Genomic DNA, 57,047 nt, shown 5'->3' with positions numbered 1-57,047 from the left:
AATGCCTAGTCCGACCCAAACATTCCCCCAAGAATGAACATGTACAATTTTCATCTCTCTCGAAATTCCGTATCCTACCCCTAACAATCAAGATACAGCATTTCAAATCTTAGTGATTACTTCCGTAAGGAGCTTATATTCCAATTTCTTGGCGCATTTTGCGAGATTGGATTTCGTTAAACCCACTTTCCCCTCGCATCAGCAAAGTAACTGTATCCGGCCCCCATAAATCACAATTCAAACGTTCTGCAGCTGTTTTCTGGTCATCGCCCTCCAAAACCACAACAGGCCAACCTTTTGATGTTGGAATAAATCGTGATTTCAACTGGCTTGCGCCCCTCAAAAGCCCCCTGGCAGAATTAGTCATGAACTGAATAAGATACTTTTGGCTTACAGCATCCCGAAAACCGATCCGCCGCTCCCGTCCCCAGCACAAAATTCCATTTTGCTCGAGAACGATATCATCCATTTTTGTTTGAGCAACTAATCGCCGCTGTTTATCCAACAAAAGGATTTCCGGCTTTTCCGTAAAAAGTACCTGACAAGCCAAGTCAAAGAAATCTTCCTTCCGTTCATCATATTGGTTTGTTGTTTGAAAGCTTACCCCAAAGTGATGACAAACATATGTCCGGCAACCACACCAACGACGCCTGCTATTGAGGACTTCACTTTTATACAAAGAACCTAAAGGACGACTAGACATACTGACTTCACTGTTCCAAACACACTTTAACCAAATCACAAACCCGATTACCCCAATCGATATATGATCCGTGAATAAACATAGCGTGCTACGCCGAACTCAGGCGTGAATCACAAAAATCTAATTAAATTTATTGAATAAACCGCTGAAAACTCAGCTTTCTGATACACCAGCTTTCCGTAAACCGCGTATATACCGCTCAGTAATTTCGGCTTCTAGTGGTGGATAATTTTTAAGATGCCAGTCAATGGAGAATTCAGGTTGATGTTTTGCAAATTCTTCTAGTACTGGTGTCGCCTCTTCGACTCGACCTAAATGTCCCAAACTGGAAAGAAGTGGACGATAGTTAGCATAGAAATTTGGGTTATTTCTAAGAACCTGCCTTCCGATCCGGACTGCATCTTCATATTTTCCAGAGAGCATACTCGCGATACATCTCGCCGTATCAAAGTAATAGGGATGAGAGTCAAATGGCATTATCTGCCGACACCGGCTTAATAAATCCAGTGCCTCGGTCGGCTTTCCTATATAGCAATGGGTAATGGCACTAAAGCCCCACGTATAAGCACAGTTTTGATTTGCCGCCAATGAGCGATCAAAAAATTCAAGGGCAGTTTCAAAATCATGATGTACGAACGCTTCCAAATGACCCGCAATTGCAAGCGCGATATCATTGCTAGGGTTAAGTTCAATTGACCTTCGAACCAACTCTCCAGTTTCGTCTTTGGTTGCCTCCGGATTTGTACTGTATCCCTGCCCCAACTCGATAGATCGTAAAAACGCTAGCCAAGCTAAAGCCTCCGGATATCCTGGAGATTGAGTAAGAGCACGAAGTAGATAGCGCTCAGCCTCCTCCACTGCGTCTTTTGAAAACCTGAACATGATAGCGACAGCCCGCAAAAGGCATTGTCTTGCTGTCAAATGGCTTTCTTCTGCCTTCATTGCCCGATCGGTCTCTTTCAGCTCAATCATTCTGTAGATTTCTACAGCGGCTAAAAGCGCCTGCTCATTCTTACCCTGCAGTAAGCTAGACATTTCGGGCGTGATCCTCTTCATCCAGAGAATATCCCCTGTCTTGTCATCGACAAGCTGCAGCAGAATACTTAACTGCTCACCAACACTAAGAATATTTGCTCTCACCGTATAATCTGGAAGCTTCTCTACCCCATCCAGATCTCGGGGGAGCGCTGGCAAATCGCGTACAGAAAACCGCTCGTTTCGAGAAAGCTGCTCACAAATGTCGGCTTTGAAAGTTTGGGAGACAAAATCAAGCACCTGATCGTTTATGCCTGTCGAAAAATCGAGAACCTGAACTATTGGTTTCGACTGATTTTCAAGAACAAGTTCAAAACCACCCTCTCTTACGACTGTCATTGGACCCGAAAGTGGTCTGTTATCTTGAATATCTGAAGCAAGTGACTCTGTCTCTTCAGAAGGCAACACATCCAGTTCTCTTTCTAGAACAGATACACAGGTCTCATAGTATTTAAGCGCAGTCGCCCGATCTCCCTCTTCATAGAAAGACTTCATCAAAATACGGTAGGCTCGCTCATTCGTCTGGTCGACACTGAGTATGGCGTGGGCAAGCTTTCTTTGCTCTCCTGCCGGTGCTGCTTTTAGCGTTAAACTTTGAAGATAGGTTTCTAGAGTTTGAAGGAGCTCATTCTGTCTCTTTTCTCTTTCAGCCCAATACCACTCTTCAAACGCTTCTCCCGTGACTGAACATTTATCAAGTAGTGGCCCGAGATCGCATCTCACCAACTCATCCGCTTTCGTTCTCTCAAAATCCTTTGAGAGTTGGGATGCAATGCGCGCATCAACCCAAAGCCTGTTCAAGTCCAATGAAAGATATTGCGTATCAGCCTGAAAGATTGAAGTTCCATACAACTCTTCCAGTGCTCGGATTTCTTTAACTGTTTGACGCAAGCTGGCAAACGGATCTTTTCCACCCTCCCAAAGAAGTGTGGCGGCCTGCTGTCGCGTGACAACACCATTTTTTGATAAAGCTATGTAGGCGATCAAGGCCTGGGTCTTGTCACGTAGAGGCGCCACCCCTTTTCCAGGGATCAACTCCAATCTGAAACCACCAAATAAGTACAGGCAAGCGCTCATCTACTTTTCCTAATACCAGTGTAGATTAATTAACCCAAGCATCTTCTCTTAGGAGCATAATCTAAAGGTCATATACCTGAAAAGTAAATATTTTCTGGGTTTTTTGGATCTTTTACGTATTATGTATCAGGCTCAGAGGCCATCGTATTGTGCAACTGCTTAGAGAATTTCAAGATTATTCGCAATTGCCACCGCCTGAGTTCGGTTCTTTGCATTAAGATCCTTCATCAGGTTAGATACATGAACTTTGACCGTCCCAGGTGAAATCCCCAGCTCTTCAGCTATCAGCTTGTTGGATTTACCTTGCGATATAGCCCTCAGAACCTGACGTTGACGTTTGGTTAGCCGGCTCAGATTACCATATTCGTCGAGTTCAGAAGAAACAGATGTTTCCATTTCAACAGTGGCTTGTGTATGCATATCAGGTGGGAAATACTGCCCTCCGGCCAGCACAAGGCGAATAGCTGCCGTCACGATATCACGCCGATCACTTCGGTTTATAACCCCTTTAAATTGCTGACTTTTCAAACATTCCCTCAAAAATCGGTCATTTGTTTTACCAAATGCAATTATTGGAACTTCCCCAGCTTCTCTAAAGAATGTTGGTATAATGTCTCGGTCTTTATCTCGAGACTCATTAATGGCCAAGATGACGAGATCAGCGCCGTGCCCCCGAAGGCAATTCATAGCGCCTTCGACTTTATCTGCTTCACAGACAATGCAATTATCGAAGGTTTCCTCCAGAATACTTCGAATACCGCTTCTACAAATTTCATAATCGTCAATGATCAGGGTACGCATAGCTACAAATTCCGATCCAAATACAAGCTTACAGTTGGGTAAACTATTTGTGAAGGCAGAATACTATTCACAACTCATTAAGCTTGTCTCATAAGTTTTCTTGATAAGTGTCATTTTCCACTAATCAGAAAGGATGAACGGGCTTCACCCTCCAAAACCGTATAGGCCGAATTACATATATATGTGTTTAGTATTAACAAATTTTATAAATTATTGATTGATTTCAATCAATAATTTATAAAATTTTATCTAATAACTCTAGGCAATTACCAACATTTCTTCCGAATCAAATCTATAAATTTTTATCATTTTTTTTAAACTTAAAAACTTTTCATTGAGACCGAAGTTAGTGTTAAGGCTATGATCGTAAAATATAATCTAAAAAGTTTAATAGAGCCCTAAATGACAAACATAAACCACCATTCAACACATGCCGCTGAAATCGATGATCGCAACGATAATCTCAAAATTTATGTGAACGGAGACATTGTAGCGAAAGAGAATGCAATGATTTCAGTTTACGATAGCGGCTTTATGTTGGGGGATGGCATTTGGGAGGGGATCCGCCTTTATGATGGGAAATGGGCCTTTATTGAAGAACATCTGGATCGTCTTTTTGGGGCTGCCAAGGCCATAGATATGGATTTACAGCTGGACCGGTCCGGTTTTGTAGACGCCCTGAACAAAACCGCCGCTGCCAATAATATGACAAGTAACGTGCATGCACGCCTAATGGTCACCAGAGGGATTAAGGATAAACCCTTTCAAGATCCAAGACTGAGCACCTCTGGACCAACTATCGTCATCATTATGGAGCATTCCAAGCCTGCTTCGGCACTTATGGATCAAGGTATTAAGCTCCATACGGTTCCAATCGTGCGTGGTCTTCCAATTTCCCAAGACCCCAAGCTGAACTCGCATTCAAAACTGAATTGTATCCTTGCTGGTATCCACGCCCAAAAAGCGGGTGCGGACGAGGCACTGATGCTTGATCCCCATGGCTTTGTAAACACGACAAATGGCTGCAATTTCTTTATCGTGAAAAAGGGAGAGGTCTGGACATCGACTGGCGACTATTGCATGAACGGGATCACGCGAAAAAAAGTGATAGAGCTTTGCCGTGAAAACCAAATACCGGTCTTTGAAAGAAACTATTCCCTCGTCGACACTTACGACGCTGATGAGGCTTTCTTAACAGGGACATTTGGCGCTCAGACACCTGTAAGGGAAATTGATGGCCGTCTAATTGGAACAGGTGAAGCAGGTCCGATAACCAAGAAAATCCGTCAGCTCTATTTCGACCTCTTGAAGCGGGAAACTGCCTGATAAACCTCTCTTACCCGCCGTAATGGGAGGTTTAATAGAATTGACGATCTTAAACTGATTGTCTTATTGTTGCTCGGCGTACCAGTATCTTTCGATCCCCATTTCTGGATAGTTTCCATGACAACACCATCCTCTAACGGACCGGCAACGGCTCCGGAAGAAAGCTCGACTTTCCTTGACAGTTCCTATTCCTGGTTTCGACTGACTGTCTGTATGCTTATTGCCACGCTTGGCAATGTGGGCATGTGGTCAATTATTGTCGTTCTTCCCTTGATCGAGGAAGAATTCAATTCTGATCGAGCTTCAGCCTCCCTGCCCTTTACGGCGATTATGATTGGGTTTGGTCTTGGGAATATCATTGTTGGTCGACTTGTGGATCGCTTTGGCATTTTCATTCCAATGGTTGGATCCATTGTGCTGCTCGTCAGCGGCTTTTTCCTGACGACCCTGGTCACCAATATCTGGCAGTTCGCCATTTTACAGGGAGTGTTGGTAGGCCTTGGAACCGGTGCCTGTTTCGGTCCTTTAATGTCCGACATTTCCCACTGGTTTGACAAGAGACTTGGCATTGCCATCGCAGCGGCAGCTAGCGGGAATTATTTTGCGGGAACCTTGTGGCCCCTCTTCCTAAAGAACATACTCGAAACCGAGGGATGGCGGACGGCGCAAATTACGATTGCCTTGATCCTCCTTGTCACCATGCTTCCATTGGCCTTCTTACTCAGAAAAAAAAGACCAACTCTGAAGATTTCATTGGAAAACTCACCAACGCCGCAAAACAAGGGACCTCGAAAAATCACCAACTTGTCACCTTCAACACTTCAGTTCCTACTGATTGTTGCAGGCATATCCTGCTGCGTTGCCATGTCCATGCCCCAGGTTCATATCGTTGCCTACTGCGCTGATCTCGGATATGGCATTGCCAGAGGCGCTGAGATGCTCTCTCTTATGCTCGCTGGTGGCATTTTAAGCCGGCTATGCTCTGGCATTCTGGCAGATTATATCGGTGGCATTCGAACCCTACTACTCGGCTCTATCCTCCAGTGCATTGCCCTGTTTCTATACATGCCGTTTGATGGACTTGTGTCACTATACATCGTTTCACTTGTCTTTGGTTTGTCTCAGGGCGGAATTGTACCTTCTTACGCAATAATCGTCCGCGAGTATCTTCCGGCTGAGCAAGCCGGGCAACGGGTAGGTTTGATCGTATTTGCAACTGTTGTGGGGATGGCACTGGGCGGATGGTTATCGGGCCTAATCTTCGATCTGACCCTTTCCTATGATGCTGCATTCCTGAACGGCGTTGCATGGAACTTTGTGAATATCGGGATCATGACATTCATTCTCCTGAAATCCAAAGATCGCCCAGCGACCCCTGCCATGGCTGTATAGGTTTCAACTGAATTCCGCCATTGCATCACAGAGCCATTCTGCGACATAGCGGGAGAAAGAGTTCCGCACGTAGATATGATAGCAATCTGCGTCTGTCCGCTCGACCAAAGCTTGCGACTTTGCCAGCAAGGTTTGAGCGGAGTTTCCTATTCCGAAACTACGATCATGAAAATCAAGTTCAGAACTTTTGGCCAATATGTTCCGACAATCCGGACCAGTAAGTTCAAAAATAATTCTGTTAGCACTGAGATCTACGATTGAAAAAACCTCTTTTGTTCTTTTTTTCAATAACTTGCTAACAGTTTCTTGCAAATCACTTTCACTGACGATTAACCACTCATCTGGAGATAGCCAAATCGCTTTCACTCCAGCCTCGCTTTCAATTACCCTGTTCGGTTGCTGTGGCAAATCCTCGCCAACAAAGGCTTTTCCCATCTCCGAGAAGATTTTTGTATCAGCCTGACATCGCACATTCCATTGATCCCGAAAAGATAAACACTTCAGATTTTTAGGAAGTTGTTTTTCCAAATCTCCCAGAGGGGAGATCCAATGATCAAACCTCGCCATCTTGCTTCTCTCCTTCCGGGTCATAAAATACAGGGGATACAATCTTCGCCGCTATCGTTGTATTTTCAAGTGGCGCAAAGACCAACTCCCCTTCTTTCTCATGCCCGCCTCTGACAACGGCCAAAGCAATTGAACGTCCTAATGTTGCGCTGTAATAGCTGGAAGTCACATGACCAACCATGGGCATGGGCTTGGGAACATAGGGATCGAAAACAAGCTGCGCACCTTCAGGCAGGACATCATGCGGATTTTCGGTCAACAACCCAACCAGTTGCTTACGATCTTTTCGGGCCGTATCTGAACGGGAATAGGAGCGTTTTCCGATAAAGTCATCTTTGAGTTTGGAAACAATCCATGACATGCCCAAATCATAGGGTGTCATTGTCATATCCGTTTCCTGCCCAACAATGATGAAACCCTTCTCAGCCCGAAGGATATGCATAGTCTCTGTGCCATAGGGCGTTATCCCATATTCTTCGCCGGCATCCATGACCAAATCCCACATTTTACGGCCAGCATGCCAGGGAACATTAATCTCAAAGGAGAGCTCTCCAGTAAAACTGATCCGGAAAACCCTCGCTGGAATGCCATCAATCTCGGTTTCCTTAAAGGACATAAACGGAAAGTCTTCTGGCGATAAATCCAGATCAGGCGTCAATTTCTTCAAAAGCTTGCGCGCTTTCGGTCCCGCAATAGAAACCGTGGCCCATTGCTCAGTCACTGAAGTGCAGTAAACATCGAGTTCAGGCCACTCAGTTTGCAAGTATTCTTCCAGCCAATCCAGGACGACGGCAGCATTCCCTGTCGTTGTTGTCATTAGGAAATGATCATCTGCCAGACGCGCTGTTGTGCCGTCATCAAAAACCATACCGTCTTCATGACACATCAAACCATAACGAACCCGACCAACACCAAGTTTGGACCAACTGTTCGTATAAATCCGGTTCAAGAATTCTGCAGCGTCCGGGCCTTTAATATCAATCTTGCCAAGTGTCGATGCATCCAGTACGCCAACGCCATTTCGAACTGCGAGACATTCCCGGTTCAAGCTGTCCTGCATACTCTCCCCGTCTTGAGGGTAATACCAGGGGCGATGCCATTGACCGACATTTTCAAACAAGGCGCCATGCTGAACGTGCCAATCATGAATGGCAGTCACTCGAATAGGATCTGACCATTCTTTCAAGTTCCGACCTGCAAGGGCACCATAGGCAACAGGCGTGTAAGGCGGCCTAAACGTGGTTGTTCCAACATCACCCAATGGCTTATTTAAAATATTAGATATGATACCTAGTGCATTGATATTTGAAGTTTTTCCTTGATCAGTTCCAAAGCCCGTTAATGTGTAGCGCTTAACATGCTCAGAACTCTCAAACCCCTCCCGAATGGCAAGGTAGATGTCTGAAGCAGCCGTGTCATTTTGAAAATCAACGAAATGCTTGGCCTTTCCTACACCTATGCTTGATTTACCAGGCACCAACCAGCAGGCAACCGCATCTCCAAAGGAGGGTTCCTCAACTGACGGAATATCATGGATCTCATCAACTTCAAAACCTGCCTCGGAAACGGCTGCCCGGCCAGCATGATATCCGTTTGCAATACATTCTGACGTTGAAAAGTCACCGACACAAGAGCCTGCAAGATGTTGATTTTGAACAACTTTATGCGGCACAAAACAAAGCCGCTTTTCGTCATAGGAAAGTTTTCCTTGCGACTGACTAAAGAGATGAACAACTGGGCTCCACCCCCCTGACATAGCGACTAAATCACAGGAGATTTGTTTCGTTGATCCTGACAGGTTGCCGGTTTCCACATCAAAAGCTTTCACAGTCACGGATGAAACCCGTTTCTTACCGGCAGTCGCAACGATGGCATACCCTTCAAGAACTTCCACCCCAGCGTCCCGCGCCTTTTTGACCAACTCGCTGCCGCTGCATTTTCGAACATCAATAACCGTCACAGAGTTGGTTCCTGCTTGCTTCAGCAGCGTTGCTGGCTCATAGGCACTATCGTTATTGGTGAAGAAAACAGCTTTCCGCCCGGGGAGAACACCATATCGTTTCAAGTAAGCCTGTACGCTTCCAGCTAGCATAATCCCCGGCCGATCGTTATCAGCAAAGACCAAAGGCCTTTCATGCGCACCGGTTGCAAGAACTACTTGCTTGGCCCTGAAATGCCAAACCCGTTGTCGAGGCTTTCCCGCTCTCATATTTACGGGCAGATGATCTGTTTTTTGCTCCACAGCTACCAGGTAATTGTGATCGTAATACCCAAAAAGCGTCGTCCGCGTCAGAATCTTTACCTCTGGATGGGCTAATAGCTCTTCACGCATATTCTGGATCCACTCACTTGATGGCACCCCATCAATCATCCGATCCATATGACGGAGACTACCGCCTACTGCAGGGTTCTCATCGACCAGTACGACCCTGGCCCCTGCTTTTGCTGCCGTCAAAGCTGCGGTCAATCCTGCAGGCCCGGCACCCACAACCAAGACATCCGGATGATCATGCATCTGATCATAGATATCTGGGTCACTGCTGGTCGGCGCTTTTCCCCATCCTGCGGCCCGCCGAATGATGGGCTCATACAGTTTCATCCAGAAGGATTTCGGCCACATAAAGGTCTTATTATAAAAGCCCGCCGTCATGATTTTTGCAAAATGACCATTTATCGCACTGATGTCATTTTCCAAGCCTGGCCAAACATTTACGCTACTTGCCTTAAGTCCATCATAAAGTTCAACTTGCGTCGCCCTTAGGTTTGGCTGTGTATGACTGCCCTCTTCCAATTGGACAAGAGTATGAGGATCTTCAGCACCCGCGGCTACAATCCCGCGAGGACGATGATACTTGAAACTGCGCCCAATAAAATGCACCCCATTTGCCATCAGAGCGGACGCCAGTGTATCGCCTTCATACCCTTGATAGGCCACCCCGTTAAACGTGAAGGAGATAACTTTTTCTCGATTAAGGGCAATGCCGCCTTCTTGACGAAACTCTGCGCTCATGAGTTTGCCTCCGTCTTTTTAAGCTGAGGTCTTTTTTCACCCATTTTGTAAACAGCGAGAATTTCATGGCTAACTGTATGGCGAAGCACATTAAACCACTGGCGGCATCCGTGAGAATGATACCAGCGTTCCGCAAACACACCTTTTGTGTTTGTTCGCATAAACAGGAAATCTCCCCATTCTGTATCACTGAGATCAGCCGGTTTTTCGGGCCTGGCAATATGGGCCTCTCCACCGTAGCGAAATTCTGTTTCATGCCGGTCGCCACACCAGGGGCAAGGGATCAATAACATCAAAGCCTCCTATTAATGGGCGACGCCTGCAGCGCCATGTTCGTCAATCAAGGCGCCTGTTGTAAACCGTTCAAGGCTGAAAGGCGCGTTAAGCGGATGAGGATTTTCGTTGGCTAAGGTATGTGCAAAGCACCAGCCTGAGCCGGGTGTCGCCTTGAAGCCGCCAGTGCCCCAACCCGCATTGATGTATAGCCCCTCAACCGGAGTTTTCCCGATGATGGGTGAGGCATCGGGGCAAGTATCCACAATACCGCCCCAGCTTCGCATCATGCGAACGCGGCTGAAAATTGGGAAAAGCTCAAGACAAGCGCCGAGTTGATGCTCGATCACCTGAAAACTACCTCGCTGACCGTAGGAGTTAAAGGCGTCAATCCCCGCCCCCATAACCAGCTCCCCCTTATCAGACTGACTGACATAAACATGAACAGCGCCTGACATCACAACGCAATCAATCACGGGCTTAATGGGTTCTGAGACCAAAGCCTGAAGAGGGTGACTGTCAATTGGCAACCGAACATCAGCCATCGCAGCAAGCGTTGAGCTGTGACCAGCGGCTACAAGACCGACTTTCTTCGCCCCAATAAATCCTTTAGTTGTTTCAACCCCTACAACTTTAGAACCTTCCCGGCGAATACCCGTCACTTCGCAATTTTGAATAATATCAACACCACAGGCATCTGCCGCCCTAGCAAAACCCCAAGCTACGCTATCATGCCGGGCAACACCGCCCCGTCTTTGCAAAGTAGCCCCAAGTACCGGATGGCGCGCTTTGTTGGAAATATTTATGATTGGGCAAAACTCCTTTACCCCCTCAGCATCAAGCCATTCTGCATCAACCCCATTTAACCGGTTTGCATTGACACGCCGGACGCCTTCACGCACATCCGATAGGCTATGAGCGAGGTTCAAGACCCCGCGCTGGCTCAACATTACATTATAATTGATGTCTTGAGAGAGGCCTTCCCAAAGCTGCAGCGACTTCTCGTAAATAGCGGCACTTTCATCCCACAGGTAGTTTGAACGGACAATGGTGGTATTTCGCGCCGTATTCCCGCCACCAAGCCATCCTTTTTCCAAAACGGCCACATTGGTCAGGCCATGTTCTTTTGCCAGATAATATGCTGTAGCGAGACCATGTCCTCCGCCGCCAACAATGATGACATCATATTCCTTCTGAGGCTCAGGACTACGCCATTGACGTGGCCAATTTTTATGATGACTGAGCGCATTTCGGGCAATGGTGAATATGGAGTATTTGCTCATCGACCCCTTCTCGACTAAATCCCTGTTTATACGGAGCAACCTAACATGCTTTGTCTGAGACTGCCATGGAGTGATCCGAATTTTCGGCTCCAAACTGTCATCTAATGAATTAAAAACGACATTCCAAATTTTGCGCGTAAAATTTTTCTTGAGAATACGGAGCCAGAAGATTTAGTGTCGCATCGCGAACAGCCTCCAAGCCATCCGCAAACCCAAAATACGTAAATTACAGTTTTATAATCTATCCTGATCCAAGGGATAAGTTCCGCCACTAAATGAGGCCTTATTTTATGACCGATCAACACTTGAACCCAAAAAGTGATATTGAAATCGCAAATGCTGCAAATATGGAAAAGATCCTGAAAATTGCAGAAGATCGTTTGGGGATTGAGGCTGAAAATCTGGAACCATATGGCCATTACAAGGCCAAAGTCTCTCTCGACTATATCAATAAGCTGCAAGATCGACCTGACGGAAAACTCATTCTGGTTACAGCTATGACACCAACCCCCGCCGGCGAAGGGAAAACTACAACAACTGTCGGTCTTGGTGACGCACTTAATCGCATCGGAAAGAAAACCATGATCTGCCTGCGGGAGCCATCACTGGGCCCCTGCTTTGGAATGAAGGGGGGAGCTGCAGGCGGCGGATACGCACAAGTGGTTCCAATGACCGATATCAACTTACATTTCACCGGTGATTTTCATGCTATCGGTGTCGCTAACAATCTGCTGGCAGCTATGATTGACAATCACATCTATTGGGGCAACTCACTCGGTATTGATGAGCGTCGGATTAGTTGGCGCCGTGTCGTTGATATGAATGACCGTGCATTACGTTACATCGTAAATTCAATGGGTGGTGTTTCCAATGGCTTCCCCCGTGAAGATCATTTTGACATTACGGTAGCCTCTGAAGTTATGGCAATTTTCTGCCTGGCAACTGACCTGAAAGACCTGGAGGCGCGGCTTGGCAACATCATTGTAGGATACACTCGTGAGAAACAACCAGTTTATGCGCGCGACCTAAATGCTCAAGGGGCTATGACTGCACTCCTGAAAGATGCTTTCCAACCCAATCTGGTCCAAACTCTGGAAAATAACCCTGCCTTTATTCACGGCGGCCCGTTTGCCAATATTGCTCATGGCTGCAACTCGGTCTTAGCAACCAAAACGGCTTTGAAGCTCGCGGATTATGTCGTTACTGAAGCAGGTTTTGGTGCTGACCTGGGAGCCGAAAAGTTTCTCGACATCAAGTGCCGAAAAGCAGGGCTTAACCCCGAAGTAGCAGTCGTTGTTGCAACCATCCGCGCTTTAAAAATGCATGGTGGCGTAGCAAAAGAAGACTTAGGCACTGAAAATGTGTCTGCGGTTGAAACTGGCGCCCAAAATCTGGTTAGGCATATTGAAAACCTCAAGAAGTTTAATCTTTCCGTTATTGTGGCTGTAAATAAATTTTCCTCAGACACCGATGCAGAGATTGAGGCACTGCAACAGATTTGTGGTGAACTTGGTGTGCGAGCAGTTATGTCTGACCATTGGGGCAATGGGGGTGCCGGCGCAGAAGAGCTGGCAATGGCCGTTGCGGAACAACTCAATGAACCAGCAAAACCCATCTCCCTTATATACCAGGATGATGTTCCTCTTTGGGATAAAATTAAAACCGTCGCAACTGAGCTGTACCGGGCTGATGACATCGTAGCAGATCAAAAGGTTATGGGACAAATTAAGGAGATGCAGGATAACGGGTTTGGTCACTACCCCATCTGCATAGCCAAAACTCAGTATAGTTTTTCTACTGACCCTGCTTTAAAGGGAGCTCCGACAGGACATACTGTCCAAATCCGGGAAGCTCGCATTTCAAATGGCGCTGAATTTATTGTGATCGTGTGCGGTGATATTATGACAATGCCAGGGCTTCCAAGAGTTCCTGCAGCAGATAAGATTGGTATCGACGAAAATGGACAAATCATCGGTTTATTCTAGTTGAAATAGGCTGCAAAAATTTGTTGCTGAAATAGAATTGTTACAGTAGCGTTTCATCCATGTTGATGGAATTTGCTGGGGGTCCTCACAGCAACAATAATGTGAGCGATTCCGAAGAAGCTAAATACACGATTGGCTTTGTCTTAATACCGGAGTTTTCCTCTTTAGCGTTTATTTCAGCGATTGAGCCGTTGCGCCTAACCAACAGGCAATTAGACAGCAAAATATACAGCTGGAAATTTTATTCTCTGGATGGGCAATCTGCAGTTAGCAGCGCAGGCTTAGAATTCCCCGTTTCCGGCAGCATATCTGACATTACAAAACACGACTGCTTGATTATTTGTGGTGGCCTAAACGTAGGTGATTACTGTACAGCAGAGTTGAAATCGGCCTTGCGAAAAGCAGTCTCTTACGGGGCGGACGTGGGATCAATTTGTACGGGAACCTATATCCTCGCAAAGGCAGGGCTACTGGACGGATATAGATGCACGATCCACTGGGAAAATACGTCAGGCATTAAAGAAGATTTTCCGGATCTCGACATTACGAGTGAGCTTTTTGAGATTGATCGAAACAGGATGACCTGCGCTGGGGGAACGGCGTCATTAGATATGTTCCTCAGTCTCATAACCGCTCATAATGGTGAAGATGTTGCACTCGGCGTTGCCGATCAACTCATCCACCACCGGATCCGTGAAGGTAGTGAACGCCAGCGTATGGAACTGCGGGCACGTCTTGGAATTGCCCATCCGAAATTGCTGGCCGCCATCACCTGCATGGAAAGCAATCTTGAAGAACCCTATAGTTGCGGAGAGCTTGCAAAAGAGGTAGGCCTTTCCATTCGCCAACTGGAGAGATTATTCCAGAAATACCTCAATCACTCACCGACCCGCTATTATCTGAAACTTCGGCTGGACCGAGCTCGTTACCTGCTCGCTCAGACCAGCCTGCCTATCATTGAAGTCGCTTTGGCCTGTGGCTTCGTCTCAGCCTCACACTTTTCTAAGTGCCATCGGGAGCATTTTGGCCATACCCCAAGTGAGGAACGTCGGATCAAAGTTAAAACAGCCAGTTAGCCAGTTAGCGATTGACTACGTCGGTTTCGACGTCTTCGGCGTCCGCCAGCTGGATCATCTGACGCTTTTGGAGCGGGCTCTGGCAAAGCCATCACCTTCCTCAAATGAGGAAACGGATCCCGTTTGTGAGGCAGAGCCATCGCATCCACAAAATATTGCTGAAATGCTGGTTCAACAGCTGTTTCGACCTTTTCAACACGCCGAACAAGCTGCTCTGCCTCATCCCTTGCTGTTTGATTAAGCAGTGCAATTCGGGCGCCGTTCCCTGCAGCATTGCCGACCGCCTTTACCTCCTCCAAATCGCAATCTGGGATCATGCCAAGTATCATGGCATAACGTGTATCAATATGACTTCCGAACGCACCAGTCAGTAACACCCGATCGACTTCTGTTACACCTAACCGGTCCATCAAAAGCTTCGCTCCGGCATATAAGGCGGCCTTTGCCAGCTGAATAGCCCGAACATCCGTTTGATAAATCCGGATTGGATTCTGCTGATTTGGGACAAGAACATAAGCAAATGTTCTATCAACAGGTTCAATGAGTGAGCAGGTTCCTGCGTGGCGCCCATCAATAATGCCGTCTTCGGTGAGGATCCCAGCCAGATACATTTCCGCCAGTGCCTCAATAATTCCCGATCCGCAGATCCCCGTAACCCCTGATAGCCGGGTTTCCTCTTCAAACCCCTCTTCATCGGACCAAAGATCAGATCCGATCACTTTAAATCTTGCAATCTTTGTGACGGGATCAATTCGCACCCGTTCAATAGCACCCGCTGTTGCTCGTTGACCGCACGCAATTTGAGCGCCTTCAAATGCGGGTCCTGTCGGAGATGAAGCTGCCAATAGCTTATCCCGGTTTCCTAGCACCAATTCCGCATTAGTCCCTACATCGACTATCAATGTAATTTTTTCCTGCAGATGGGGTGCTTCAGATAAAATAACCGCTGTTGTATCCGCACCAACATGTCCCGCAATACAAGGTAAGAAATAGACACGGCCATCGGGATTGCTATTGAGATCAATCTCACTCGCCCACAATGTCAATCCTGAGTTTGTTGAAAGAGCAAAGGGCGCACCGCCAAGTTCGGTTGGATCAATCCCAAGTAAAAGGTGATGCATAATGGGGTTTCCAACCATTACCCCGTTCAAAATAGTATCAGGGTTTACATCAGCTTGATCGCAGACATCCGCCAAGAGTTCATTAATACCCTGACGTACAGTTTGGGTAAGGGCTTCATCTCCCCCCGGGTTCATCATCACATAGGAAACCCGGCTCATTAGATCCTCACCATAACGGATTTGCGGGTTCATCATCCCAGCTGACGCCACGACGGCTCCAGCAGATAAATCGCATAAATGCAAAGCAATAGTCGTCGATCCTACATCAACTGCAATCCCGTAAGCCTTGTCATGAAAACCAGGCCAAATTTCTGTAATCCTGAGTTCGCGGTGAATAGCAACTGTAACTTTCCAGTCCCCTTCTCGCAGACATTTTTGCAGTTTTTGAAGGGTGCGCAAATCACACTCCAGATCACCCAGTCCCCATTGGTCTTTCAAGGCAGCAGAAAGGCGCTCAAAATCACCGGTGGGGTTATGCATGTCCGGCTCTTCAACACTGACATAATGCAAGCGGATCGCCGGATCCATTTCGATTTTGCGATCATCCGCTGTCTTGACAATGACCTGGCGGTGCACCTGACTGGTGGAAGGTACGTCGATTACGACATCTTCCAGAATACGCGTGTGACAGCTCAAGCGACGACCTGGCTTCAAACCGCGTCGCTGGTCAAAACGTTTTTCATTCTCTGAGATAGGGGTAAGTGCACTTGCTGCGCTCTTGATCCCAAACTTATCAAACTGACCTTCGACAATATCTACCTGACATCGCCCACAAATACCGCGTCCGCCGCAGACGCTATCGATATCAACCCCAAGGCTTCGCCCTGCCTCTAACAATGGCGTCCCAGAGTCGAAATACCCTCGCTTACCGGAGGGCAAAAATACGACCTGATGTTTTTGATCCCCACTCATCGCGGATTATCCCCGACGCCGTCTCCGGCCGGCCCGACGACCACCGCCCTCACCTTCGGCTACCGGCTCCCTGAATTTCTGAATCCAGTTTACACAATTTGGATCAGCGCCCATAACGACATTTGCACCCATGACGGCCTGCATTTCAGGCTCATGCAGCGGATTGGTAATAGCAGAAGTCATTCCAGCGCCAATCGCCATGGAGAGAAAGGACGCGTTCATTCCATGACGGTTAGGCAGTCCAAAACTAAAGTTGGACGCACCGCAGGTCGTATTAACCTTCAACTCCTCACGCAATCTGCGGATCAAGCGAAGTACCTGAACACCTGCGTCATTAATTGCTCCTACCGGCATAACCAAGGGATCAACTACAACGTCAGATGCCGGGATGCCATAATCTTGCGCGCGTTCAACAATTTTCTTGGCAACCTCAAACCTCACATTTGGGTCCTCAGAAATACCAGTTTCATCATTGGAAATAGCAACAACAGCGGCACCGTATTTTTTCACAAGTGGTAAAACCGTCTCCAGACGTTCCTCTTCTCCTGTGACGGAATTCACCAGCGCCTTACCCTGATATACTGACAAACCGGATTCCAGTGCTGCAACAATCGAACTATCAATGGACAGGGGAACATCGGTTAGTGATTGAACCAGCTGGACAACCTCCGCCAGCATTTTAGGCTCATCCGCCAGTGGGATACCAGCGTTCACATCCAGCATTTGGGCACCAGCAGCCACCTGTGCCAAAGCATCAGATTGAACACGGCTATAGTCACCCTGTTTCATTTCCTCAGCTAGCAACTTCCGACCCGTTGGATTGATCCGCTCCCCAATGATTACAAATGGCCGGTCAAAACCAATAATTACCTCTTTGGAGGCGGAAGACACAACAGTATCGGTCATTAACTAAATCCCCTAAAAAACCTGTCTGGCGCAGGTAGCGCAAACGTTAAAATCACTTAAGCTAACAATTTCAAAAATCACTTTCCCAAAACCGACACCCGCTCATTCAGATGCGGCAGCAACGGCATCAGACGGTTTTACCGGCTCGCCCATATGCTCAATGCCATGCTCAACCGCTTCAGCAACGGCAGCAAAATCTGGATTTGGGGATCTTCGCCAAGGAGAACGCCCCTTCAGCACACCACTTTCATGAACTATTTCCGCGACTAGTTCTTCCTGCCGGTATGCCATGACGTGGGCGCCTGAAACCCCATCCATTTCCCTGATCTGCTGCAACATTTCAATGCAGATTTTCTTACCCTCTTCCTTCTGGTTTTCTGCTCCTTCCAGACGGTCAATAATCGCATCTGGAATATGAATACCAGGCACATTAGTTCTGATCCAACGGGCGGCCCTCGCGGACGCCATTGGACCGACCCCAATCAAAATAAAGCATTTTTCGTGAAGCCCCATATCACGAACCCGCGTCATGTAGGTTTCGAGCATTGGCAAATCAAAACAATATTGAGACTGCACAAACTGGGCGCCTGCCTCTATCTTTTTTGCCAATCGCATGGGCCTGAAATCATATGGCGGCGCAAATGGATTAATTGCTGCGCCCAGAAACACGCGCGGAGGCGTTGTCAGTTTCCGGCCAGAGAGAAGCATGCCATCATCCCGCATCTGACGGATGGTTCGAAGGAGTGACATGCAATCCAGATCAAAAACTGGCTTCGCTTCCGGCTGATCACCAGCCTGAACCCCATCACCAGTCAGACAGAGAATATTATTCACGCCCATAGCGGCAGCACCGAGAACATTACCCTGTATCGCAATTCTATTATGATCCCGACAGGAGATCTGCATAATCGGCGAATAGCCAACACGGGTTAGTAGTGCGCAGATCCCAACAGATGACATATGACAATTTGCCCCAGAACCATCGGTTGCGTTAATACCATCCACCCAACCATCAAAAACAGCTCCCCGTTCAAAAACGTCATTGGGATCTGCACTGTCTGGCGGATTTAATTCTGCGGTAACAGCAAACTCTCCCGCCCGAAGAACCTGCTCCAACCGCCCACGGGAAGAATGCCCCTCCAACAAAGGGAGAGGTAATTCAGCGTCACTCATGCCTTCGAACTGAACCATCTTGCCTTATTTATCCTCTTCTTGGAGTGCTGCCTCTGAAGTTGCCCGAAGCCAGGCCGAACTTCCCCGCAAAGAATGATCAATGGGCTTTTGAACCTTTAAAATCTGATCTCCCCCCTGCATTTGCTGGCTGCCTTTCCACGCCTCCCCCCATACGCAGGGCATGTCAGGTTCCACCTCGCAATTGCCATTAGACCGCACACCGCCGCAGGGTCCATTTCGCAATGATTTTGGGCAGTTCATTGGGCAAGACATCCCCGTATCACTTAAGACGCATTGCCCGCACATTCGGCAATCAAACAGAAAGGCTTTAACGCGTTTCTCTACGGCAACAACAGGTTTTTCCACCCTGCTATATCCTAAAGCTGTCCACACCGGATGTAGTTTTAAAAACAGAGATGCCAGACCTTTGTAGATCTTCTCCAGAAAACGAGAATGTCTTACAGACCAGAGACGGATGGTGAAGGCTGAACGGGTTCTGGCAATCGGGTTCTGCTGTGCAGGATGGTAAGCGACCTTAACCATTCTTCCCCTCCCATCCCCCGCTTTTTACGAGCTTTTCCAAATATGAAGCATCATATCGCCCTTCCAACTCATCGGCCTGACTTTTAATGAGCGCATCAGCGTCTCCCGAGACTGTTGCTATCTCCTCGCGCTTCCAGCCTTCCAAATAGTCATCAGTATCATGGGATTTGTCCCGCATGGCTGCACGGTCAATCGCCTCCTGAAATCGATCACTCAGGAGATGTTTGACTGATTTACGTCCTTCTTTCAAAACCAGTTGAGACGGGATATCGCGCCAAGAGATCAACATCAACTTCATGTGGTAACCTTTTCAAACAAGAAGTCTTCGACAGTATGCAAGCCCGTAAAGACGTATTCGAATTCAAGACCGAGACGTTCAGCTGCAATCTTTGCCTCCTCAACAAATCGGCCGTCACTCAACTGAGCCAGATAAACAAGCCGTTTATAGTTTCCAAAAATTTGGGGAAGGAGTTGAGGGTGCTTATCTAACTTCAACCCTTGCCATATCAGGGTATCGAAATGGCGCACCAGAAAGTCCGTAAGATAAAATGTCCCAGGCTCCTCATCTGCAATTTCATCAAACGCCTGTGTACCGGTATAAAACTCATAACAATGAGCACCAGCTATTCTCTCAGCACCTTCATCTTGAAGAACAGCATCAATTCCACCACCAGTTCCACAATCCCCATAAAGAACAAGGATTTTATCGAATTTAGATTTATTCTCCCGGATCTTGGTTCGGAGCAGATCCGGGATTTTTTGAGGAGTATTGTGGAGTTTTGCAGGTAGACAAGTCAGCTCAATATGCGTGAGGCCAGGCTGTTTGAGTACAGCAATAGCCTCATTCGCAAGAGCCCCGCAGGCAATCAGCAGGGTTCTTAATTCGCGCTGATATATGTCCTCATACTGCATCAGGCGACATTACGCTCCGCCATTTTCTGCTTTGCGATCTCCACTGTCATTGCGGCATCACGCCCGTAAGCGTCAGCCCCAACACTATCAGCGAATTCCTCGTTCAGCGGCGCTCCACCCACCATGACGATGTAGTCATTGCGTATGCCTTTCTCGACCATGGCATCCACAACTACTTTCATATAAGGCATGGTCGTTGTCAGAAGAGCCGACATGCCCAGAATATCGGGCTCATGCTCTTCCAGCGCTTCTAGATATTTCTCAACCGGGTTGTTGATGCCGATATCAATCACTTCAAAGCCAGCACCTTCCATCATCATAATGACAAGGTTTTTACCAATGTCGTGAATGTCGCCTTTAACAGTCCCAATCACCATTTTTCCAGCTTTTGGGGCACCGGTTTCCGCCAGGAGAGGCTTCAGAACCTCCATCCCGGATTTCATGGCATTAGCGCAAAGCAAAACCTCCGGAACAAATAGGATACCATCCCTAAAATCTATGCCGACAATCCGCATGCCTTCTACCAGCGCATCCGTTAGAATCCGATACGGCTCCCAACCTCGATCCAGAAGAATTTCTGTCCCTTCAACAACTTCGTCTGCCAACCCGTCATACAGATCATCATGCATCTGTTCGACAAGTTCCTCATCGCTTAAAGTTGTCAGATCAATATCATCTTCGTCCATGTCCCACTCCGCCAATCAACCTTAACCAAATACCAACCCTAAGCCCGCAAGCTGACATTCTCTGGATCATACGCAGACTCCTCAATGATCTCCGCATCATATGATTGCCCAAGAATTTCGACACTTAATCGCGTTCCGATATCACTGCTTTCACTCGCCACATATCCTTGAGCGAGGCTCTTCTCCACCCAATGCCCATAGGCACCAGCAGTGACACGTCCCACCATATTTCCATCCATATCGCGAAGAGGCTCATTCCCGATTGCATCGGCGTCTGTAATGCCGTAAATCTCCAGCGCGACGAATTTCTGAGGAATACCAGCTTCCTTCTGTTTGATAAGGGCATCCCTGCCGATAAAGTCCCCTTTATCCAAATGAACGAAGCGATCCAGTCCGGCTTCAAAAATCGTGTAGTCTCTCGTCAGATCTTGCGCCCACATCCGATAGTTCTTCTCCATTCGGAGGCTATCCATCGCCCGCATTCCACACATACCGAGCCCAAATTCTTCTCCCGCTTTTACAAGCGCGTCAAAGATATGGTTCTGATACTCAATTGGATGATGTAGCTCCCAGCCTAAGTCCCCAACAAAATTGACGCGCATGGCACGGCATGGTGCCAATCCCACCGTTATATGTTGACCTGTCAGCCACCTGAATGCGTCTGACGACAAATCAGCATCGGTTACCTTAGATAAGATATCGCGGGCTCGTGGTCCGGCAAGTACCAGCACACCATGTTGAGTTGTCACATTGTCCAATCGAACTGAGTTATCGTTTGGAAGATGTTTTGTTAGGAAGTCAAAATCAAATCGCTCGGCGGCACCGGAGCTCACCAAATAGTATTTGTTCGGGCCATCCTTCATAATAGTGAACTCTGACCGAATACCACCTCGGCTATTTAAAACATGACTGAGATGAATACGCCCTGTTGCAATAGGCAATTTCCGGCAAACAAGTTTGCTCAAATAGTCTTCTGCCCCAGGCCCACTAACTTCAAACTTCGAGAAGCTGGTAATGTCTATCAAGCCAGCATTCTTTCGAAGATTACGGACTTCATTACCCACATGCTCAAAATACTTTGACCGACGGAAACTCCAGTCGTCTACTGGCTCGACCCCTTCAGGGGCAAACCAATTTGGGCGTTCCCAACCATAACGCTGACCAAAAACAGCTCCCCGGAAAGCGAGACGGTCATGACAAGGGCTCTGCCGCAACGGGCGTGCAGCTGGGCGCTCCTCATCCGGGTAATGAATAACAAAGACATGCTCGTAACATTCTTCATTTTTGATTTTTGTATAGGGCTTGGTGGCATAAGCCCCAAACCGGCGAGGATCAACAGCCATCATGTCGATACCCGGCTCGCCTTCGGTAATCCATTCTGCCAATTGCCAACCAGAACCGCCTGCGGCAGTTACACCAAAGCTGTGACCTTCGTTTACCCAAAAGTTCTTAAGCCCCCATGCAGGTCCAATCATTGGACTTCCATCCGGAGTGTAAGCGATTGGACCATTCACGATATCTTTGATCCCAGCGTTCTCAAAAGACGGAACCCTATTGATCGTCGCCTCCACATGGGGAAGTAGTCTTTCCAAATCGCCAGGGAACAGATCCTGACCAAATGTTTCTGGAACGCCGTCCACGAAACAGGCAGGTGCTCCCTTCTCGTAGGGACCAAGAATATATCCCTGTCGCTCTTCGCGAAGATAATAAGAGGCATCACTTTCACGAAGTACTGCCATTTCCGGCAGTCCCGCTTTTTTACGCTCGACCAGCTCAGGCACTTCATCAGTGACGATATATTGATGTTCAACGGGAATAACCGGTATATCCAGTCCCACCATAGACAGCGTCTGCCGCGCATAGTTGCCAGTACAGCTCACAACATGCTCAGCGATAATATCGCCTTTATTTGTCTTTATCAGCCATTCACCATTGGCTTGTTGTTCTATGGCCAGCACTTCTGTTTGACGATAAATAGTTCCGCCATTGTTTTTAGCGCCTATCGCCAATGCGTTAGTCAGATCCACCGGCGCAATATGCCCGTCATCCGGATGATACAGGGCGCCCACCAAGCCTTCTGTGTTACAGAGCGGCCATAGCTCTTTTACCTCTGAAGGGGTGATCATTTCAAAAGGAACACCGATGGTATTAGCGGTCCCGCAATATTTCAGGTATTCGTCCATCCGCTCCTGACTACAGGCAAGACGCAAATTCCCTGTGACATGAAAGCTGACATCCTGGCCCGTTTCAGCCTGAAGAGATTTGTAAAGATCAACACTGTATTTGTGGATCTGGCCAACCGTATAACTCATGTTAAAGAGCGGTAACAAACCTGCAGCATGCCAGGTCGAACCGGCAGTCAATTCCGTACGCTCAAGAAGAACGACATCCGACCATCCCTTTTTCGTCAGATGATAAAGCGTGCTAACGCCAACAACACCGCCCCCAATTACGACGACCCGCGCATGTGTTTTCATAAAAAGTACCCTTTTGCTCCCAGTTGCCGTTTTGCGGCATATCCCATGAAACAAAATTGAACTTCAGCACATTTATTGGCTAACCAAACCGCGACATTCGATGTTCCTGAAACGCCATGCAGCTTTGAAGTGATTTCAGCCCCCAAAATTCGAAAGGGTCGACTATTCAAAAAGCGCCAATGAAAGATTAAAAGAGACGACTTCGAGCTAGTCAGCAAATCCCCTTTTTATCATTCTTATTGTCATCGAATTTTGCGGTTCCAAATAACAGGGGAATGGGATGACTGCAGAGCCTACCAGATCTAAAGGACGTCGGGGACGTTCAGCGAGAAGAGAAGCCCGGCAAAGCAATCAAGGTGCGAAAAGCCCTTACATCATTCGGAAAATTCCAGTGACCAATCTTGTGAGTGATGAGGCATTGGAAATTGTCGAAGCCAACGCTGATATAGTACTTGAAGAGATTGGACTGAATTTCCTGGAAGACGAAGAGGTTCTAAAAATCTGGAAGGATGCAGGTGCAACCGTTAAAGGAACTCGTGTTCACTTTCCGAAAGGGCTTTGTCGATCTCTTTTAAAAACTGCACCCTCTGAATTTACACAGTTTGCTCGAAACCCTGCCCGGAATGTTCAGATCGGTGGCGACCATATCGTCTTTGCACCTGTTTATGGACCGCCGTTTGTATCCTGTCTGGACAAAGGGCGCCGGTATGGAACGCTGGAAGATTTTCAAAATATTGTGAAGCTGGCTTATATGGCCCCGTCACTACATCATTCCGGTGGAACTGTGTGCGAGCCTGTAGACCTGCCCGTCAATAAACGGCATCTGGATATGGTTTATAGTCATATAAAATATTCAGACAAACCGTTCATGGGATCAGTAACGGCACCTGAACGGGCAGAAGATAGCGTAAGCCTTGCGAAAATTGCATTTGGTGAGGAGTTTGTTGAAAATAACTGCGTGATGCTCAATCTGGTGAATGTCAATTCACCAATGACCTATGATGCGACTATGCTGGGGGCTTTGAAGGTGTACGCGGCTCATCATCAGGCTTGCGTTGTATCACCCTTTATTCTCTCAGGCGCCATGAGCCCGGTCAGCCCAGTTGGAACGCTAACACAAATCCTTGCTGAGGTTCTTGCGGGAATGGCACTGACGCAGCTGATCCGTCCTGGCACGCCAGTCATTTTTGGAACATTTGTCTCTTCAATTTCAATGCAGTCCGGTGCCCCAACTTTTGGAACGCCTGAAAGCTTGCTGGTTTTAAATGGCGCCTCCGCCCTCGCCCGGCGCATGAACCTTCCATTTCGATCTGGTGGTTCTTTTACGGCATCTAAACTCCCAGATGCTCAATCTGGATATGAAAGCGCCCAAACTATTCAAGCGACAGTAACTTCAGGCGTTAATTTTGCACTGCATGCTGCTGGCTGGCTTGAAGGCGGATTGGTAACTTCATACGAGAAATTCGTTATGGATATGGACCAACTATCCATGATGGAAGTGCTGGCGGCTGGCGTTGAAATGGACGAAAATGCTCAAGCCATGGATGCTCTGAGAGAAGTGGGACCAGGTGGCCATTTCCTCGGCTGTGATCATACGCAGCGAAATTTTGAATCTGCTTTTTATCGCTCCAAACTTGCGGATAATAATTCAGTCGAGCAATGGCAAGCAGAAGGCTCTCTTGATATGGCAATGCGGGCAAATAGCCTTTGGAAGAAAATGCTGTCCGAATATGAGGCACCGGCAATCGATCCTGCCATTGACGAAGCCTTGAATGCCTTCATCCAACAACGGAAAAGCAGTTTTCCCGACAGTAACATCTGACAAGCAACCCTGAATTAATAAGCTAGCTTTATAATTTTGTTGAAATTGCCCGCCATTCTTGAAACTATACTTTAAAAAACAAGAATGAGCGGGTGTGCATGTCTTACGATACAGTCTTCAAAAATGACCTATTCAAAGACCAAGCGGTCTTGATCACCGGAGGTGGAAGTGGCATTGGCCGCTGCATCGCACATGAAATGGCAAGACTGGGAGCTACGGTTGTCATCAGCGGTCGCTCTCAAGATAAACTGGACAAGGTAATTGCCGAGATCCAGGAGGATGGCGGCAAAGCATACGGCTTCACCTTTGATATACGCAAAGAGGATGCAGTCAAAGAGGCGATCGAGAGTATCCTTAAAACCGTTGGCCCCATTCACCATCTCGTAAATAATGCCGGCGGTCAATTTGCCGCAAAGCTTGAGGATATCAGCATCAATGGCTGGGAGGCGGTTGTCCGAAATAATTTGACCGGCGGTTTTCTGGTCAGCAAAGAACTCCTCCTTCAAAGAATGAAAGAAACTGGCGGTAATATTGTGAATATTGTCGCTGATTTTTGGCACTCTATGCCCAACATGGGCCACTCTGGCGCTTCCCGAGCGGGAATGGTCAATTTCACTAAAACGGCTGCTTTGGAATGGGCTCATTATGGAGTTCGGGTAAACGCTGTTGCCCCAGGGATTATCGCCTCCTCGGGTCTTGATACCTATAGTGATGAGCATAAGAAAACGATCCGAACTCGGGCTCAAAAAATGCCAACCAAGCGGTTAGGAACAGAATCTGAGATATCTGCTGCTGTTGTATTTCTTCTTTGCCCAGCAGCGGCCTTCATTACCGGTGAGACTTTACGAGTAGACGGCGGTGTTCCGAATACGACAATTAATTATGAAGTTCCAGATCACAACAGGCTTCCAGCCTATGACGGATTTCATCGCGTAGACGACTCAGACTTCATCAAGAGCCTCAAAAAAGGGTAATCTCCTTTTCATAAATAAAAACAATAAGAAAGGATACAAAATGAAGCTAACACATGAACATCTTCAGATCATGGAAACTACCAAACGGGTCATTGAAGAACATGTGAACCCCTATATGGATGAGTGGGAGAAAGCAGAGATATACCCCGCCCATCAAGTTATGAAAAAATTCGCGGAAGCTGGTCTTCTTGGGATTGGCAAGCCAGTTGAATATGGCGGGATGGACCTCGATTTTTCCTATGAGATGGTCTTTGCAGAAGCCCTCGGAAACATCAGAGGAAATGGCGTATCCACTTCTATCGGTGTTCAAACAACCATGTGTACGCCAGCCCTTGCATTGTATGGTAGCGGAGAGTTGAAAGAGCAATATCTTGCTCCCACAATTGCAGGAGATCTTGTTGGCTGTATCGGTGTCAGTGAAAACACGGCTGGCTCAGACGTGGCTGCTATCAGAACCACAGCAAAACGGGATGGCGATGACTATGTCATTAATGGATCCAAAATGTGGATCACAAACGGTGTTCAAGGTGACTGGATTTGCCTCCTTTGCAATACCTCCGACGATAAGAATATCCACCGAAACAAGTCGCTTATTATTGTCCCACTTAAAAGTAAAGGTGTGAGCGTCTCCCGTAAGCTTGATAAGCTTGGACTAGTCAGCTCAGATACCGCCGAACTTTTCTTTGATAACGTGCGCGTTCCTGTCAGTAACCGGATCGGCGAAGAAGGCAAAGGTTTTACCTATCAAATGGAACAGTTCCAGGAGGAGAGGATGTTTGCCGTCGCACGGGGCCTTCGGGTATTGGAAGTGCTAATAGACGAAACCATTGAATATACCGACCAACGCAAAGTGTTCGGAAATTCAATCTTGAGCAATCAAACTGTATATCACAGACTAGCTGCTCTTTCTGCAGAGGTTGAAGCCCTGCGTGCCCTCCTCTACCGGGCTGCAGATCTTTATATGCAAGGTGAGGATGTCACCAAGCTGGCCTCAATGGGCAAATACCTTATTGGAAAGTTAGCCGTTAAAGTCCCGAATGAATGCCTGCAATTCTGGGGCGGTCAAGGTGTGATGAACGAAAACTACATCTCTCGCGCCCTCAGGGACTTAAGGGTCACAGCAATTGGTGGCGGTGCGAACGAGATTATGCTGGAGATCATTGCCAAGTATATGAGTATCCACCCGGGCAAGAAAAAAGGCTAACGCAGAATTGAAAAAGGAGCCTTTCGGCTCCTTTTTTATTGGATCATAACTTCCTTGACCTTCTCCGCTATCTCTTTGAGGGAAAACGGTTTAGGCAGAAACTCGATTTTATCGATATCAAAATCCAGGTCTTTGCGGAAGGCATCCTCAGCATAACCAGAAATAAAGATAATTTTTAAGTCGGGTTTTTGCTTTGTAATATTCTTCACCAGAGTTGGCCCGTCCATATTGGGCATGACAACGTCTGTAATCAGCAAATCAATTTTACCTTCGTAAGTCTCCGCAAGCTCCAATGCTGTTTCGCCGCAATCAGCCTGCAGAACTTCATATCCCTTATTCTGTAACGCACGAGAAGCAAACAAGCGTACCGGATCTTCATCCTCTACCAGCAGGACTGTTCCAATACCGGATAGATCCTTATGAACTTTTTGCGGATCGATTGCAGCGACATCTTCTTCGCTTTGCGCTTCCATATATCGCGGCAAAAGAATCTCAAAGGTCGTACCAACACCATCTTCATTGTTATGGGCGAAAATAAATCCACCAGTCTGCTTGATGATACCGTAAACCGTACTTAACCCAAGACCGGTTCCTTCGCCCACTTTCTTGGTTGTAAAGAAGGGATCAAAAATCTTGGATAGCACTTCTTTTGGAATGCCTGTACCGGTGTCCGAGACATGAATTTTGATATATTCCCCTTCAGGGACAAGCTCATGTGCATCCACCCCTCGTTTATGGACAACATAGTTTTCAGTTCGGAATGTTAGTTTGCCATCACCGCCCATTGCATCCCGGGCATTCACAGCGAGGTTAATCACCACTTGTTCGAATTGGCTCGGGTCAACCTTCACAAGCCACAAGTCTCTCGCATGTTTGATTTCGAGAACAATTGTTTCACCAATCAGCCGCCGCAACAAGTTCGAGAGTTCAGCCAATACTTCAGTGAGATCTGTAACTTTTGGGCGAAGTGTCTGTTGACGTGAGAAGGCCAATAGCTGCCGCACTAGGCCCGCAGCGCGATTAGCATTCTGCTTAATCTGATTGATATCAGAATAGGATTGGTCACCAACCTGGTGCCTCAGAAGCAGAAGATCACAGAAACCGATCATTGCCGTCAGCAGGTTATTAAAGTCATGGGCAATACCACCGGCCAGTTGACCAACTGCCTGCATTTTCTGACTTTGCGCAAACTGGACTTCCAATTGCCGCTGGGCAGACGTATCAATGATATGGATGAGGATGCTTTCTGATCCCGCATCGCCGCTTCCGACCACACTGATATAGAAATTGGCAACGCGGTTACCGCCTTCCAATTTCATCTCAACTGCTTTTGGCGCTTTATCACTGGCTGTCGCCTCTTTCAGGCATTCCTCAAGCGTAGACCGATCACTCTCAGCGACCAATTCAGTCACATGTCGTCCAATTGCACTATCAACAACAGTTTCCGTCATGACACGGAAAGCTGGGTTCCCTTCCACCAAAATACCGTTGGCATCAAGAAGAACAATACCGATTGGCGCTGCCTCAAAAAAGCGCCGGAAATGCTCTTCAGCACTTTCCACCCGCTCTTTCCAGAGCTGCTCCTGCAGCATTTCGCGAACCACACTTCGTGATCCAACTATCTCCCCATCTTCGTCCTTAACGGTTGTTTGTGTAATATGGACAGGCAATACAGTACCGTCACGCCGATTTAATTTAAGTTCGCCTTCGTAGCGATAATTATCACTACCCATGCTATCCATAAGGTTCAGCTGCCGCTCATCGCCTTTCGCGACAAGATCTGAGAAAGAGAGATTACCTTCTGACAATTCACGCTGATGATAACCCAGCCATTCTGCGAATATCCGGTTTACAAACTGAATTCTTCCGCGACTATCAAGTGAATAGAAACCAACAGGTGCATTATTAAAATATTCCGTCAGTTTTTCCCGTTCACCTCTTTCAACCTCTTCAATTTTGTGCTGAATAGTTGTTTCTGCGACATACCAGATGATGTATTGCGGCAAGGCCCTGATTGAATGAGCCAGAATTGAGAGCCAACGACCATCAGTGGTTTTGACCTCAACTCGCAGGTTCTTCGTTTCATCGCGCAAAGCTGCATTATACAAAGCTCGAAGCTGTTCACGTGCGGCGATGTTGTGATCCATAGCCTCCATCAGTGTTTTAGGGCTGGATCGCTTGTTCAATTTCAGAGTTTCAAAATAGGCGTCATTTGCCATTACAAATTCGCCGGTCTTTGTTGTCATCAAACGACCTTCAGGACTAGATGACACAAATTCTGTCAGCAAATCGAGCTCACCTGAAGCTGCACGTCGCAAACCATAGAAAATCAGGTACCAAAGCCCGATCCCCATAGCGGCCAAAACCATGAAGCTCAGAATGGTTAAATTCACAAGACTCATTTCGCGGCCCAATAAAGCCGCAATGACAATCAATGTTGCGACCAGGAAGTACGCCGCCGCTAATTGGCGTGCATCAACTCCCAGTGAAAATCTGCGATTTTTCGCCCGAACCTTTTTATCTGACCCCATGATCCGGTCTTGTCCCCTCTATTTCTTTTTCAGACGCATCACATAGCCGATAATTTCGGCCACAGCACGATAGTGTTCGTATGGAATTTCCTGTTCCAACTCGCAGGATGCGTAAAGCGCACGAGCCAACGGTGGATTTTCTACAATAGGTATTTCATTTTCGTTAGCAAGTTCGCGAATTTTGAGAGCGATATTGTCCTGCCCCATTGCCAACACCATCGGTGCCCGATCAACCGCCTGATCATATTTCAAAGCAACTGCATAATGGGTCGGGTTTGTTACGACCACATCTGCGGACGGAACTGCCTGCATCATCCGTTGGCGAGAGCGTTGCAATCTCAAAGAACGCAAACGCGACTTGATCATAGGATCACCCTCGGACTGTTTGTTCTCGTCCTTAATCTCCTGCTTGGTCATCCGAAGTTCTTTGGTGTGATTATACTTCTGATACAACAAGTCCAATCCACCAATAACCGCCATGACAGAGGCAACACCTAGCAGTAAACTCAGGATCTGTTGCTCAACCAATGACAGGACACCGATCATGTCATAAGTCATTACCAATTGAAGCTCGTCCATCTCAGGGGCAACAAACATGAAAGCGATGGAGCCCACCAGCAACAGCTTTAAAATTCCTTTGAGAAATTCCGCGAAGGATTTCATTGAAAAAAGTCGCTTCACACCTCCAAAGAGGGAAATTTTATTAAGTTTAGGCTTTATTCTCTCAGCAGTAAAAACGGGTCGATGCTGGATGACTGTTCCTGCCAGACCGAAAATCATCAAAATCCCAAGTACCGGCGCTAAAACGCCAACGACTGCGTACCCAAGTTGTTGGAATGTATTTGCCAGGTTTCCAGAGCTGACTGGAATTGCATGAGGCTGTTCAACAAATTTAAACAGATCAAATGAGAGACCTTTTCCAAGGCCAGCCATAAAGATCAAGACAACAAGCGATATGCCCATGGTCATAAACCAATGGCTAACTTCCTGGGATTTAGCGACCTGACCTTTCTTATGAGCGTCCTCCAGTTTTTTCTGGGTCGGCTCCTCGGTCTTTTGAGCGTCGTCTTGATCTTCTGCCATTCAATTAGGTCCCAAGAAACTGCATGAGCGTTTCTTCGTAATAATTAATGAACCACATAATGCTGGCCCCCACGGTAATCGCAAATATTGCAAACGCCAGAATTATTTGCAGGGGCATTGCCACGAAAAAAATCTGAACCTGTGGCATCAGTCTATTTATAAGGCCAACACCAATATAAAAAGTTAATCCATATACCAAAAAAGGAGCCGAAATTTGGAACCCTAGCTTGAAGCTTCCTGCCACAAAACCAGCAACCAGATCGGCAAGATCACCAAAAGGAGGAAGCTGATAAACGGGGAACAATTCATAGCTGGCATAGGCACCTTGTAAAAACAAGTGATGTAGATCAGTGACAAAGATCATCGTGATCCCCATCAGGGTCAAAAAACTACTGGTAATCGCGCCTTGCGTCATTTGACCTGGGTCAAAAAACTGAGCCGCAGCTAGACCGGATTGCTGCGCGATAATTGTGCCTCCAATATGCAAGGCACTAATGGCCATTCGCAAAGCCCCTCCGATAAGAAGGCCAATAATGATTTCTGAACCCAACAACAATAATAGCTCAAATACATTTGATGGCTCACCCGGCAGTCGATCCTGAACAAACTGCATGATGAGAAAGCTGACTGCCAAAGCAATGGACAATCGAACCCTGGGAGATACAAACCCCTCCCCAAATCCGGGAACGACCATAAAAAGGGTCCCGATACGGGCAAAGACTAATAAAAATGCAAAAATATTTGTTGTAAGATATTCCTCCAGCATCTCTCAGCCACCTACAAGGCAGAGATCCGCTGTGTGATCAAATCCATTAGATCGATCATCGCCGAAATCATAAAGGGAAAGAAAATGATAAGAGAGAGGAATATCGCAAGAATTTTTGGCACAAACGCCAAAGTCATTTCTTGAATCTGGGTCAAGGCCTGAATCAAAGCGACAACAAGACCTACCCCAAGTGCTACCAACATGATTGGCGCGGAAACCTGCAACAGAACCCAAATGGCTTCCCTTGCCACATCCACAACATCTGTTGGTGTCATCTTGAACCTCTTGCCAATCAATTGATCCTTTGGATCATTAGATTGGCATTTTTATGATGTCTTGATAAGCCTGAATTACACGATCGCGAACAGAGACAACTGTTTCTAGTGTCACTTCTGCACTACTCACGGCAGTCACAATATCAACGAGACCGGCTTCTCCCGTCAATGACTGGAGTGAGGTTTTCTCAGATGCCATTCCATCCTGAATGGCTGACTGGCCAGCTTCGTCTAGCAGCTCAGAAAAACTTGGTCCGGATTTAACTTCATCCACACCAACGGCTGCGCCTTGGCCTTTGCTGTCGGCAGCCTGTTCCAATGCTTTCGCATAGGCTTGGGTGGCTGAGATTGGAGATGTTTCTACCATGGAAATCCTTACCTTAGTCTCTCAAGCTATTATCGCAAAATATCCAATGTTTGTGCAATCATTCGTTTTGAGGCTTCGATTGTCTGAATATTTGCCTTGTAGGACCGTTGTGTCTCTTTCATATCCATCAATTCAACTAATGAATTAACGTTTGGCGTTTTCACATAACCTTCTTCGTCCGCAGCCGGATGACTAGGATCGAAGCGTTTCTGAAATTCTGATTTATCCTCAGTAATTTTATCGACCTCTACTTTTTGAGCGTTCAGTTCCCGATCGAGATTGTTCTTAAAGGTTATAATCTTCCGGCGATAAGGATCCTGTTCCGGTGTTCGGCCGACGCTGTCTTTGTTGGCCAGGTTTTCAGAAATGACCCGCATACGCTCGCCCTGAGCCTTCATCCCAGCAGCAGCAAGCTTGATTGATTTCAAAAGATCCATCTCAAAAGCTCCTATCTACCGCGACCAAGAGCAGTTTTAAGCAAACCAACCTGCTTCTTGTAAAGTGATGTGGTCATTTGATATTGCATCTGCGTGTCTGCGAGTTTCATCATTTGATCTTCCAAAACAACAGCGTTACCTGCTGGCGTGACCTCATAATGCTCGCGTTCAACTTTCGGATTAAATGGCTTCTTCTGCTCATTCACGATATGCCCTTCACTCGTCGAGGCCATATAGACCTTGGCTTCTTTTGAACCTTTGACAAGGTCTTCAAAACTCTGAGGTTTCAGGTCAGAGGCCCGATAGCCAGGAGTGTCCGAGTTAGCAATATTCTGGGAAAGAACAGACTGACGTTGTGATAACCATTTCATGCGTTCTGTTAGCGCACTGAATAAGGGTATGCTTTTTAAACTCATAGGTCTCTCACAATTTCCGCCACAAATCTGCACTTCTTACCTTATGTACAATTTGTAAACAAAAGGTAAATTTTTCGGTTAAATCTTCGCTAAATTCAACCAAACAGACAAAAAAAACGCCCCCTATTCATGGAGGCGTTTTCTGAAAATTCTCTTTAAAAGCAGAAGTTTAAGCTGCTTCCCAAGCTTCAGGCTCATAAGACTGAATACATTCTACGAATTTGTAAACCAGTGGAAGGATTTCGCCTTTGGCTGTACAAAGCATATCATCGACAACCAGGTTTTCGTCCTGAAGATCTGCTTTAAACTCAATCAAACGCTCTTTTGTGCTCTCAACTTCCACCAAGTTCCGGTGCTCAACCAGATCGCCAACTGCGATGATCTGAGCTGCGTCTTCAAACAAAGCAACCGGTTTATTGTCTTCCATGAAGCCCTTCATGAAGCGAGCAGTTTGAGGGTCTGAACTCAGGCGCTGAACATGACGAGAGCCACCAGGAACAATAACCGCATCAAAATGATGGGACATGGAAGTTGGCAAAAATGCATTTGCTGGGAAGAAATGGCCCCAACCATTATTGTGCCAGCTATTCACTACACCTTTTTCAGGAGATACAATTTTCACATCTGCGCCAGTCTCTACCAAAGTCTTGTGCAAGTCTGTCATGTGGGATTCTTCAAAACCATTTGCGACAAGAATAGCGACTTTTTTACCGCTCAGCGTGTTCTCCAGTTGCATAGTGATCATTTTCCTTTCATTTACGATCCTGACGGACAGGATCGTCTACTCACCAAACACTCCCCAACCCGGCAATTCGCCATAATCACAGGTCATCATCCTGTCGGGCAGTGAAGCAAATCCAATTTATCTGCTGCTAGTAATGAGACTAAGTCTCATCGGGAAGACGTCCGGCTGGCGGCCGTCAGATGCACGACTTGTCCTTGTCGGCGAGCGGAACATAATCATTCCCTAAACGACTTGCAACCTGAAAATGAAAAGAAATTGCAATCCGCAATAGATGAAACAGATTATTCTGATATTCTGAAATATTGTTTTAACTCAAATCTTTTTTACGCAACTGATCGCTTATTGCGGAAATAGACCGCCCAAACAGAGCTCAATCAGTTCCTGAAATGTAGATAAGTGTCTAAGAAGCAACAACAAAACCTGTCTTTTTGGATCGGTAAGTCTAAATTTGATTATAGTTAATTTTTCGCTGTATTCTTATGCCAGACTAACTTAAACCTAGATGACAGGCGTAGCGTCCCTAATCAGAGAGTTTGTACCCGCATGAGTGACGATAGGACAAATAAAAGCGATCCGGCTATTGCCGTTGCCTTGTCCCATGAAAAAGGCTCAGCTTCGGCGCCGGTTGTGACAGCAACAGGCAAAGGCGAGCTTGCGGAACAAATCTTGAAAATCGCCTTTGAGAACGGGGTCAAAGTTCGCGAGGATGCAGATCTGGCGCAGATTCTGACTCAAGTCGATGTAGACAGTCCAATACCCCTTGAAGCCTTTGCGGCAGTATCTGAAATCCTGTCCTACCTTTACAAGGCACAGAATATAGATATGTCACCACCACAGTTCGAAGTACCCGAGATACCAGATGACAACTGATCAGCTTCTTGAAGATATCCAGATTATGAAGCAGGAACTGGAGAGTAGCCTGGCTAAAACAGCCAGAGGGGAAGATGTGGACATTTCCAAAATACCGGACAAACTTGGCGTTCTATATCAAAATGCCAAAACTCTTGGTGCAGAGGATACAGGCGAGCTTCAAAAAGGGCTTGAAGAACTGCTTACCCTGCTCGACAATCTATCCAAAGAGATCCAGAAAAAATACGAGGATTTAACCCAGCACATCAATTTACTGGACGTGTGATTTAAAACAGCCTTATGATTTTTCGATATACCAAAGGTAACGCGGAGGCAGATACGTCACAAGGACGCAAGTGATACGAAATGGATTTACTCTTGTATGCCAAATATCTTGTTGTTCTCGTTTTCGTCCTGGGACTTATCACGTTGATCGCCTATGCAGTCCGAAGATTTGGGTTTGTGCCATCAGCGGAAAAACACCGGAGTTCAAAACGTCGTCTGGCAATCTCTCAGATGATAGGTCTGGATGCAAAGCGGCGCCTCGTCTTAGTACGGCGTGACGATCAGGAACATCTGTTACTTTTGGGCCCAGATGGAGATCTTGTGGTAGAGAGCAACATCCCTGCGCCTAAAAAACACGCCAAGAGCGAACATTCTGAGCCACAGGCGAATGACGCCCATGAAAGAACAGAAGATCTTGAGGCCGATGGTCATCAAGAGCCTAAATTTCCAAGCTTGAAACCATTACATTTACGCGGGAATGCGGAAGAATGAGAAGCCCTCTCTCAAAAAAGATAATTGGCAAGCTCTTTTCGCTGCCCGTTTTTCTAGGCATCACCCTAGCGTTGGGTGTCATTGCCTTCTTCATTCCTGCTGAGGCTATTGCCCAAACCTTAAGTCTGGATCTGGGAGATGCAACGGGCCCTCTAACTGGTCGAATTGTGCAGATCGTTGTCCTGATGACTGTGCTAAGCCTGGCGCCTGCAATCCTAATTGTTACAACATCATTTACACGCCTTATTGTCGTCCTGTCTCTTCTTAGAAGTGCGCTCGGGGTTCAAACGACGCCTCCAAACGTGGTGATCATCTCCCTCGCCTTGTTCCTGACCGCGTTTATTATGGCGCCGACCTTTCAAGCCGCTTATGACAACGGCTTGCTCCCCCTGATAAATGAGGAGATTGACGAAACAACTGCTTTTGAAAGGATGGCACTTCCTTTTCGGGACTTCATGTTGAAACATGCACGCGAAAAAGATGTGCAACTATTCATGGATCTGAGCGCGACAGAGACTGTCCAGACCCCCGAAGAAATCCCTCTCAAGGTCCTAATACCATCCTTCATGATTAGTGAACTCAAGCGGGCATTTGAGATTGGTTTTCTGCTTTTTGTGCCTTTTCTTGTCATCGATATGGTGGTTGCATCGATTTTGATGTCCATGGGTATGATGATGCTCCCGCCTGTGATGATTGCCCTGCCTTTTAAGCTGATCTTCTTTGTTTTAGTAGATGGCTGGAACCTTGTCGCCCGAAGCTTGGTTGAAAGTTTCGTTTCAGGAGCACCGCCCACATGAGAAAAGCCTTGAATGGCGGGCTCTTATTCCTTCTATTTACAGCTCTTTTTCAATTTGCAGCATCGGCACAAGAAGCGCCGCGCTGGTCAGATACTCACCCTCAAATTAATCTAACCCACATTTTTGAGGGTGAAATCAACAAGCGGGGAAAAGCAACTGGCTTCCATCATGTGTCAAATCCTGAGGAGCCTCAAAAAGCGCGGATCCAAAAAATATTATCTGGCCCTAATCGACTGGGCATCTACACAGCCATAGTTGAAATATTCGGCCCTGCTGATAAACTCTGGAAATCAAAGTTTTCAAGCATGTTTCCAAATGATGTTTCAAAGCCAACTATTGTTGGCCTGATCTTGAAAGCCTTTCAAGATAGCGAAAAGAGAAATGCTGGAAAATGGCGCGGGAAATCAGGAGCCGGTTACTTCATAGAAGGATATCTGCTTCCCAATGGAAAAATCGTAACTGCCTACCCTATTTATGAAGCAGACAATCGATGAACTACGAAATTCTGAAAGATGAAGAAACAGGCCTGTATCGACTGGAAATCGACGCAGCCTTCAATGTTCTAAAATCATATTTGGAAAGTGAAATTCAACAAGACATGGTGCTGTGCAAGCTTCTTCAAAACAGGATCAGTAGTGCCAGCCTTTCCAGCTTTAATCTGTCTGGTAACCTTTACGATATAACTTTGAAGCAAGCTAAAATTACGATCAGCAATCAATTTGATGAGACAGACAGCCTAACCCTTGATAGCGAAGCTTTCCTCAAACTTTTGGAGGATTGGTCCAAATTTGTGACGCAGGGCTCACAAACGACGACTTGATAGATTGACTTCTCAATGGAATTAGGTCAACAATACTGACATAAGGAGCATCCCCATGTCAGTCGCCTTTACCGCTCTCTTGTCGTATTCCTTTTTAAATTCGGCAACACCGGGCCCCAATAATATAATGCTAGCCTCTTCGGGGGTAAATTTTGGCTTTAAGAGAACCATTCCTCATTTTCTGGGGGTTTACCTAGGGTTTCTCTTTATGCTGGCAGTTGTGTGTTTTGGCCTTGGTGAAATCTTCACCCGATTTCCGGAAATTCAACCAATCATGAAATATGCCGGGAGTGCCTATTTACTGTATCTCGCATGGCGGGTCAGCCAATCTTCAAGCATTGCAAGTGTTACAGTTTCTAAACCCTTTACATTCTTAGAAGCTGCCCTATTCCAGTACATCAATCCCAAGGCCTGGATCTTGGCAGGAACGATCCCATCGGCATTTGTTGAAACAAGTCCAGTTACATTGACAGATATCGGATTACTCGTCACAGGCCATGCAATGGTTAGTCTGCCAGCTATCCTTTTTTGGGTTCTGGCGGGCACCCAGTTGCGGCGATATTTGTCTAGTCCCACAAAACTTAAAATTTTCAATTACGTGATGGCGATTTTGCTCGTCGGTACAGTTGGGCTGATCTTGTTCGGGTAGACTTCGGACACAGTCCTTTAACTTTTTATTAATAATTTTCTCTTAAAAAGGGTAATTATTAGATCTTATATTCGCATAAATTTTATTTAAAATTTTATGCAAAGGAGTTTGGATCATGTCGGTTATCAGTTCCGCTTTGGCTGGCCTGAACGCATCAACCCGCCGCATAGAAGTCGGCGCCTCTAACCTGGTCAATTCACAGACCGTTGGAAAGCCAGGCGCTTCTGGTGAAGAAGCTGCCTACAGGCCCGTAGATGCTGTGCAAATAAGCGGTTCTGGCGGCGGCCCTGAAGTCGTAATTCGTGAACGTGATCCCGCGAACTCACTAACCTATTCACCAGATCACGCTTTGGCTTCTGAAGAAGGTTACGTAGAGAGTCCTAATGTGGACATAGCAACCGAGCTTGTGAACAACAAATTGGCTCAGCGCACCTATGAGGCCAATTTAAAATCCATTTCGACCTGGGATGAAATGCAGGAAACTCTGTTGGATATAAAATCCTGAGCTCCCTGCCCTTTCTTATTTAAAAAGCCTTAAAGGTTCAAAAGGCGCTCACGCGCAGTGTCATATTCTTTTTTGAGGCGTGCGACCAGCTCACCTGCGGTTGGCACTTCCTTCACAGCATTGATACCCTGACCACATCCCCAGATATCCTTCCAGGCCTTCGCTTTCGTGTTACCGCCAGAACCAAAGTTCATTTTACTCGGATCACTCTCAGGCAAGTTGTCCGGATCCAGTCCCGCATTCAGGATGGAAGGCTTTAGATAGTTCCCGTGGATACCAGTAAAGAGGTTGGTATAGACGATATCGTCTGCACTGCTGTCTACGATCCCCTGCTTATAGGCCTCACTTGCGTTAGCTTCTTTTGTTGCGATGAATGCAGATCCGATATAGGCCATATCCGCCCCCATTGCCTGAGCTGCCAAAACAGCGTCACCGGTTCCAATGGAACCACTCAACAATAAAAACCCATCAAACCATTCTCGAATTTCCTGAATAAGCGCAAATGGTGACAGCGTTCCCGCATGCCCGCCAGCACCAGACGCAACCGCGATGATACCATCCGCCCCTTTTTCAATTGCTTTTTTAGCAAACCGATTATTGATCACATCATGAATTACGATGCCGCCAGCTGAATGCATCGCATCATTAACCTCTTCACGAGCGCCCAGAGACGTAATGGTAATAGGCACCTTGTATTTGGCGCAAAGCTCGACATCACGCATCAAACGATCATTTGATTTGTGCACAATCTGATTAACCGCAAAAGGAGCTGCTGGCTTGTCTGGATTAGCCTGGTTATAGGCATCCAACTCCTCAGTGATCCGCTTTAGCCATTCTTCCAAAACTTCGATTGGGCGAGCGTTCAGGGCTGGGAATGATCCAACAACACCTGCCTTGCACTGCGCAATAACTAGATCTGGATTAGAGATGATAAATAAAGGGGAACCGACCACAGGTACTGATAATCTCCCTTTCAGCATTTCCGGCAACGACATTTGCTAACTCCTTGCAATCATTATTCTTCTTTTTGAATTTAGACTTTTGAAGAATTGGGGTTTAAAAAATGGACATATGTCCGTATAATTCAAAAACGGACACATGTCCACATAACAATTACAAAGCGGAAGTGATTTCTGTGACTCGAAAAGATGCCCGGCAAAATAGACAGATCATTATGGAGGCTTTTCACAAAGCCACACGAGTAGATCAAGCACATCTGCCAACCATGTCAGATATTGTCAAAATCTCTGGTTTGGGGCGCGGAACTGTATACCGGCATTTTCCGGATCCCGGTGCCCTTGCTTTCTCTTTTATCAGTACCGGATATGAAGTTCTCTTCGCCCGGACAAGAGACAACTTAAAAGCCGCTAATACACGCCAGCAAACAAGAGAGGCCCTAGAGGATCACCTTTATCGATATCGTGCGTTTAACGTTGATAACCTGACCTTATTGACCATACCTGATGTAGTGACTTCAGAAGGTTGTGACCTGGCCCTCACAAGCCAACGGCAATCTGTCCGGCGTGCAATTCGAGATATGGCTGGAATTGGAAAAACTTCGCCTTCCCTTTTGGAAACTGCAGTTGACCTCATCTCAAGAACGGGGGACCCCCTTCACCTTAAATATGTTGGTCTTAAGCAGCAAAGCCCAGATCCACTGGCTAAGCCTGCTGTCGAGTTTGCCCTCTCATTAGCCGATCAAATTGCGGATCAATTGACATTGGAAAAGGAAGCCTCCAATGCTTGAGGAAATTCTCAGGATAGACATTCTAGCTCTCCAGGCTTTTGCAGAGATCCGAAATCCTGTCTTTGATGGTGTCTTCTGGGTTGCAACAGAACTTGGACATGAGTCGTTCCTCATGCTCTTCGGCGCTATCGGTTTCTGGTTTGTGGACAAGGATGTGTTCAGGCGTGCTTTACTCATGCTGCTTATCGCTGCGCTTCTAAACTCTGTTCTCAAGGAATTTTTTGCACTTCCCCGACCGATCGTCACAGCACTTTACGAAGCAGAGGGCTATAGTTTCCCGTCAGGACATTCACAAACAGCTGCGGCTTTTTGGGGCTGGATCGCATTTGAATATCGAAAAAGACGTATATTGCCGGGCTTACTCATCGGACTTGCCGGACTAGTTGCATTAAGCCGGCCTTATCTCGGGGTACATCACTTTCACGATGTTGCTGGTGGACTGATCCTAGGTTTCTTGCAAGTTGGTATATTCAGCCTCTTACTCAAAGGTCCAAATTCCCAAGTAACACCGCTTAAATGGAGTCTGGCAATTGGTATCGGCCTCTTGATATCAGTGACCTCCGCCGTCTATTTTGAACATCCAGACATGAAGAAACTTGCAACTGTTTTGTCTGCTTTGATTGCGAGTTGGCTGGTGGGCGTTTTGTTAGAACAAAAATTTGTAAACTTCACACCACCGAAAGCCTGGCCCGACCGGATCTTAACACTCTTGGTCGGTTTCATAATCTTGATCCTACTTTGGCGTGGTCTTAAGCCCGCATTCCAACTCATCGGGTTCGAAGGATATGTAGCTGATTACCTCCGATATTTGGTTACGGGCCTCTGGTTCGCAGTGGGCTTACCCCATGTCTCTATGAGATATTTGCGAAGATCCACCCCCTCACTGAAAACCTAGAACACATGATAAGGAGGAAGGCATGACAAAAAACACTAAAAAAGTTGCCCTTGTTATCGGTGCAGGAGATGCGACCGGTGGTGCGATTGCAAAACGCTTTGCCAAAGAAGGATATGTTGCGGCTTGCGTGCGCCGCAATAAAGACAAACTGGCGCCATTGATTGAGGAAATTTCTAAGCTTGGAGGTACTGCTGAAGCGTTTGGGTGCGATGCAAGAAAAGAAGAACAAGTTCAAAGTTTGATCGAAGAGATTGAGACATCAATAGGCCCGATTGAAGCCTTTATCTACAACATTGGAGCCAACGTTCCCTCAAGCATCCTCGAAGAAACATCCCGCAAATTTTTCAAGATCTGGGAAATGGGTTGCTTTTCAGCCTTTCTAACAGCCCGAGAAGCTGCCCTTCGAATGGTAAAACGTGAACGCGGAACTATTCTCTTTACGGGTGCGACCGCCAGTCTTAGAGGCGGCGCTAACTTTGCCGCCTTCTCTGGCTCCAAGCATGCACTTCGAGCCCTGGCACAATCCATGGCAAGAGAACTTGCTCCAAAAGGTATTCATGTTGGACATGTCATTATAGATGGGGCCATCGATACAGATTTTATTCGTACCAATTTTCCAGACCGCTACGCATTAAAAGAACAAGATGGCATTCTCAACCCAGACCACATTGCAGACAACTACTGGCATTTACACTGCCAACCGAAAGATGCCTGGACGTTTGAGCTTGATCTGAGACCCTGGATTGAGAAATGGTAGTCAAAATAAAAAGAATATCTAAAACATAAAAAATGGGAGAAACCAAATGGCCGTCACCGCAGAACTTCACATAGATGTTGCAAGTCCCAACATCTATTTTTGCCACAAACTCATTCCAGGAATTGAGGAACAAACTGGCGTTACCTTTAAATATATTCCTGTCTTGCTTGGTGGGATCTTCAAGCTAACTAATAATCAGGCTCCTTTCCTTACCTACCAAAACGTTAAGGGTAAGAACGAATATATGCGCCTCGAAATGCAGCGTTTTGTTCGCGATCACGCAATGAATGACTTTCGCATGAACAGCCATTTCCCCGTAAACACAGTTATGGCGATGCGCGGTGCCATCGTCGCCGACATGGAAGGCTTTGTGAAAGAGTATTTCGATGCCGTATTGAAAGACATGTGGGAAAAGTCCTTGAAAATGGACGACCCAGAAGTTTTTAAACAGGCTTTAGTGGATCACGGATTTGACGCAGACCATATCCTCAACCGGATTCAAGAAGAAGATGTCAAACAACAATTGATAGCAAACACAGCCGCAACTGTTGAAAGAGGGACATTTGGCTGCCCAACTCTGTTTGTGGGAGATGAAATATTCTTTGGTAAAGATAGCCTACCGGCGGTCGAACAGGAAATTCTCCGCCAGCAAGGTCAATTATGAGCAATTCCGCAACGCCCTTCATTCGCTTTCGGCAGATATGTCTGGCATCCCTCTCCCTAGATCCAGTGGAAGCTCACATAGAAGCCATTCTTGGCGTTCCGCCCTGCCACCGATCAAACCTTGAGCAATTTGGACTTGAAAACACCATGTTTGCGGTTGGAGGCAGTTTCATTGAAATCGTTGCGCCAACCCAAGAGCACACTGCCGCTCACCGATTTATTGAACGAACACAGGGTATTGGGGGATATATGGCCATTTTTGATTGTGAAGAAGTCAACCGGTTGAAACAAAACGCTCTTCACCAAAATATTGGTATTATCTATGAAAGATCTGACGCTAAGGCCGATCTCCTTCAGCTCAATCCGAGAGATACAGGCGTTACCTTACTGGAATTTGATAGACACCAGAATGGCGAGGAGAGGCTTGGTGCTTACGAATGGGCGGGAGAGAACTGGAAATCAGCTTTCAATCCCAGAGTAGACATTATCGATCTTTCGTTTGCCTGCCACAAGCCCCAGCATATTGCACAAAGCTGGGGTAAGTTAATGGACAAATCCCCAGACCGAGAGAATAATATCTGTCTCGATCACGGCCGGCTGCGCTTTGTCCAACAAGCCAATGATAGACCCGATTACTTTGCGGGAATTACCCTGGCAGCAGATGACCCAGATCTCTACCTTTCGAGAGCAAAGAAAATTGGCCTCAGAGTTGAGGATAATTGTTTTGATCTTGCAGGTGTTCAATGGAGCTGGCGCAAAGCAAGTTAAATAAAACGGGGCCCTGCCTGACAAGGTGAAAATCCACATAATATCATTAGAATTAACAAGTTCTTAAGTATTGCTACGTTACTTAGCCGGTCAAAGCAGCAAGTCTGCTTGGAATGAAGTATCACGTATATTCTACAGGACATTCTGATGAAGAAAATTTTGACCCCCATTCTCGTCGTCTTCGCGCTTATTACTGCAGTTTCAGCACAAGCTGATGACCGCAAAGCAAAAGCTGAAAATCTGGTGAAAGCCGCTATTGCTCACTACCAAAAAGTGGGTGAACAGCAGGCATACGCAGACTTTTCAAAGCCAAACACCGAATTTTTCCAGGGTGAGTTCTATCTCTTTGTTATGAAAGCATCAGATGGCTCTCATGTTTTCCATGCAGTGAATCCAAAACTGGTTGGGAAAAACCTGACTGGCCTCAAAGATACAAACGGTGATTTGTTTGTAAAAGCCCTTTGGGAAAATGCTGTTGCAAACGGCAGCACCTGGACATCATACCAATGGGTTCACCCAGAGACTAAGAAAATCGCACCAAAAGTCGTTTATTCAGAAAAAGCCGGAGACCTGGTTTTTTCAACTGGATACTACGAATAAGCTCAGCGCTTAGGACAAAAGAAAAGCCTCCAGTTTTCTGGAGGCTTTTTTATTGTTTTCGAAAAGTATAGAGAGCTTTCAGTGAACTACGTCCTGAGCCATCTGCCGGGCGACGTGAAGCGTATTCGGCTCTACCTCAACGCCCTCCATAAGAAAAGAACCCTTTTCCAAAGCCATAACTGCCAGTAGAACGCATAAAAGACCTGCCAAGATAATATTCCCGACAATTCCTTCCTTCTTTAACTTCATTGGAAACAGCTTTCTTCAAAATAACTGAGTTCCCAGATGTTGCGCCGGAAACGTTAACAAACCCTTAACAAAAAAACGTCAGAAATCGCTTTCTTATTAATTTCTTCTTAAACGTTATACCTCTAAATAAGGCGCAGTTGATGCGACAGAAAATGTCAAAATCTCTTGGTAATATGTTAGTATCTTAGGAAAACGAATATGCGCAAAATTTTAGCCCCCGTTCTCATCTTATTTTCAATCGTAACTGCATTCTCAGCACAGGCTGAAGATAAGAAAGCGATTGCCGAAAACCTCGTGAAGGCAGCAATTGCTCATTACAAGGAAGTTGGTCAGGAAAAGGCTTTTGCTGACTTTTCAGTCAAGGGCGGTGAGTACAACCACGGTGAATACTATGTGTTCATTCAGAGCTCAGCTTCCGACGAAATGGTATTTCACGGCGCAAACGACAAACTCGTTGGCCGCAACCTAATGGGCCTGAAAGACCCAACCGGCAAAGAGTTCGTTAAAGAATATGCTGAAAGCACAAAAGCAAACGGTAGTGCTTGGACAACATATCAGTGGGTTCACCCACAGACCAAAAAGATTGCTCCTAAAGAAGCTTACACAGAAATGCATAATGATCTGATCTTTGGTGTAGGTTACTATAAATAAGATCTTCGGATTTTAAGAAATGAAAAGCCTCCGCATTGCGGGGGCTTTTTTGTTCCCTCTTTAAAAAAATAAACCGCCGGCGAAAATACGACCCTGAAGCCACAGAATTGAGGGATAGGCAGAAATCCAAATCCAGAAGAAGCGGTTTAGGCCAAATAGAAATGCATTTACAAGATGAAACAACGCCGCAATACCCAAACCAACATACAAAGCCTCCTTAGCAATCAACGTGAATGGAAACGCAAGCTCAAATCCAATTACAGCCCATGACATACATAATAGTAGCGTTGGCTTTTTGCGCCAGCCTCTCAATGTCTCACTCACCGGATATGCCGAATAGGCAAAAACATCCGCAAGCGCTCTTCCGCATCGCCATTCCGGATTGACAACCTTTACCCAACCAGAAATGAAATAGGAGAGCACCAATTGCAGGGCTAAGTACCCAAACGCAATCTCTTGCCAAACCGGATTGGGTAGAAATTTTGTAAGGGTGAGGCATGTTAGGATCAAGTAACTCATTCGATCGCTGCCGCCGTTAAATGGGCCCTGAAACCGATAGAGGCTAACTAGTCCAAGAAGAAAAAGTCCCAAGCACACCCAATTTGTTGCAACACCAATTAACAGGCATAAAGAGAGTATTGCGCGCAGAAGGTATAAATATCTCTCCCAACTCTTACTCCACAAATGCTCAAAACTTTGCTGCAAGAAAGCCCAGCCCATTAAGATCTCTGTGGCACGCACTGCCATCTCAAAGCTCATGCCACGCTGCCTTCCTGTTGCAAAGAAAAAGGCTCCGAAATATAGACCCTTACCTGATGAAGATCGCCACCTTCGCGCGCAATTAATAAAAGACTAAAGCAGGCATATGAAAAGTTCTCTTGATCCCAAAAATCTTCCCGTATGTGACGCTTTATCTCGTTTTCGCTATGATCCGTCGGAAACTGCGTTAAGCACTCTGAACAACTGACCAAAAACAGGCTTTCGTTCCATCGATAATTCCAGAACATGCGAAGCCCCATTTTCCACACGGGAAGATGCTTCGGTCGTGGACGAAAATCCTGCCAACCGTCTTCAATAATGTTTTGATCCCGTTCGGATAATAGTTGGACTTGAATGCGCGGAGATGGGGCAATGGTGTCAAAAAAGCGCCAAGATGGAACAATGGCGGGAACCAATAATCCCAAAGTCTTTACAATAGAGATGAGCATCCCTACCCCCAACTTCTTTCAATATCGCAGACTATCAGCAACATAATATCTTGTGAGCCGCCTTTTGTGCCTGTTCGATTAGATGGTCTATACCTAACCTCTCAGGCTCAGCCAAAAACTGCATGGAAATGCCCCGTAAAAGTCCTACGATCAGGGTTGTGGCCAGCTCAACATCAATCCCTACCCTAACAATTCCTGTACCCATATCCGCCTTAATTATTCGCCCAACCTCTTCTCGAAAAACAATATTCACCTTTACAATTTCGTCTGCAATTTCAGGCAGTGCACCCGTGGCCTCTCCCATCAGCACATAGAGGGCCCGTATTCTTGGCCCCTGCTCGGCAACATCACGGAGATACATCTCGATAAACTGTGAGAGTCTACTCTCCGCATTTTTCGCAAGGCTTGAAGTTTCAAGATTACGATTTTCAAATCGGTTTAGAATATGCGCCAGTACGGCGCGCAATATCCGCTCCTTGCTTCCGAAGCGGTTGCTGACCAATGTACCCGTAAATCCAGCTCTTTGACCAATTTGAACAAGGGTCGTTCGCTGGTACCCTTTTTCTGCGAAAAGTTCCATAGCCGCTTGAATAAGCTTCTGATTGGAATCGGCTCGTCTTTCAGTGTTTTTTCGGGTTTCCTTCATTTACCAAATCTTTTTGCAAAAAATTGCCACGCAGAAATTTTTTATAAAAATCAGACATATAACAATCTAACAAAATAGTTGTTGTTCAACAACTATTTTGGTGATAGCGATATTAAAAAGAACAAATAAGGGGAAACAGTGATAATTTCAGTCCAAAATATGGAGGCGCCTTGCGGTGCAAAAATTACAGGTGTGGATTTTTCTAACCCTGTTAGTTCTGAAGACCTAAAACAAATTCGCAAGGCATGGATGGATCATCACGTTCTGGTATTTCCAGATCAAAAACTAACAAATGATGATTTAGTGCGTTTTGCTGAGTATTTTGGCCCTATCGGAGACGATCCATTCATCGAACCGATTGATGGACATGAGAAAATAGCAGCCATCCATCGCCGAGCGGATGAAACCGGTCGAATATTTGCAGATAACTGGCATTCTGATTGGAGCTTTATGCCTGTCCCTCCTGCAGGCACCTGTCTATATGGAATTGTGATACCACCGCACGGGGGTGACACATTTTTTTCAAACCAACATTTAGCGTACGAAAAGCTGCCCTCAAACATGAAAGAAAAACTACTGCACCTGAATGCTGTGCATTCTGCGCGAACCGCTTATGCTCGGGATGGGGCCTATGCCAAAGATAACGGGGCCATGCGGATAACAGTTTCAGATGAAGCAAAAAAAATCCAGCTCCACTCCATTGCCCGTAATCACCCAGAAAGCGGAAAAATTGGCCTTTTTGGTGGAAGTTATGTGGTAGACTTTGACGGCCTGTCCCACGAAGAGGCACGTGAACTCGCTGCAGAGTTAAGGGATTGGCAGGACCGTGAAGAATTTGTTTATCAACACAAATGGGAGCCAGATATGCTGGTACTCTGGGATAACCGATCTGTCCTGCATAGAGCATCCGGCGGATACGAAGGATACGAGCGTCGCCTTCACCGTCTCACAATTGCAGATAACCCCGACTATTATAGCGACGGATAATAGATTGACTCAAAACGCCACTCTCGCTGCAAGTTTTCCACATTTAGCCTTAAGTGGGTCCTCTGTGATGTTGGGAATGTCTTTTGTCGCGATCCGGATCATTATGGATCAGCATTCGGTTCCTGCCACTTTAGGGTTCTTGAGATACGGCCTCGCGGTCCTAATGCTACTCCCTTTGCTTTTCTATGTCAGACGCCCTATTCCACCCCTTAAAATTAGTCTTGCGTTTTGCTGCCTGGGGATCATGCAATTCGGCTTTTTCCATCTCTTTGTAAATACAGCCTTGGAAGAAATACCCGCCTCACGCGGCGCAGTCATCTTCTCACTCATTCCCATCATGACGATGCTCATAGCAGCAATGGTTGGACGAGATAGATTAACCCCCGTCAACCTGTTTGCAGCTATCCTCTCAATCATCGGCGTATCATTAGCGATTGGCGAAAAGGCGTTTCAGGACCAGCCTGGTTCCCATAGCTGGACCGGGGAAATCCTTTTCTTCATGGCTGTCTGTTGCGGGGCGACTTACAACGCGTTTTCGTCCAGCCTGCTTAAAGTCCACTCAATCGTTCATTCGACGATTATTGGAATGACTGCGGGCTCTACCTTTATTCTCCTCTTTTCTTTTTCTGAGGGTTTTCCGGCGGTTACACAGACTTTCTCAGCTGAAGACTGGCTCTGGATCTTATATCTCGCAGGCCCCGCTGCCGCGTTAAGCCTTTTTCTCTTTAACTGGGGATTACAACAGCTCAGCCCCTCAAAAGCAGCGATTTATGTTCCACTAGCACCGGTCGCAGCGAGCATGTTTGGAGCTGTTTTATTAGGTGAAGAACTTTCCCGGTTGTTTCTCATCGGATTAACATTGGCAATTGCAGGACCCATCCTGACAAACTGGAAAGCAAAACAGAAAATAAAATAACCCTGCCACCTGTAGGCTCAAGCCCTATTAAATTTTTGTAGGTGCTTACCATGGCTGGTTTTACCGTAATTAAACTTACTGTGTTTTGAAGGACCACTTCATCTCTTTCAATTTAACGTATGGAAATTTTTGTGATTTTTGCTAAAATTCCATGCATTAGAATGTCATTATAATACAAAAAATTGTACTCAAAACAGAATAAAAGAGGCTTGCAATAAATGGTTTTGAGGTTGTGTAATGCAGGGTTATTTAAATTAGCCTTATCTGGTGTCATACTATTTTTTTTAACGGGCTGCAGCGGAGAGTTCCGTAAATTCTGGGAAGATTCAATCTATGCAACGTACGAAATCAAGCCATCTTATCAAGGGGCCACAGCCCGTTTTTTAGGGGTTTCAAGCTTTCTCATCAAAGATAACGATACGACAATAATGATAGATGGTTATTTAAGCCGCCCTGACCAATATTTATACCGCCCAATTTCCCCAAATAATGTACAGATTGAAACGATGCTATGCGCGCTAGCTGTAAAGATGAATGCTGGGTGCTCTGACAATAAATCGAACAAAGATAACCTTGATGCAGTTTTTGCAATGCATGGTCATTTTGATCATGCGCTTGATAGTCCATTAATCGCTTGCTTGACAGGCGCAACCCTAGTTGGTGGTCCAGTTCTCTTAGAAATAGCAGATCGAACAAAACGCTTTTTTCCAAGCATTTGCCAACAAATTTCTCATGAGTATTTGGATGAAAATTTATCAGAATATTCTTTTGATTATGATCCAATTTCAGTGACATTGATAAAGGTCAAACATTCGGAGAATATCGCCTCTAAGTTACTAGAAAACGCTTCCTATGATCCAGACTGGGCATTTCCTGCGAAGATTACCCAAATGAAAGAAGGGATTAGCGTGGCAGCACATTTGAAGTTGAGACAGGGTTCTATATTGATAGTGCCAACGGCAGGTGAAATTAACCAAGAATTTCATGATAAACGTTTTGAAGCGGACACAATTTTTTTAGGAATTGGCGCATTAGGGTTTGAATGTGAAGAGAAAGCCAAAAAATATTGGAACAATACAGTTGTTGCCAGCAAAGCTAAATGGGTTATCCCAATTCACTGGGACTCACTGTCGGGCCCTCTTGATCCAGAGTCTGCTGTTTTGGATATTCCCTACTACGAGCGGTTAGATCGAGTACTGCAATGGTTCCAAAAGTTTGCGGCAGATGACCCCGATGTCACAGTACGACCCGTCCCCATCTTCAAATCGTTCGACCCGTTTTTCTCAAGACTAGACCAATAACAGGATAGGAAAGTAGATGAGTTACTCACATCAACAGCAATCCGTTAAATTATTAGCCTCATTATTGGCCTTAGTCATTTTATCAGCTTGCGCCGCACCTAAAGAAAAGTTCACCGCTCGTTACTGGCCAACGCCAGAAAAGAAAACTGAATATCCCGAATTACAATATCAGGAAATCAAGGACAGACCTTCCTTTGGTGTCGCTTTTCAAGGAGGTGGTAACCGTGCCGCTCCTGCTGCATTAGGGCAATTAAGAGCTTTGCATCGTTTAGGGTGGATAGATAAAGTGCGATATATTTCCGCTGTTTCCGGCGGCTCTTGGACGTCGATCCCCTATACATATTTAAAACAAACCTATAGTGAGGATGTGTTCTTAGGCAGGTTCCATAGTCCAGGGGATGTTGCTAAGAGATTACCTTCAATGATTGAAGGTAATTTATCGCCCGAATTTCACGATAGCTCTATGTTAGGGGCGATGGAAGACGCAGCAATTACCGCTAACTATTTTGCTGCGCTTTTCGGTCTTCGAATGGACGAAGCCTTTTCAGATGCTTTATCAAAAATTTATTTGAAACCCTTTGGGCTAGGTCGGACCAAAGGAAACGCTCCCGACAGTTTGTTCACTTGGAGTAACGAAGACCGCAAGAGAATTCTCAAGAATAATGTGCGTTTCGAAAAAACAGAAATTCATTATGTGGAACGGAAGCGCCCTTATTTAATTGTAGGTGGCACGGTATTGGCGAAGCGTATTAATCCTGACCCAACAGAAAAATACTTATTGGAAATGACGCCCTTATACACTGGCGTTCCCTGGAAAGCTGGCCCCAATCAAAAAAGCCCTGCAAAAATACCGTTGGGGGGCGGTTATGTTGAATCCTACGGTTATGACTATATTACGGATAATGTCAAAGAGGGGAGTAAGGTAAAGTCTCTCACCTTGCGAGACCCTATTATAGGAAATCTGACAGATCGTTCGCGACTTAATTTTTCGCTTTCCAATGTAGCTGCCATTTCAGGGGCCGCGCCTGTTGAAACCATCATTTCAATACCTTTGCTTAACTTACTTTTTTCCAATATGGGCTTTCCGGAGCATTTTGTTCCAACCGATATGGTGGTCCCAAAACAAACGGGATGGTCTACAAAAGAGGGAGAGATATACGAAAAAGAATGGGCTCATGGCGACGGTGGTCACGAAGATAACTTGGGCTTGGTTTCTTTGCTCGAGCGAGAAGTCGAAAATATCATTGTCTTTGCCAATTCATATGCCCCATTGGGAAAAGACAAGTATATCAAGGGATTTAAAGAAAATAATCCCGATGAAAAGCAAAGCATGATTGAAATTTGCAAAGACGGATTAAGTAAACACGAAAATAAATTACCAGAGATAGACAATGTCGACGATAGATTGAAAATGTGTCTTGAGATGGCAGGAGATGATCTGCCCACATTTTTTCTAAGAACAGAAGCAAGTATCCACAATGCAGGCTTAGTTTTGCAAGAGAACGTGCTCCTACCTGAAAACAAGCAAGAATTGCGAGGATATTATGACTTATTATCCATCGCAGAAGAACTAAAAGAGAATAAGCTGATCAGTTGCCGACGATATACTTACACTTCGCAACTCGATTTATCTCTCGGCAGAAAAGAACCGCGAACCTATCACCCCAAAATTTGCATTATATTCTTGGGAATGGATGAGGATTGGAAAAAGTCGATAAAAGGAACAACGGAAAGCGAAAATATGACTGTATCGGATGTGAAGAACATTCAAGTGGCCTTGGACTTAAACGAGAATTGGCAGCCCAAACATGATAAGAGGAAAAGTTTCGGTTCCAGCGGTTTCCCCCATCTTGGTACATTTAATGATCAAAAGGGTAGAATAATTAAAATCAAACCTGAACGGCTTTATGCGCTGAGTAATTTTACAGCGTGGAAATTAATAGAACACAGTAAAGAGCTAAAATATTTCTTCGATCAAAAACTGGATCTACCTTCCAACGGTGCACATGAGGTTGAAGAGGCGTTGACATTAAGTGTGTTGCACTAGCGTTATTAAGATTGAGTGCACTTTATTTCGAGCAATATGACTTCAAACTTCAATACCGTAGAAAAAAGTTCTTAGATCAACAGACACTTATACCTAGTTCTTGTTCTGCATCTTATACGGTTTTGGGAAAATTTGAAAAATTGGCGTTTTGATTTTCGTTTACTTTTCAACGCCTTACAGAGAACTGTAATTAATGGCGGTGAAGGTGGGATTCGAACCCACGATGGAGCTATTAACCCCATACTCCCTTAGCAGGGGAGCGCCTTCAGCCACTCGGCCACTTCACCGTCGCGCGCAAATATGGCAGATTTTAGTGACCATGCAACCCTTTTTTTGAAATTTTCGGAAATTCCGTCGACGGGTATTTGTTGATCCCGCAATTGGCGAAAAAGGACTGACAGCACGATCATTAACTTGATAAAGCGATTGTTCTTTCCACTCGCACTCGCCCCACTAAAAATCGCAGATTACTGCGCAAAGCCAAACATTAAAGTTAACTCCTTTAGTCATATATTAATATTCTGTTAAGAATTGTCATCTACTCTTTCTGGAGGTTGTCTGAGGGGTATTCAACCGAACAGCTGTGATGTTGGTCTAACCAGCATGCTGAGGTTTACGATGTGAATTATTAGGGGGTTCGTTAATGAATGAAAGTCATGAGTTCAAGGACATTCTATTGGATGCACTTGATAATATCTCTGAAGCTTTCGTCATCTACGATAAAGATGGATACCTCGTAACTTGTAACGAAAAATTCAGAACCCTCTACGGATACTCGGCTGAAGAAGCAGCCCCAGGCGTTCACTTTAGAACATTGGGAGAAATCGACGTTGCCCGCGGCAATGTGGCAATTGGCGATGAGTTTGGTTCTGATGAAGAATATTTGGAACGCAAAGCAGAGTATCGGCGAAAGCTAACCGGATCTTTTGTTGTTCACCTCAAAGATGGTCGTTGGATTAAAACGACAGACCGCCCCACATCTAAAGGTGGCTTTGTCTCTATTCAAAGTGACATCACTGACATTAAAAAACACGAAGCTCAGCTCCTTCAGGCAAAAGAACAAGCCGAGCTGGCCAATCGAGCCAAGTCTGATTTTATGGCAAATATGAGCCACGAACTCAGGACTCCATTGAATGCGATAATCGGCTTTGCTTCCCTACTGACATCTGAGGTTTATGGTCCCCATCAGGATCCCCGGTATAGAGAATATTCCCTCGACATTGAAGAAGCAGGCTCTCATCTTTTAACTCTGATCAACGAGCTATTGGACCTTGCAAAAATCGAGGCAGGAACCATTCAACTAAACGAACAAGTCACTGACTTGTCTCCCCTCACCCAATCTTGCAAGACCATGATTGATTCACGGGCTAAGCAACGAAACATTCATGTAACTTCGTCTGTTGAGCCAACAAATCTTCAACTCATGGCAGATCCAATTCGTCTTAAGCAAATCCTAGTGAATTTGACTGGTAATGCTGTAAAATTTTCCAAGGAGAATGGCAGTGTGGATATTGCCTGGTTCCAGCGAGGTGAAAATATAGTTCTTGCGGTTGAGGATGATGGCGTAGGTATGGAGCAGGAATTTATTCCAAAGCTTTTTCAGCCGTTCAAACGCAGTCGCATCGCTCAAGATATGCAAAGTGAAGGAACCGGACTGGGTCTAACCCTTGTTAAACGGTTCTGTGATGCGCATGGCGCAAATATTCATGTGGAAAGTATGGCCAATCAGGGAACTCGGGTCGAAATTGAATTCCCTGCCTACCGGAATGTGCATACGCCTCAGGTCATAGCCTCCTGACGCAAGCCACAAGCTTTTAGCTTATTAAACTCAAGTCTGAATTAGTGTGCCAAGCACCACTCGCGAGCCATTTTCTGTGCGGCAGCAATCTCTTGTGGGGACATATCCATTGAGATTTCAGCGCGGCTCTCACGAGCTTCCGCAACACCATTCATGGCAGCTAGGTTTAGCCATTTATGCGCAAGCACCAAATCGACTGGCACGCCTTCGCCAAATGCAAACAAAAGGCCTGCACGATATTGCTCTTCTGGGGAACCGGCTTCTGCCTGTTCTGTCAGACTTAAGATATATTCTTTATCTAGCTCTGCCATTTTACTCCTCCTTCATTTAACAGCATCCAGATAAACATCGACCAAATTCATCGATCGCTCTGTAAGGTTATGATGAGGCGCAAATTCTTAAAAAATAATTTCTACGAATAATATTTTTTTCTAATGAAGCATTTTTTTATAGAGCTGGATTTCAGGCCGATACAATTTCCCTTTAATCTCTCAAACTGGCTTCTGAGGTCACAGCAGACAAGTTCGATGGGTCCGTTAATTCACTTCCGACCGAATAGCCTTTTTTGACAGCGGGTCTCGCCCAAATAGTTTGATACCAGGTTTTAAGATTAGGAAAATCATTAAGATCCTGCCCTTGCCGCTCAAATCGAGAGGCCCAAGGCCAACATGCCATATCGGCGATAGAATACTCGCCAGCCAAAAAAGCACGATCCTCAAGCCTCTTATTCATGACGCCATAAAGACGCGCAACCTCGTTCGTGTAGCGATCAATGCTATACTCAATTTTTTCTGGCGCATAGAGACGGAAATGATGGGCCTGTCCAGCCATTGGCCCAAGCCCACCCATTTGCCAAAATAGCCATTGATCGACTTCGATCTGCTCCCGTTGACCTTCGGGATAGAAGTGCCGGTACTTTTTGGCCAGATACATCATGATTGCACCAGATTCAAAAATTGATATCGGCGTTCCATTGTCGGCGGGATCCAGATCAATAATCGCTGGCATACGGTTATTAGGAGAGATCTTCAAAAACTCCGGCTCAAATTGATCGCCTTTGCCAATATTAACCGGCTTCAAAGTGTAAGGTACGCCAAGTTCTTCAAGAAGGATGCTAATCTTCCAACCGTTCGGTGTCGGCCAATAATATAGTTCGATCATCGGAATTTTCCTTTCAAGAGTGATTACAACACTCACATTTGGAACAGTTATTCCAGAAAGATACGAGCTAAGGAAAATCCGTCAAGCTATACTGGCTACGATTTAGGAAAATCCAATCCCATTTCCTGATATCTTTCAGGATCATCCAGCCATTTTTCACGAACCTTCACAAAAAGGAAAAGATGCACACGGCAACCGAGGGTCTCTTCCAGTTCCTCGCGAGCCATCGCCCCAATTTGTTTAATTGTTTGCCCTCCTTTACCTAGGACAATCGGCTTGTGATTGGCGCGTGAAACGAAAATTACCTGGTCAATTTTGACTGAACCGTCTGGCCGCTCTTCCCATTTCTCAGTTTCCACTGTAAGGGAATAAGGGAGCTCCTGATTTAAGCGAAGGAAAAGTTTCTCGCGCGTAATTTCAGCTGCCAAATATCGCATGGGGGCGATTGCCAACTGATCCTCAGGATAAAGCCAAGGCCCTTCAGGCAGTTCTTCCGCCAGGTACTTTCGTAAATCGGCAACCCCATCCCCATTTAGGGCAGAAATCATAAAGACTTCACGGAAGATACCCCGATCCGTCAATTCCTTGGCAAGCCCCAAAAGCTTCTCGCGCTTGATCATGTCAATCTTATTGAGGATCAGATGCGCTTTTTTGCCAGATTTCTCAAGATTGGAAATGATCCGTTCTACATCCTTTGAGATCCCTTTATTGGCATCAATCAACAAGGCAAGAACATCCGTGTCATTGGCCCCTTCCCAAGCTGCGTTTACCATCGCCGTTTCAAGACGGCGGGAGGGTGCAAAAATACCCGGGGTATCAACAAAAATAATCTGGGAGTTATCTTCAATTGCTATTGCTGTCACCCGGGCTCGAGTTGTTTGCACCTTTGGCGAAACAATGGCAATTTTTGCCCCAACCAATTGATTGAGAAGTGTCGATTTCCCTGCGTTAGGTGCACCGATAAGGGTCACATATCCGCATTTTGTAGCTATATCATCCATGATAAATCCTGTCCTAGACAGAAGAAATTTCTTTTAACATCAGCGCCGCAGCTTTTTTCTCTGCGGTTCGCTTTGAGGAGGCCTGAGCCCTTTTTGAAGCTTGGCCATTCAACCTCACCTCAACAGTAAATTCCGGGTTATGATCCGGCCCCTCTTCCAAAACAATCACATATTCCGGCACCAAGTTTCCATTCTTTGCAGCCCATTCCTGCAATTCAGATTTGGGGTCCTTTCTGGCGGCATGTTTTTGATCAAAACGTGGCCACCAGTATTTCACAATAAAGGCTTTTGCCGCAGGCATTCCGCCATCAAGATACAATGCCGCAATCAACGCTTCGACAACATCCTCAAGCAACGAAGCATTATCGGCCCCACCGCTGGCTCGGAGCTCTTCCGAAATGCGCACATATTGCGTCAAACCGATTTCCATAGCGATATCTGCAAGTGTCGATTTCTGAACTTGCGCATTTAGCCTACGCGACAATTGACCTGCTTCAGCCGCCGCATAACGCCGAAAAAGCTCTTCTGCGATTACTAAACCAAGAACCCGGTCCCCAAGAAATTCAAGACGTTCATAATCGACAGCACCATCAGAACGCTTTTTTCCTTTTCCCTTGGTCAAAGACCCATGTGTAAGTGCCTCTACCAACAGGTCTTCGTTCGCAAACCGGTGCCCCAGCTGCTTCATCAAACTCTTTAAATTAGTGTTTTTCGTCATCTTAGCTCAACAATGTGAAGAGCCGTTCCCAGCGGGTCGCAAAAGGAAGCTTCCATATTTCCCAAATTGAAACATCACCCTCAACAGAGAAGAAGAGAATTTCCGCACGTCCTACAAGATTTTCGATTGGAATATATCCAACCTGACTCAAAAACCGGCTATCTGTCGAATTATCCCGGTTATCACCCATCGCAAAAACATGCCCCTCGGGCACTGAATAAACGTCTGTGTTATCAACGCTTCCACGTTCATTCATATCTAGCGTTATATAGCTCTTCCCATTGGGTAAGGTTTCCCGGTAGCGTTTAATTCGACGCACATTGCCGTAACGATCCCGATCTACATAATCTTCGATCCGTTCTTTTTGAACCGCAGTACCATTGATATACAGAACGCCATCTTTCATCTGCAATTTGTCGCCAGGTAGGCCGACAATCCGCTTGATATAGTCAATAGGCTCGCCTATTGGCTTCTTAAATACGGCAACATCACCACGTTCCGGAAAATCGCTGAAAACCCGGCCCTCGAAAGGCCCGGCGCTAAAAGGAAAAGAATGTTTGCTAAAACCATATGAAAATTTAGACACAAACAAATAGTCTCCAATTTTCAAGGTTGGCAACATGGATTCAGATGGAATTTTGAAGGGCTCATAGGCAAAA

Annotated in this window: 60 protein-coding genes and 1 tRNA gene (1 of these 61 running past the window's edge); 27 read left to right on the top strand and 34 right to left on the bottom strand. The window is 46.1% G+C overall.

Annotated features, from left to right (window positions below):
* Positions 1-133: 133 nt before the first annotated feature.
* The 3 genes from HH301_RS11215 to HH301_RS17490 all read right to left on the bottom strand — a co-directional run bounded on the left by HH301_RS11215 (position 134) and on the right by HH301_RS17490 (position 3,616).
* Entirely contained in the window at positions 134-703 is a 570-nt protein-coding gene (locus HH301_RS11215) for a hypothetical protein (RefSeq protein WP_169568991.1), read from the bottom strand.
* Between the two features lie 153 nt (positions 704-856).
* Positions 857-2,815, bottom strand: coding sequence for an AfsR/SARP family transcriptional regulator (locus HH301_RS11210; protein WP_169568990.1), 1,959 nt, complete (start codon positions 2,813-2,815; stop codon positions 857-859).
* Between the two features lie 159 nt (positions 2,816-2,974).
* The gene (locus HH301_RS17490) at positions 2,975-3,616 is read right to left on the bottom strand and encodes a response regulator transcription factor (protein WP_206378273.1); all 642 of its coding nucleotides are present in this window, start codon (positions 3,614-3,616) and stop codon (positions 2,975-2,977) included.
* Positions 3,617-4,018: 402 nt separating this feature from the next.
* Between HH301_RS17490 and HH301_RS11200 the strand changes: the two genes are divergently transcribed.
* Together HH301_RS11200 and HH301_RS11195 are read left to right on the top strand one after the other, a co-directional pair.
* The gene (locus HH301_RS11200) at positions 4,019-4,942 is read left to right on the top strand and encodes a D-amino acid aminotransferase (protein ID WP_169568989.1); all 924 of its coding nucleotides are present in this window, start codon (positions 4,019-4,021) and stop codon (positions 4,940-4,942) included.
* 117 nt (positions 4,943-5,059) lie between these two features.
* The gene (locus tag HH301_RS11195) at positions 5,060-6,334 is read left to right on the top strand and encodes an MFS transporter (RefSeq protein ID WP_169568988.1); all 1,275 of its coding nucleotides are present in this window, start codon (positions 5,060-5,062) and stop codon (positions 6,332-6,334) included.
* Between the two features lie 3 nt (positions 6,335-6,337).
* On the opposite strand, the gene HH301_RS11190 is transcribed toward HH301_RS11195, so the two are convergent.
* From HH301_RS11190 to HH301_RS11175, 4 genes are read right to left on the bottom strand one after another with little or no spacing between them, the layout of a single operon-like run.
* Positions 6,338-6,901 carry a sarcosine oxidase subunit gamma gene (locus HH301_RS11190; protein WP_169568987.1) on the bottom strand — a complete coding sequence of 188 codons (564 nt, stop codon included), beginning with the start codon at positions 6,899-6,901 and terminating at the stop codon, positions 6,338-6,340.
* Entirely contained in the window at positions 6,888-9,911 is a 3,024-nt protein-coding gene (locus HH301_RS11185) for a sarcosine oxidase subunit alpha (RefSeq protein ID WP_169568986.1), read from the bottom strand. The genes HH301_RS11190 and HH301_RS11185 overlap by 14 nt, the downstream gene beginning before the upstream one ends.
* The gene (locus tag HH301_RS11180; protein ID WP_169568985.1) at positions 9,908-10,204 is read right to left on the bottom strand and encodes a sarcosine oxidase subunit delta; all 297 of its coding nucleotides are present in this window, start codon (positions 10,202-10,204) and stop codon (positions 9,908-9,910) included. Before HH301_RS11180 ends, HH301_RS11185 begins: the two co-directional genes overlap by 4 nt.
* A gap of 12 nt (positions 10,205-10,216) precedes the next feature.
* Entirely contained in the window at positions 10,217-11,467 is a 1,251-nt protein-coding gene (locus HH301_RS11175) for a sarcosine oxidase subunit beta family protein (protein WP_169568984.1), read from the bottom strand.
* A 290-nt stretch (positions 11,468-11,757) separates the two neighbouring features.
* Here HH301_RS11175 and HH301_RS11170 point away from each other — a divergent pair, with 290 nt between their 5' ends.
* Positions 11,758-13,452, top strand: a complete 1,695-nt coding sequence (locus HH301_RS11170) for a formate--tetrahydrofolate ligase (RefSeq protein WP_240969449.1) — start codon at positions 11,758-11,760, stop codon at positions 13,450-13,452.
* A 101-nt stretch (positions 13,453-13,553) separates the two neighbouring features.
* Positions 13,554-14,528 (top strand): helix-turn-helix domain-containing protein, encoded by a 975-nt coding sequence (locus HH301_RS11165; protein WP_206378272.1) that lies wholly within the window; start codon positions 13,554-13,556, stop codon positions 14,526-14,528.
* Here the strand turns inward: HH301_RS11165 and HH301_RS11160 are convergent.
* From HH301_RS11160 to HH301_RS11125, 8 genes are all read right to left on the bottom strand, one after another.
* Positions 14,525-16,561: an ASKHA domain-containing protein gene (locus HH301_RS11160; RefSeq protein ID WP_169568982.1), complete on the bottom strand. Its 2,037-nt coding sequence runs from the start codon at positions 16,559-16,561 to the stop codon at positions 14,525-14,527. The two genes, HH301_RS11165 and HH301_RS11160, sit on opposite strands and share 4 nt — an antisense overlap.
* 6 nt (positions 16,562-16,567) lie before the next feature.
* Entirely contained in the window at positions 16,568-17,467 is a 900-nt protein-coding gene (locus HH301_RS11155) for a methyltetrahydrofolate cobalamin methyltransferase (protein WP_169568981.1), read from the bottom strand.
* A gap of 102 nt (positions 17,468-17,569) precedes the next feature.
* Positions 17,570-18,658, bottom strand: a complete 1,089-nt coding sequence (locus tag HH301_RS11150) for a methylenetetrahydrofolate reductase (RefSeq protein ID WP_169568980.1) — start codon at positions 18,656-18,658, stop codon at positions 17,570-17,572.
* A 6-nt stretch (positions 18,659-18,664) separates the two neighbouring features.
* Positions 18,665-19,183 (bottom strand): methylenetetrahydrofolate reductase C-terminal domain-containing protein, encoded by a 519-nt coding sequence (locus HH301_RS11145; protein ID WP_169568979.1) that lies wholly within the window; start codon positions 19,181-19,183, stop codon positions 18,665-18,667.
* The gene (locus HH301_RS11140) at positions 19,176-19,481 is read right to left on the bottom strand and encodes a virulence factor (protein WP_169568978.1); all 306 of its coding nucleotides are present in this window, start codon (positions 19,479-19,481) and stop codon (positions 19,176-19,178) included. Before HH301_RS11140 ends, HH301_RS11145 begins: the two co-directional genes overlap by 8 nt.
* On the bottom strand, positions 19,478-20,095 hold the full coding sequence (locus HH301_RS11135) for a DUF1638 domain-containing protein (protein WP_169568977.1): 618 nt from the start codon (positions 20,093-20,095) through the stop codon (positions 19,478-19,480). Before HH301_RS11135 ends, HH301_RS11140 begins: the two co-directional genes overlap by 4 nt.
* A complete protein-coding gene (locus tag HH301_RS11130) occupies positions 20,095-20,781 on the bottom strand; it encodes a corrinoid protein (RefSeq protein WP_169568976.1) in 687 nt (228 codons plus the stop codon). Before HH301_RS11130 ends, HH301_RS11135 begins: the two co-directional genes overlap by 1 nt.
* A 38-nt stretch (positions 20,782-20,819) precedes the next feature.
* Positions 20,820-23,258, bottom strand: a complete 2,439-nt coding sequence (locus HH301_RS11125; protein ID WP_169568975.1) for a GcvT family protein — start codon at positions 23,256-23,258, stop codon at positions 20,820-20,822.
* 280 nt (positions 23,259-23,538) lie between these two features.
* Between HH301_RS11125 and HH301_RS11120 the strand changes: the two genes are divergently transcribed.
* From HH301_RS11120 to HH301_RS11110, 3 genes are all read left to right on the top strand, one after another.
* Positions 23,539-25,080: a trimethylamine methyltransferase family protein gene (locus HH301_RS11120; protein ID WP_169568974.1), complete on the top strand. Its 1,542-nt coding sequence runs from the start codon at positions 23,539-23,541 to the stop codon at positions 25,078-25,080.
* Positions 25,081-25,178: 98 nt separating this feature from the next.
* On the top strand, positions 25,179-26,054 hold the full coding sequence (locus HH301_RS11115; protein ID WP_169568973.1) for an SDR family oxidoreductase: 876 nt from the start codon (positions 25,179-25,181) through the stop codon (positions 26,052-26,054).
* 40 nt (positions 26,055-26,094) lie between these two features.
* Complete coding sequence (locus HH301_RS11110) at positions 26,095-27,258, top strand: acyl-CoA dehydrogenase family protein (protein ID WP_169568972.1); 1,164 nt, start codon at positions 26,095-26,097, stop codon at positions 27,256-27,258.
* Positions 27,259-27,293: 35 nt separating this feature from the next.
* Here HH301_RS11110 and HH301_RS11105 read toward each other — a convergent pair whose 3' ends face one another.
* From HH301_RS11105 to HH301_RS11070, 8 genes are all read right to left on the bottom strand, one after another.
* Complete coding sequence (locus tag HH301_RS11105) at positions 27,294-29,789, bottom strand: hybrid sensor histidine kinase/response regulator (protein WP_169568971.1); 2,496 nt, start codon at positions 29,787-29,789, stop codon at positions 27,294-27,296.
* A gap of 18 nt (positions 29,790-29,807) precedes the next feature.
* A complete protein-coding gene (flhB, locus tag HH301_RS11100) occupies positions 29,808-30,872 on the bottom strand; it encodes a flagellar biosynthesis protein FlhB (protein WP_169568970.1) in 1,065 nt (354 codons plus the stop codon).
* Between the two features lie 4 nt (positions 30,873-30,876).
* Positions 30,877-31,638, bottom strand: a complete 762-nt coding sequence (fliR, locus tag HH301_RS11095) for a flagellar biosynthetic protein FliR (protein ID WP_169568969.1) — start codon at positions 31,636-31,638, stop codon at positions 30,877-30,879.
* An 11-nt stretch (positions 31,639-31,649) separates the two neighbouring features.
* A complete protein-coding gene (fliQ, locus tag HH301_RS11090) occupies positions 31,650-31,913 on the bottom strand; it encodes a flagellar biosynthesis protein FliQ (RefSeq protein ID WP_169568968.1) in 264 nt (87 codons plus the stop codon).
* Between the two features lie 37 nt (positions 31,914-31,950).
* A complete protein-coding gene (fliE, locus tag HH301_RS11085) occupies positions 31,951-32,280 on the bottom strand; it encodes a flagellar hook-basal body complex protein FliE (protein WP_169568967.1) in 330 nt (109 codons plus the stop codon).
* A gap of 29 nt (positions 32,281-32,309) precedes the next feature.
* Complete coding sequence (gene flgC, locus HH301_RS11080; RefSeq protein ID WP_169568966.1) at positions 32,310-32,717, bottom strand: flagellar basal body rod protein FlgC; 408 nt, start codon at positions 32,715-32,717, stop codon at positions 32,310-32,312.
* 11 nt (positions 32,718-32,728) lie between these two features.
* The gene (gene flgB / locus HH301_RS11075) at positions 32,729-33,133 is read right to left on the bottom strand and encodes a flagellar basal body rod protein FlgB (RefSeq protein WP_169568965.1); all 405 of its coding nucleotides are present in this window, start codon (positions 33,131-33,133) and stop codon (positions 32,729-32,731) included.
* Between the two features lie 169 nt (positions 33,134-33,302).
* Complete coding sequence (locus tag HH301_RS11070) at positions 33,303-33,878, bottom strand: DJ-1/PfpI family protein (protein WP_206378271.1); 576 nt, start codon at positions 33,876-33,878, stop codon at positions 33,303-33,305.
* 543 nt (positions 33,879-34,421) lie between these two features.
* On the opposite strand from HH301_RS11070, the gene HH301_RS11065 reads away from it, so the two are divergent.
* The 8 genes from HH301_RS11065 (at position 34,422) to HH301_RS11030 (ending at position 38,275) form a co-directional block, all read left to right on the top strand.
* A complete protein-coding gene (locus HH301_RS11065; protein ID WP_169568963.1) occupies positions 34,422-34,748 on the top strand; it encodes an EscU/YscU/HrcU family type III secretion system export apparatus switch protein in 327 nt (108 codons plus the stop codon).
* Complete coding sequence (locus HH301_RS11060) at positions 34,738-35,013, top strand: hypothetical protein (protein WP_169568962.1); 276 nt, start codon at positions 34,738-34,740, stop codon at positions 35,011-35,013. Before HH301_RS11065 ends, HH301_RS11060 begins: the two co-directional genes overlap by 11 nt.
* An 80-nt stretch (positions 35,014-35,093) precedes the next feature.
* The gene (locus HH301_RS11055) at positions 35,094-35,504 is read left to right on the top strand and encodes a flagellar biosynthetic protein FliO (RefSeq protein WP_169568961.1); all 411 of its coding nucleotides are present in this window, start codon (positions 35,094-35,096) and stop codon (positions 35,502-35,504) included.
* Positions 35,501-36,301 carry a flagellar type III secretion system pore protein FliP gene (fliP, locus tag HH301_RS11050; protein WP_169568960.1) on the top strand — a complete coding sequence of 267 codons (801 nt, stop codon included), beginning with the start codon at positions 35,501-35,503 and terminating at the stop codon, positions 36,299-36,301. The genes HH301_RS11055 and fliP overlap by 4 nt, the downstream gene beginning before the upstream one ends.
* Positions 36,298-36,795 carry an EndoU domain-containing protein gene (locus HH301_RS11045; RefSeq protein WP_169568959.1) on the top strand — a complete coding sequence of 166 codons (498 nt, stop codon included), beginning with the start codon at positions 36,298-36,300 and terminating at the stop codon, positions 36,793-36,795. Before fliP ends, HH301_RS11045 begins: the two co-directional genes overlap by 4 nt.
* Positions 36,792-37,121: a YacL family protein gene (locus HH301_RS11040; protein WP_169568958.1), complete on the top strand. Its 330-nt coding sequence runs from the start codon at positions 36,792-36,794 to the stop codon at positions 37,119-37,121. Before HH301_RS11045 ends, HH301_RS11040 begins: the two co-directional genes overlap by 4 nt.
* A 55-nt stretch (positions 37,122-37,176) precedes the next feature.
* The gene (locus HH301_RS11035) at positions 37,177-37,770 is read left to right on the top strand and encodes a LysE family translocator (protein ID WP_169568957.1); all 594 of its coding nucleotides are present in this window, start codon (positions 37,177-37,179) and stop codon (positions 37,768-37,770) included.
* Between the two features lie 115 nt (positions 37,771-37,885).
* Entirely contained in the window at positions 37,886-38,275 is a 390-nt protein-coding gene (locus tag HH301_RS11030; protein WP_169568956.1) for a flagellar basal body rod protein FlgC, read from the top strand.
* Between the two features lie 29 nt (positions 38,276-38,304).
* On the opposite strand, the gene HH301_RS11025 is transcribed toward HH301_RS11030, so the two are convergent.
* A complete protein-coding gene (locus tag HH301_RS11025) occupies positions 38,305-39,270 on the bottom strand; it encodes an NAD(P)H-dependent flavin oxidoreductase (protein WP_169568955.1) in 966 nt (321 codons plus the stop codon).
* A gap of 68 nt (positions 39,271-39,338) precedes the next feature.
* Between HH301_RS11025 and HH301_RS11020 the strand changes: the two genes are divergently transcribed.
* The 6 genes from HH301_RS11020 to HH301_RS10995 all read left to right on the top strand — a co-directional run bounded on the left by HH301_RS11020 (position 39,339) and on the right by HH301_RS10995 (position 43,705).
* Positions 39,339-40,022, top strand: a complete 684-nt coding sequence (locus HH301_RS11020; RefSeq protein ID WP_206378270.1) for a TetR/AcrR family transcriptional regulator — start codon at positions 39,339-39,341, stop codon at positions 40,020-40,022.
* The gene (locus HH301_RS11015) at positions 40,015-40,917 is read left to right on the top strand and encodes a phosphatase PAP2 family protein (RefSeq protein ID WP_169568953.1); all 903 of its coding nucleotides are present in this window, start codon (positions 40,015-40,017) and stop codon (positions 40,915-40,917) included. Before HH301_RS11020 ends, HH301_RS11015 begins: the two co-directional genes overlap by 8 nt.
* Positions 40,918-40,939: 22 nt before the next feature.
* On the top strand, positions 40,940-41,674 hold the full coding sequence (locus HH301_RS11010) for an SDR family oxidoreductase (RefSeq protein WP_169568952.1): 735 nt from the start codon (positions 40,940-40,942) through the stop codon (positions 41,672-41,674).
* Positions 41,675-41,720: 46 nt separating this feature from the next.
* Complete coding sequence (locus tag HH301_RS11005) at positions 41,721-42,338, top strand: 2-hydroxychromene-2-carboxylate isomerase (RefSeq protein WP_169568951.1); 618 nt, start codon at positions 41,721-41,723, stop codon at positions 42,336-42,338.
* The gene (locus HH301_RS11000; protein WP_169568950.1) at positions 42,335-43,105 is read left to right on the top strand and encodes a VOC family protein; all 771 of its coding nucleotides are present in this window, start codon (positions 42,335-42,337) and stop codon (positions 43,103-43,105) included. The genes HH301_RS11005 and HH301_RS11000 overlap by 4 nt, the downstream gene beginning before the upstream one ends.
* Before the next feature lie 147 nt (positions 43,106-43,252).
* Positions 43,253-43,705, top strand: coding sequence for a cache domain-containing protein (locus HH301_RS10995; RefSeq protein WP_169568949.1), 453 nt, complete (start codon positions 43,253-43,255; stop codon positions 43,703-43,705).
* Between the two features lie 78 nt (positions 43,706-43,783).
* Here HH301_RS10995 and HH301_RS10990 read toward each other — a convergent pair whose 3' ends face one another.
* The gene (locus HH301_RS10990) at positions 43,784-43,954 is read right to left on the bottom strand and encodes a hypothetical protein (RefSeq protein ID WP_169568948.1); all 171 of its coding nucleotides are present in this window, start codon (positions 43,952-43,954) and stop codon (positions 43,784-43,786) included.
* Between the two features lie 198 nt (positions 43,955-44,152).
* On the opposite strand from HH301_RS10990, the gene HH301_RS10985 reads away from it, so the two are divergent.
* Positions 44,153-44,605, top strand: a complete 453-nt coding sequence (locus HH301_RS10985; RefSeq protein ID WP_169568947.1) for a cache domain-containing protein — start codon at positions 44,153-44,155, stop codon at positions 44,603-44,605.
* A 60-nt stretch (positions 44,606-44,665) separates the two neighbouring features.
* On the opposite strand, the gene HH301_RS10980 is transcribed toward HH301_RS10985, so the two are convergent.
* The 3 genes from HH301_RS10980 to HH301_RS10970 are packed head-to-tail and all read right to left on the bottom strand — an operon-like array spanning position 44,666 to position 46,459.
* Positions 44,666-45,352, bottom strand: a complete 687-nt coding sequence (locus tag HH301_RS10980; protein WP_206378269.1) for an HTTM domain-containing protein — start codon at positions 45,350-45,352, stop codon at positions 44,666-44,668.
* A gap of 8 nt (positions 45,353-45,360) precedes the next feature.
* On the bottom strand, positions 45,361-45,813 hold the full coding sequence (locus HH301_RS10975) for a hypothetical protein (RefSeq protein WP_169568945.1): 453 nt from the start codon (positions 45,811-45,813) through the stop codon (positions 45,361-45,363).
* A gap of 34 nt (positions 45,814-45,847) precedes the next feature.
* A complete protein-coding gene (locus tag HH301_RS10970; protein WP_169568944.1) occupies positions 45,848-46,459 on the bottom strand; it encodes a TetR/AcrR family transcriptional regulator in 612 nt (203 codons plus the stop codon).
* Positions 46,460-46,597: 138 nt separating this feature from the next.
* Between HH301_RS10970 and HH301_RS10965 the strand changes: the two genes are divergently transcribed.
* From HH301_RS10965 to HH301_RS10950, 4 genes are all read left to right on the top strand, one after another.
* The gene (locus tag HH301_RS10965; protein WP_206378268.1) at positions 46,598-47,446 is read left to right on the top strand and encodes a TauD/TfdA family dioxygenase; all 849 of its coding nucleotides are present in this window, start codon (positions 46,598-46,600) and stop codon (positions 47,444-47,446) included.
* Positions 47,447-47,450: 4 nt separating this feature from the next.
* Positions 47,451-48,362 carry a DMT family transporter gene (locus HH301_RS10960; protein ID WP_169568943.1) on the top strand — a complete coding sequence of 304 codons (912 nt, stop codon included), beginning with the start codon at positions 47,451-47,453 and terminating at the stop codon, positions 48,360-48,362.
* A gap of 218 nt (positions 48,363-48,580) precedes the next feature.
* The gene (locus HH301_RS10955; RefSeq protein WP_169568942.1) at positions 48,581-49,663 is read left to right on the top strand and encodes an MBL fold metallo-hydrolase; all 1,083 of its coding nucleotides are present in this window, start codon (positions 48,581-48,583) and stop codon (positions 49,661-49,663) included.
* 16 nt (positions 49,664-49,679) lie between these two features.
* The gene (locus HH301_RS10950) at positions 49,680-51,710 is read left to right on the top strand and encodes a hypothetical protein (protein WP_169568941.1); all 2,031 of its coding nucleotides are present in this window, start codon (positions 49,680-49,682) and stop codon (positions 51,708-51,710) included.
* Positions 51,711-51,904: 194 nt separating this feature from the next.
* Here HH301_RS10950 and HH301_RS10945 read toward each other — a convergent pair.
* A tRNA-Ser gene (locus HH301_RS10945) sits at positions 51,905-51,997 on the bottom strand.
* A 356-nt stretch (positions 51,998-52,353) separates the two neighbouring features.
* Here HH301_RS10945 and HH301_RS10940 point away from each other — a divergent pair.
* A complete protein-coding gene (locus tag HH301_RS10940; RefSeq protein WP_169568940.1) occupies positions 52,354-53,508 on the top strand; it encodes a PAS domain-containing sensor histidine kinase in 1,155 nt (384 codons plus the stop codon).
* A gap of 41 nt (positions 53,509-53,549) precedes the next feature.
* Here HH301_RS10940 and HH301_RS10935 read toward each other — a convergent pair whose 3' ends face one another.
* The 5 genes from HH301_RS10935 to lepB all read right to left on the bottom strand — a co-directional run.
* A complete protein-coding gene (locus HH301_RS10935; protein ID WP_169568939.1) occupies positions 53,550-53,819 on the bottom strand; it encodes a sel1 repeat family protein in 270 nt (89 codons plus the stop codon).
* Between the two features lie 172 nt (positions 53,820-53,991).
* Complete coding sequence (locus HH301_RS10930; RefSeq protein ID WP_169568938.1) at positions 53,992-54,669, bottom strand: glutathione S-transferase N-terminal domain-containing protein; 678 nt, start codon at positions 54,667-54,669, stop codon at positions 53,992-53,994.
* Positions 54,670-54,764: 95 nt separating this feature from the next.
* Positions 54,765-55,670: a GTPase Era gene (era, locus tag HH301_RS10925; RefSeq protein ID WP_169568937.1), complete on the bottom strand. Its 906-nt coding sequence runs from the start codon at positions 55,668-55,670 to the stop codon at positions 54,765-54,767.
* Positions 55,671-55,683: 13 nt separating this feature from the next.
* Positions 55,684-56,388 carry a ribonuclease III gene (gene rnc, locus HH301_RS10920; protein ID WP_169568936.1) on the bottom strand — a complete coding sequence of 235 codons (705 nt, stop codon included), beginning with the start codon at positions 56,386-56,388 and terminating at the stop codon, positions 55,684-55,686.
* 1 nt (position 56,389) lies between these two features.
* Positions 56,390-57,047 carry the 3' portion of a signal peptidase I gene (lepB, locus tag HH301_RS10915; RefSeq protein WP_169568935.1) on the bottom strand. Its footprint extends 92 nt past the window's final position, so the window shows 658 of its 750 coding nt (coding positions 93-750); its start codon lies beyond the right edge, outside the window; it ends in the stop codon at positions 56,390-56,392.

Source organism: Sneathiella limimaris (assembly GCF_012932565.1).
Classification (GTDB): domain Bacteria; phylum Pseudomonadota; class Alphaproteobacteria; order Sneathiellales; family Sneathiellaceae; genus Sneathiella; species Sneathiella limimaris.
Note: the sequence above shows the minus strand (reverse complement) of the source record. Positions and strands in the feature narration are given on the sequence as shown.

Coding starts and splice junctions, on each gene's coding strand:
- HH301_RS11115 (WP_169568973.1), top strand. CDS start 25,179: ATGTCTTACGATACAGTCTTCAAAAATGACCTATTCAAAGACCAAGCG.
- HH301_RS11105 (WP_169568971.1), bottom strand. CDS start 29,789: ATGGGGTCAGATAAAAAGGTTCGGGCGAAAAATCGCAGATTTTCACTG.
- HH301_RS10975 (WP_169568945.1), bottom strand. CDS start 45,813: ATGCTCATCTCTATTGTAAAGACTTTGGGATTATTGGTTCCCGCCATT.
- HH301_RS10970 (WP_169568944.1), bottom strand. CDS start 46,459: ATGAAGGAAACCCGAAAAAACACTGAAAGACGAGCCGATTCCAATCAG.
- HH301_RS11015 (WP_169568953.1), top strand. CDS start 40,015: ATGCTTGAGGAAATTCTCAGGATAGACATTCTAGCTCTCCAGGCTTTT.
- flgC (WP_169568966.1), bottom strand. CDS start 32,717: ATGGATCTTTTGAAATCAATCAAGCTTGCTGCTGCTGGGATGAAGGCT.
- era (WP_169568937.1), bottom strand. CDS start 55,670: ATGGATGATATAGCTACAAAATGCGGATATGTGACCCTTATCGGTGCA.
- HH301_RS11005 (WP_169568951.1), top strand. CDS start 41,721: ATGGCCGTCACCGCAGAACTTCACATAGATGTTGCAAGTCCCAACATC.
- HH301_RS11185 (WP_169568986.1), bottom strand. CDS start 9,911: ATGAGCGCAGAGTTTCGTCAAGAAGGCGGCATTGCCCTTAATCGAGAA.
- HH301_RS11025 (WP_169568955.1), bottom strand. CDS start 39,270: ATGTCGTTGCCGGAAATGCTGAAAGGGAGATTATCAGTACCTGTGGTC.
- HH301_RS10930 (WP_169568938.1), bottom strand. CDS start 54,669: ATGATCGAACTATATTATTGGCCGACACCGAACGGTTGGAAGATTAGC.
- HH301_RS10995 (WP_169568949.1), top strand. CDS start 43,253: ATGAAGAAAATTTTGACCCCCATTCTCGTCGTCTTCGCGCTTATTACT.
- fliE (WP_169568967.1), bottom strand. CDS start 32,280: ATGGTAGAAACATCTCCAATCTCAGCCACCCAAGCCTATGCGAAAGCA.
- HH301_RS11010 (WP_169568952.1), top strand. CDS start 40,940: ATGACAAAAAACACTAAAAAAGTTGCCCTTGTTATCGGTGCAGGAGAT.
- HH301_RS11130 (WP_169568976.1), bottom strand. CDS start 20,781: ATGGACGAAGATGATATTGATCTGACAACTTTAAGCGATGAGGAACTT.
- HH301_RS11145 (WP_169568979.1), bottom strand. CDS start 19,183: ATGGTTAAGGTCGCTTACCATCCTGCACAGCAGAACCCGATTGCCAGA.
- HH301_RS11060 (WP_169568962.1), top strand. CDS start 34,738: ATGACAACTGATCAGCTTCTTGAAGATATCCAGATTATGAAGCAGGAA.
- HH301_RS11065 (WP_169568963.1), top strand. CDS start 34,422: ATGAGTGACGATAGGACAAATAAAAGCGATCCGGCTATTGCCGTTGCC.
- HH301_RS11180 (WP_169568985.1), bottom strand. CDS start 10,204: ATGTTATTGATCCCTTGCCCCTGGTGTGGCGACCGGCATGAAACAGAA.
- HH301_RS11200 (WP_169568989.1), top strand. CDS start 4,019: ATGACAAACATAAACCACCATTCAACACATGCCGCTGAAATCGATGAT.
- HH301_RS11120 (WP_169568974.1), top strand. CDS start 23,539: ATGACTGCAGAGCCTACCAGATCTAAAGGACGTCGGGGACGTTCAGCG.
- HH301_RS11170 (WP_240969449.1), top strand. CDS start 11,758: ATGACCGATCAACACTTGAACCCAAAAAGTGATATTGAAATCGCAAAT.
- HH301_RS11040 (WP_169568958.1), top strand. CDS start 36,792: ATGAACTACGAAATTCTGAAAGATGAAGAAACAGGCCTGTATCGACTG.
- HH301_RS11055 (WP_169568961.1), top strand. CDS start 35,094: ATGGATTTACTCTTGTATGCCAAATATCTTGTTGTTCTCGTTTTCGTC.
- HH301_RS11020 (WP_206378270.1), top strand. CDS start 39,339: ATGGACATATGTCCGTATAATTCAAAAACGGACACATGTCCACATAAC.
- HH301_RS11175 (WP_169568984.1), bottom strand. CDS start 11,467: ATGAGCAAATACTCCATATTCACCATTGCCCGAAATGCGCTCAGTCAT.
- HH301_RS10990 (WP_169568948.1), bottom strand. CDS start 43,954: ATGAAGTTAAAGAAGGAAGGAATTGTCGGGAATATTATCTTGGCAGGT.
- HH301_RS10955 (WP_169568942.1), top strand. CDS start 48,581: ATGGTTTTGAGGTTGTGTAATGCAGGGTTATTTAAATTAGCCTTATCT.
- HH301_RS11110 (WP_169568972.1), top strand. CDS start 26,095: ATGAAGCTAACACATGAACATCTTCAGATCATGGAAACTACCAAACGG.
- HH301_RS10950 (WP_169568941.1), top strand. CDS start 49,680: ATGAGTTACTCACATCAACAGCAATCCGTTAAATTATTAGCCTCATTA.
- HH301_RS11210 (WP_169568990.1), bottom strand. CDS start 2,815: ATGAGCGCTTGCCTGTACTTATTTGGTGGTTTCAGATTGGAGTTGATC.
- rnc (WP_169568936.1), bottom strand. CDS start 56,388: ATGACGAAAAACACTAATTTAAAGAGTTTGATGAAGCAGCTGGGGCAC.
- fliP (WP_169568960.1), top strand. CDS start 35,501: ATGAGAAGCCCTCTCTCAAAAAAGATAATTGGCAAGCTCTTTTCGCTG.
- fliR (WP_169568969.1), bottom strand. CDS start 31,638: ATGCTGGAGGAATATCTTACAACAAATATTTTTGCATTTTTATTAGTC.
- fliQ (WP_169568968.1), bottom strand. CDS start 31,913: ATGACACCAACAGATGTTGTGGATGTGGCAAGGGAAGCCATTTGGGTT.
- HH301_RS11190 (WP_169568987.1), bottom strand. CDS start 6,901: ATGGCGAGGTTTGATCATTGGATCTCCCCTCTGGGAGATTTGGAAAAA.
- HH301_RS11000 (WP_169568950.1), top strand. CDS start 42,335: ATGAGCAATTCCGCAACGCCCTTCATTCGCTTTCGGCAGATATGTCTG.
- HH301_RS10940 (WP_169568940.1), top strand. CDS start 52,354: ATGAATGAAAGTCATGAGTTCAAGGACATTCTATTGGATGCACTTGAT.
- HH301_RS10935 (WP_169568939.1), bottom strand. CDS start 53,819: ATGGCAGAGCTAGATAAAGAATATATCTTAAGTCTGACAGAACAGGCA.
- HH301_RS11160 (WP_169568982.1), bottom strand. CDS start 16,561: ATGAGTGGGGATCAAAAACATCAGGTCGTATTTTTGCCCTCCGGTAAG.
- HH301_RS10985 (WP_169568947.1), top strand. CDS start 44,153: ATGCGCAAAATTTTAGCCCCCGTTCTCATCTTATTTTCAATCGTAACT.
- HH301_RS11140 (WP_169568978.1), bottom strand. CDS start 19,481: ATGAAGTTGATGTTGATCTCTTGGCGCGATATCCCGTCTCAACTGGTT.
- HH301_RS11150 (WP_169568980.1), bottom strand. CDS start 18,658: ATGGTTCAGTTCGAAGGCATGAGTGACGCTGAATTACCTCTCCCTTTG.
- HH301_RS10980 (WP_206378269.1), bottom strand. CDS start 45,352: ATGGCAGTGCGTGCCACAGAGATCTTAATGGGCTGGGCTTTCTTGCAG.
- HH301_RS11125 (WP_169568975.1), bottom strand. CDS start 23,258: ATGAAAACACATGCGCGGGTCGTCGTAATTGGGGGCGGTGTTGTTGGC.
- HH301_RS11035 (WP_169568957.1), top strand. CDS start 37,177: ATGTCAGTCGCCTTTACCGCTCTCTTGTCGTATTCCTTTTTAAATTCG.
- HH301_RS11155 (WP_169568981.1), bottom strand. CDS start 17,467: ATGACCGATACTGTTGTGTCTTCCGCCTCCAAAGAGGTAATTATTGGT.
- HH301_RS11045 (WP_169568959.1), top strand. CDS start 36,298: ATGAGAAAAGCCTTGAATGGCGGGCTCTTATTCCTTCTATTTACAGCT.
- HH301_RS11070 (WP_206378271.1), bottom strand. CDS start 33,878: ATGATCACTATGCAACTGGAGAACACGCTGAGCGGTAAAAAAGTCGCT.
- HH301_RS17490 (WP_206378273.1), bottom strand. CDS start 3,616: ATGCGTACCCTGATCATTGACGATTATGAAATTTGTAGAAGCGGTATT.
- flhB (WP_169568970.1), bottom strand. CDS start 30,872: ATGGCAGAAGATCAAGACGACGCTCAAAAGACCGAGGAGCCGACCCAG.
- HH301_RS11195 (WP_169568988.1), top strand. CDS start 5,060: ATGACAACACCATCCTCTAACGGACCGGCAACGGCTCCGGAAGAAAGC.
- HH301_RS11135 (WP_169568977.1), bottom strand. CDS start 20,095: ATGCAGTATGAGGACATATATCAGCGCGAATTAAGAACCCTGCTGATT.
- flgB (WP_169568965.1), bottom strand. CDS start 33,133: ATGAGTTTAAAAAGCATACCCTTATTCAGTGCGCTAACAGAACGCATG.
- HH301_RS11215 (WP_169568991.1), bottom strand. CDS start 703: ATGTCTAGTCGTCCTTTAGGTTCTTTGTATAAAAGTGAAGTCCTCAAT.
- HH301_RS11030 (WP_169568956.1), top strand. CDS start 37,886: ATGTCGGTTATCAGTTCCGCTTTGGCTGGCCTGAACGCATCAACCCGC.